The following is a 57,671-nucleotide window of genomic DNA, read 5'->3' as shown; positions in this document are numbered from 1 at the left end:
CGAGATGATTCGTTCGGCACTGAAGAAACGGTTTGGGATCGAGACGCCGTTTTTGAACGGAAGTGTGGCGAAGACGCAGCGTGATACGATGATCGAACGGTTCCAAAATGGCGAGTTTCCGGTGTTCTTGCTGTCGTTGAAGGCAGGAGGAACAGGGCTGAATTTGACGGCGGCGAATCATGTGATTCACTATGATCGTTGGTGGAATCCGGCCGTTGAGAATCAGGCCACGGACCGAGCGTATCGAATTGGGCAGTCGCGGTTTGTCCACGTTCATAAGCTGATTTGTACCGGAACCCTTGAAGAGAAAATCGACGCCATGCTCGAGAAAAAGCAATTCTTAAATGACCAAATCATCCAAAGCGAAAACTGGATCACCGAACTCTCGACAGATGAGCTGAAGGATTTAGTCTATTTGGGGTAACAATGTGAAAAGTCCACCTCATACGGTGATCCACTAAAGTGACAGGCACCGTTCGTGGACTTTTTGCTGTTTTTGTGCGTGTGGGGTGGACATTGATGGTCTATTATTGAAGAAGCCGCAGTTTTAGCAAAAAGATAAACAGTTACTACCAAAAACCAGTTGCCGACAGATTTTTTCCACCATGATTTTCGATTATATCGACACTTTTTGACCAGCTATCAACACAAATCGTTACTATATTAACACTTTTCCATCGGATATCGACACTTTTTGACCGTATATCAACACTTTTCAAAAGGATATCGACAATTTCCCTTTCCAGGAACACCCTGCTTGAGCAAAAAAAAAAACGACAGTTCCCTGTCGTTCAATCTCTTTCTCTTGCCCTCTGTGTATCTCGAATATTCTTTTGGACCGTAATGGCTGCAAATAAGCTCAGAACAAACGACATCCCATAAAATCCCTTTTCACTTAACACAATACTTCCTGCATTATATAACCCGATAACCATTAATGAAATCGATACAATCATCGCAAACCAGCTAATCCCATAATAAATATTCGTTACAGGGATTCCCTCTTCCCTATCTCTTACTGCTTTTTGTAAAGATACCGCTGCATAGAGCCCGAACACTAAAACGGCAAAGTAATATCCTTTTTCGTTCAGCTGCATTGTTGCGTTAAACAGACCGATGAGATACGCCGCAACCCCTACTAACAGCGCTGCCCATGAAGCCCCTTTGAAAGCGGAAGTCGGTTCTCCCTCTTTCCTTTCCACTTTTATTTTTGGATCATTTTGTTTTCCTTTATCTAATATAACCTCATGATCATTCGACATGGAATTTCCCCCCTCTAATAAAATTGGTGCACCCCAGATTCACTGTAGGGCTCCCACCTAAATCTATTATAAAGGAATTTTTTACAAATAATAGTCCAAATTTCCAACCTGGAATTCCACCTATTTATGTAGAGAATACGTTGCTTGTGCTTTGTTTTTCCTAATTTCCCCCTTCATCCCAAACAAAAACCTCAGCACGCTAAAGCGCCGAACAACAAAGTGATAGCCACCCATAATCAAGATAAAGGAAATGGAAATCAGAAAAACCAGCTTAACAGCTATCGGCCATGATAGCTCGCGGATGAAAAAGCCAAGCAGCACAATGACAGGCTGATGCAAAACATAAAATGGCATTGACGCTTCACTTGCATACTTCAGAAAACGATTGGTCATAGATAAATATTTGTCTGCCAGGAAGAAGATGCATAGTAACAAGCTCCAGCAATTAATCGTTCGGACAGCAAAAAAGATGATCTCCTCCACCGATCCCGGTTGAGGATAAGCCTTCATAAACCAGACGATGTATACAGCGGAAGAAATCAAGGCAAGCGTCATGTGAATCTTGATTGTGGCTTGAAGATTATCTTTAAAAGCTTCACTTGAAAAAAAGTAATAACCATAAATAAAGACGATTAGATAAAATACAAGGTCCCAGCCGCCTAACCCCTGAGTTTTGACTAATCCTGATGCAAAAAGAATAAACGGCAGCAGCCACAAATGGACCCGGCCAAATCTTCCACTGCAAGGGATTTTTTTAAATATAGGTATCGTAAGAAAGGAGAATACGAGCAGTACGAGTAGATACCAAAGATGTAGTCCAAAGAATGCGAAATTTCCTGTTCCGCCAAAATCTAAATAAATCCCATCAAAATAGTGAGGAAGAAACTCTAGGAATGAACCATTAAACTGACGGTTGGCAATTCGTTCAAGAAAAATTTGGTGAGGAGTTAAGATGAATACCCCAAACACAAGCGGCACTCCTAGCCGAATCAACCGTTCTTTGAAAAAAGCAGTCACGGGGCGATTTTTCAAGGCATACGTCACACTGATTCCTGATACCGCGAAAAAGATCGGCATGATCCAAGCACCCACAAATAAGGAAAATACTAAAATACTCCCTGAATCTATTTGATTATTTTTGACATGCCAAGGAAATGGGTTAAAAAACATCGAGCAGTGGTAAAAAAATACCGCGAGCGTCGCGAACACACGAATCCAGTCCAAATCATATTGTCTTTTCAACATCCACCCTCCGTTCTATGGAATTAATATCCAATATTACTGTAGGCGGGAACTGGATACAAGTCAATACAATTTTATTTATTCGACAAAAATCGGGTGGTGCCTGTCACCACCCGATTTTTGTCGAATCCTAAAAAAAGAGACCAAACAATTTGCGTGTTTGGTCTCTTTCTTGGTTACTAATCTAATATTTTCACTTTCACGGTTCTTCTGCCCCAGGCTAGAGCTTGCGCTTTGGTTGGTTTTAAAACATCGATTATGTGGCCGTGGATAGCACCGCCTGTATCGCCTGCAACTGCGACCCCGTAGCCTTCTACCCAAACTTTGCTTCCTAATGGAATGACAGATGGGTCAACGGCAATAAGCTTCATATATGGGTTTTCTTTAATATTGTAACCCATTCTTGTAATCGCACCAGAACTTGAGTAGCTATAGGCGGTTGCGGTAACATAAAAAGTTTCCCCGTTGCCTGTCGGTTGTGAATCGTTTTGCTGGCTTCCTGCAGATGCCGATGCAGCTACTGCCCTCGATTTTGCCGCTGCCTGTTCCTTGCGAACTCTTTCTTCAGCCGCTCTTAGCTCAGCTTGAATGCTTGCTTTTTCTTTTTTGGCAAGCGCCATTTCTTTATCGATTTTGCTATATTTATCTTGCATTTCTTTTAAGGTCTCTTGTCTTTTTTGCAGATTCAAACTAAGTTGTTCCTGCTGATTGGCTAGGTTTTTTTGTTCCTCTTTTAAAACCTGCTCTTGTTGATCAATCTCTTTTTTATCGTCTTCAATCTGTTTAAGGTCATGTTTCTGGTCATCTAAAATGCTTTGGTCAGCGTTAAATAGAGCCGAGACCGCACTTGCGCGTTGTAGTAAGTCATCAAAACTTTTGGCGTTTAGTAGAACCTTGATCACTAAGCTTACACTATTGTCGTGCTGAAGGGCGACTAGCCGCTTTTTCATGACATCTTGGCGGGCCAGAATTTTGTCCTCAACAGTGACAATTTCTTCTTTTTTCTGCTCAATGAGCTTATTGGTCTCATCAATTTTGTTTTGCGTTTTGGTCAACGCTTCTTTGTTCGCTGAAATATATTTATAGATTGAGTCCATTTCTTGCTTAATGTTTGTCATCTCGTTTGAAACAGATTGCTTTTCTTGTGCTTTTTGCTGAAGGTCCTGCTCGACATTATGTAATGCTTCCGTATTGCTCTCGGCATATGTCATGATTGAACCAGTTCCACACAATGTTAATGTAAAAATTACGAGAATCATACGCTTAAAAAATTGCATACTCTTTCCCCCTTTCCCTATTTATATCAAATCAATATACCAGCAATGTTACAAAAACATTAAAATTCACCCCACTTTTGTCATATAAGCCGAAATTTCACCAAAAGGGGACAATTACCAAATGCGGTGACAGGCACCGCCCGTGGACTTTTCGCCCCTTTTGTCCGTGTGGAGTGAACAGCTTGAACTGGCAAAAAAATAAGCTAGGCTGGATGCCTAGCTTATTTCTTAAAATCTAATCACTCCCTGACCCGCTTACTCTCCGCCAGCACGCGGGTTTTCTTCCTTTTCGCCATCCTGATTTTATCTTCTGGGAAGCTTGTTAAATAGGAAGCCTTATTCCCTTCTTTTACGATAAAATTATTTAAAATATTATAAACGGCTTGCTCACTGAGCTGCTGATTTCCTTCGAAAAGCTGAAATGAATGATTTTGATAGGTAAATTGAAATCTTTTGTTATAGTAATAGATGGATACTGAATGTGTATCGCCAAGAGGAATGGTTTGATAGAAGCTGCTCTGAGATGGGTCTTTGGAAAGCGTTAATGCATCGAAAAAGCCTGGCTTGCTCTTGATCATAATTTCGCGATTACTTAGCATGACGCCAATAAAGTTCAACGAACTGCTCGGATTTTTATCCATATGATCACTCCAAATCTTACAATTATCTACATTATATGACAATAATTTCTTCTCCCGCAATCACCCTAGAAACAAAAAGTGGAATTGTGCGTTTTTATTCACAATTTCTCCTACTTTCGATACTTACCAAACGTTATTCATGAGAACATCCGATGTACCTTTTCCCCCCAAAAAAACAAAGAAGCCGCTGGACAACTATGTCAGCGGCTTCTTATAAAAAACAGGGGGTTTTGCTAACATTATGCCCTGTTGCCGTTTTTTTATACCAAAAAAATAAAAATCCGGCAGAATCGCCGGAAAACTTGGGGTGACTAGGAGAGACATTTGATTTTATATAGTGAGGAAATCATGGCCATCAACTGATGTGGGGGGTGGATGAGGCGGATTCTTGAGGTTGCTCGGGGTAGATGCGGATGGTGCCTCGTTCCTTTTCCTCCTTGATAAAGGTTTCAAGCTGGATGACTCTTCGCTGCAAGCCGTCTACTTTTTGGTTTGCCTTCCCGACCATTTTGATCAATGATTCCATGAGCCGCTCTAGAGTTTCACTGTGATTAGCTTCCAACTGGTACTTCCTCCTTTTTTTCGATCAGTTCAGGATTCGGGCTCTGGGTCTGGGGTGGAGACGGACTCGGGCCTGAATTCGCCACATGCGGTTTGGCGCCTAAAAAGCGGATTTGCTCCCCGACCACCTCGGTTATATACACCCTCTTTCCATCTTTTTCGTAATTCCGGGTATGCAGCCGCCCTGTAACCCCGACGACAGAACCCTTCCGGCAGTATTGCGCGGTGTTTTCAGCCGCCTTTCGCCACAGCGTGCACAAAACAAAGTCTGCTTCAATCTCTCCATTATGGTTGCGAAAATTTCGGCTTACAGCGAGCGTCACCTGTGTAACGGGGGTTCCATCGGACGTTGTTTTCAGCTCTGGATCCTTCGTCAGTCTTCCAACAAGCGTGACTTGATTGATCATTTGTTCAACTCCTCTCTGTTTCATGGCTTTATCATAGTCCTCTCCGCCTCCCCCTGTAAAATCACGAAAAATGCTTTTTCGAGGATATTTATGGTTGAAAAAAGGTTTTTCTCTAAGGGGAAATTGGCCCTTTTGATGGGTATGGGGCGTGAAAAACCATTTTTGCAAGATTCGACATATATTTTTCGACATTTGCTTTCATTCTGCATATGTTATAATTTAGGAAAAGTGATTCGTCACGTTGACTTGGGGGAATAGGTCCGCGGCAAAATGCTAGAAGGAGGTTTTACCTAATGAAATCGTTCAAGTTGGTGTCATTGGAAGTGGTTGAGAATGACAATTCTGTGGAAATTCCGTTACATGATGGTTTAATCATTAATAAAGAAGATGAGCAGCACACCTGGCTACTGGAAGCTTATACGGATCTGTCTCTTTATGATTATTTTAAAAAGATTCAGGATGAAGGCCGTGAAATTATTGTTGAAGCGGTAATTACGAAGCTTGAAAATGATCCGGCATTTTTCCAAACGAAGATTGGTACGTTGAATAAGTTTGAAAATCATATGAGTGTGTTGTTGGAAGGCCGTCTGCGCCGTCTGCGCCGTGATTATTCTGAGCTGCTGCTCGATAGTTTGATTCAAAGAGGTTTGAGTGGCCAAGCCCTCCTGACTGAGTTTAAGGAAAAAATGAAAAGTAAACCGAAGATTAAGATGAAGACTCCACAGTGAGTGTAAGCCAGGCTTGGTGCCTGGCTTTTTGTTTTGGGGTGGATTCGTTCGGTTCGGAACATTTAATTGATGGGATAGAACATATTTCCTCGTAATCGGAACATATCTCTTTCGTAATGGAACATATAATTAAAATCACCCTTGAAGAAGTTAATTTTAAGGGCAAGATCCGCATAAAAATGGCCCGTTCACTTGAATGTGAGGGAAAAAATTAACGATGCTAGGCATCCGCCTAGCTATTTGATTACTAAACAAACGTTTGGAGCATATAATCACCAAAAGAGAACATAAAACCTCAAAAACGGAACAAATCCATAACACCGACCCCACAAAAAAATGACCAGTCCCCCGGCCATTTCTCCAAACACTATTCTTTTTTCTCGCCCAGCGCAAATGTAATTTCCGCTTCACAGGCGATCTCACCGTCAACCGTCGCAACAGCTTTTCCTTTTCCAACTGGACCGCGCAAACGAATGATTTCAACCTCAAGACGAAGCTGGTCCCCAGGCTTGACCTGTTTTTTGAAACGGCAGCCGTCAATCCCCGCAAAGAATGCTAATCGGCCACGGTTTTCCTCTTTTTTCAACATGGCAACAGCACCAACCTGTGCCAATGCTTCCACGATTAAAACGCCAGGCATGACCGGATAATCAGGAAAGTGTCCGTTGAAAAACTCCTCGTTTGCTGAAACATTTTTAATCCCAATCGCCCGTTTTCCTTCCTCAACCTCCAAAATTCGGTCTACCAGCAAAAATGGATAACGGTGTGGAATAATTTCTTTAATTTGTTCGATATCAAGCATTTTTAGTACCTCCTACTAAGATTAGCTACTTAAAATACATTTTACTATTAAACACAAACAAAGGGAAGAGATTGCTCCCTTCCCTCCAATCGATTTATTTTTTATCAACCAAGTCGATGATATGCGTCCACGTTGATTCCTTAAAAACATCTGCAATTTTTCCGCCGCCAAGCATACCATAGCCAACCGCTGATCCCGCCATGACGCAAATAAATATACTCATCACCAAAAGAATAAGCCGCAGCCAAATCGGAATCAAGCGTACTCTCACCCGTTTTGTCGCTGGGCGTACTTCTTCCGCCGTTTTTTGCGAATCAGCTTTTTCCTTTTTTAATTCTTCCCTCGTTTTCACTTGTTCGGACATCGGAATTCCCCTTTGTGTTTCTCCCAAAACTAGCGAGTTAAAACATATTATTCCCTAAATTATATTGTTTTTATAAAATTATTCGCCTAGTCTTATTTCTATTATAAAAAATATTTTAAAAATACTCATCAACTTTTTGTGGAAAAGGTCGCCTTTTGTAAAAAAAACGCGAATCTTGTGGAGTACTTATTCCGGTTTTTACACTTTAACACAACAAAAAAGCCCAACAACGCATAACCCACGCGTCATCAGGCTCTAACCAAAAAACTTATCCCAGCTTCCTACCAGGAATCCGGTCAATATTATCCAACATAATTCCCGTACCGATCGCCACGCAGTCCATCGGATTCTCCGCAACCAATACCGGTACCTTCAACTCATCCGCAAGCAGCATATCAATTCCGTGCAGCAATGCACCGCCACCCGTCAAAATCACACCGCGGTCAATAATATCCGCAGACAACTCTGGTGGAGTCCGCTCAAGCACACTCTTCGCGGCCTGAACAATCACTGCAACCGACTCACGAAGCGCCCCCTCAATCTCTTCCGAACGAACCGAAATCGTGCGTGGCAGACCGCTAACCATATCACGGCCGCGAATCTCCATTTCTTCCGAACGAGAACCAGGAAACACCGTCCCAATATTAATTTTAATATTCTCCGCCGTACGCTCCCCGATCAACAGCTTGTACTCGCGCTTGATGTGGTTGAGAATCTCCATATCGAACTTATCGCCCGCCATCTTAATCGAAGAAGACGTCACGATATCGCCCATCGAAAGCACGGCGACATCCGTCGTACCGCCGCCGATATCCACGACCATATTCCCGCTCGGCTGGAAAATATCCATCCCTGCGCCAATCGCCGCCACCTTCGGCTCCTCTTCAAGATATATCTTCTTGCCGCCGCTCTTCTCAGCCGCTTCCTTGATTGCCTTCTGCTCAACACTCGTAATATTCGTCGGGCAGCAAATCAAAATACGCGGCTTCGAAAGAAATCCTTTTACATTCAACTTATTAATAAAATGTTTTAACATTGCTTCAGTTACATCAAAGTCAGCGATTACGCCATCCTTTAGCGGACGAATCGCGACAATGTTCCCAGGTGTACGTCCCACCATGCGGCGCGCCTCTTCACCAACCGCTAAAACACGATTCGTATTTCGGTCAATCGCCACCACAGAAGGCTCATTCAACACAATCCCACGGCCCTTCACGTGAATCAACACGTTCGCAGTACCCAAATCAATACCAATATCCCTAGCAAACATTCTCTTGTCTTTCCTCCTTAACGGATCCTACTACTCTAATTGTTTATTGTATCACAACCAAAGAAAATTCCATACTTTTAACTCAAAAATATGTAATTATTTGTCGGAAATCAAAAAAATCCGAAAACAGTAATTGTCCTCGAATTTTTTAGAAAAGGAACTCGTTAAGCTTCCTTAAAAATATAGCGCTTACATATGAACACACTCCTATAGTCACAAATCCCCCTTCCGCCAAAAGTCTTGCATTTCTCTAAAATTATTTCACCGCTTCGCCTTCTCTTTCTTCCTTTTGGTACTTCATTTTTGTTGCTTCCCCGCCCCTTAAATGCCGGATCGATTTATGATAATCTAAAATCTCTTTTACTTCATTCGCCAGTTCTGGATTAATTTCAGGAAGCCTCTCTGTCAAATCTTTATGGACTGTACTTTTGGATACGCCAAACTCCTTCGCAATTACGCGAACCGTTTTCCTCGTCTCCACGATATACTTTCCAATCTTGATAGTTCTCTCTTTGATGTAATCGTGCACACTCTCGCCCTCCCTAAATTGGATGTGAGTAGTGTGAAATGAGACTCGCTTATCACAATGACGAATTCTGCTTTCCGCATGGGTGACAGGCACCACAAAAGGACATTTTCACCACTTTGTCCATCTGGGATGGACATTACTTTTGATGGGTCACCATGCGACAGAAAGTAATCTACCTTCTGATCATACTAGGAATAATCATGTCCCCGACTAAATCCACGCCCTCCACAAACGATTCCTCACCTCAAACACTCTCTTTGTAAAGGTTTGTAACAGTTTATTAGCTTGGATACGGGTTTATGCACAAAAAACACAATCAGGACAAGGTGTTTCGGAAATTTTTTGAAAAATCGGACACTGTTTAAATCAGTATTCTCTAGCATTCCACCATTCGACAACACCGCGAAAATGCTGAAATCCGCGATATCCCTATTATTTTCCGGGAAATGACTTCCCTGTATTGCTATTTCCCAAGAAATTTGTCGATTTCCCCGATTTCAAATAAAATTAAAATAAGTCATAAGGAAAGGATATCAACATGACTCCGTTTACCGAAAATGTGATTAGTATCATTAAAAATATTCCTGCAGGAAAAGTAATGACATACGGGCAGATTGCAGGGCTCGCCGGCAGTCCACGCGCTGCCCGTCAAGTTGTGCGCATCCTCCATTCGATGAGCCGGAAACACCGCCTGCCCTGGCACCGGGTCATCAATGGTAAAGGCCATATCGCCCACCGATACGATGAATCTTATCAAGAGCAGATGTTTGCACTTGAAGCCGAGGGAGTGGAAGTTGGCCTGCACGGCAGCATTGATTTGGGAAAATATCAGTATCATCCAAGCTAGGAGTAATATAACCTTCCTAGCCTTATCAATTTATGTTCCATTCGTATCGATATACGATCCATCCGTATCGTTATATGTTCCTTCTGTATCGATATACGATCCATCCGTATCGTTATATGTTCTTTCTGTATCGATATACGATCCATCCGTATCGATAAATCGAATAGGTTCCAACCGCCCATTTTTATGTTCCTAACACCAACTCAAGCCCCCAAAACCACAACACAAAAAGCCAGGCATCCGCCTGGCTCCCCAAAAACTTACTCACTTACATCTTCCTCTTTCCGTCTTCTTACCACAGCCGTAGCTCCCAAACCAATCAACGCCAACACACCCACAATACTGCCTGCAAACAAAGGTTTATTCTCATAAAACTTCATCATCGCGGCCTTTTGGGCGATCTGAAATGGGAATTCTTTGGTAACCTTGTTTCCGGCATCATCGAACGCGACAACTTTCACCTTATACGACCCAATTTTCTTAAAATTCTTCGAATACACCGTGTTCCCGTTGTCATCCTTCGTCTCAACAAGGTCCTTCACAGGCACATCGTTCACTAAAACTTCCTTAATCGTATCTTTCGGATTATCCAGATGTATCGCTAAACGTACCGGGTCATAATAGGTTTTACCGCTCTCAATGCCTTCTAATTCAACCTTCGGCGCCGTCTTATCAAGAATAAACTCGACACTCATCTGCTTAATGTTACCAGCCTTATCCTTGACCTCGAAGAACAGAACATGCTTCCCTTCAGACGTAATCGGCTCACCTAACTTATAATCTTCTCCGTCCAGGGTTTGCGCGATAATATCGTAGGCACTATGGTCCTGAATCAGCAATTTCGGAATTAAGTCCTCTTTAAAATACTGATTTGAAATCGCCTCGTTGAACTTGATGGACGGAGCCGTCTTGTCAATCGTGAACACAATCGTTCTCGAGCTAACGTTTTTCGCTAAATCGATCACCTTCGCCTTCAGAACATAAACTTTCTCCTCATTCAGCTTCGTTCCATTCACATATGGTCTGCCATCCAGCGTTACCGATGTTTTGCCCTTATCCAAATGCACATCCGAATACGTCACAAACGGCGAGAGATCCTTTTTAAAGAATCCATCCAAAACACCTGTAATCGAAAGCTCCGGCTTCGATGTATCCAAGGTAAAATGAATCGCTAACTCCGTTTCATTTCCGGCCTTATCCCGTGCAACAACCTTGTACTTATACTCCATTTCCTTCGATGCGGTCAGAGCACTTTTTCCAATGTTTTTACCGTTCAAAACCACCGAAATAATCGAATCATCACTTGGGTGATCGAGCGCAAATTCTGGTGTAAAAATCTCGTTAATAAATGCGCCGTTCTTAATCACACGGTCCTGCCCTCTGAATTTCGGGGTAATCACCGGCTTGGTTTTATCAATCGTGAATTTCATTACCTTACTAAAATGATTCCCAGCTTTATCCGTCGCATCGACGGTCAACTGATAATCGCCCTCTTTGCTAAAATTATGACTGAACGACGCTACATCCCCACTCACCACAAATCCGCCAACAGGATAATTGTGTCCATCCCTCTTAACAACGATTTTATTGATATCAAAGTTCCGGTCCTGAATCGTTGCCTTAACAAGCTTGTCCTCTTTATAATAGGCGCCCTGTTCCACACCGGTAATCTCAATTGCCGGTTTCGTTTTATCAATCGTAAACGTACGCTTGACCTCAACCGGACCATTGCCTGCCTTATCCTCCGCACGTATCAAAATTGAATACAAACCATCTTTTGAAAAATTGTAGCTTAGATTCGAATGCTGTTTTACAGGCATTGTTCCAATCCCAAACGGTTGACCATCCTTCATAACAGAGAGTTCTACCTGATTGGTAGAATAGTTCTCTTCATCCACCGAAATCGCCACATTCTTACTCTTCGGATTAAACGAATTGTTGTCCACTCCGTCTACTTTTACCACTGGCTTCGTGTGGTCAATAATAAACTCAACCGGCTTCAAGCTCGTATCACGGCCCGCTTTGTCAGTGGTCGAGAGCTTAACGAAATATTTTCCTTCATCCTTAAAATTGTAGCTTAACTCGCCTTTTGTCTTTGAAGTTAACCCCAGCCAGCCTACCGAATAGGGCTTGCCGTTTCGAGAAACCTTCAGCGAGGTTTGGCTTAAATCAATATTGGTATCCTTAACCGTAAATGCAGCAGTCTTGCTCTTGTAATTCTGCCCATCCCCAATCCCGCTAATCGCAAGCTCTGGATTGATATGGTCAATTGTAAAGGTTACCGATTTTTCAGCACCCTTATTCCCGGCTGCGTCGGCTGCCGCTACCGTAATTGTATACTCACGGTCCTCTTTAAATTCGTAATCGAGCGTTGAAGTCTCACCGCTATTTTTCCATTCACCGATGGATATGTTTTTGCCATTTTCCTTCACATTTACATCAACATGATTATTTTTAAAATTATGCTCCTCGACGATAACAGAAACCTCTTTATCCTTGCTGGAATAGGAATCATCCTTCACCGCTGAACCCGAATTCTTATTCACAATACTAATTTTTGGTGCAATCGTGTCGACCGTAAACGATAAGGTTTTCGTCTCAGCGACATTGCCCGCTTTGTCCTCCGCTTCAACTGTAATGACGTAATCGCCATCCGTCGTGAATGGAATTTTCACTTCAGAGTGAATACCCGTATTTTTGAAGGTCAGCTTTTTGTCCCCAACCGTGACCGTCACGTTATCTGTTTGGTAATGGGTTTCATCCACGCCGATTGTCACTTCGTCTTTTTGCACGAAGGCCCCCTCATTGATTCCCGACAACGCAATTTCTGGAGCTGTTTTATCAATCACAAACGAAAGCTGATTGCGGCTGGTTTTTCCAAAAATATCTTCTGAAGTAACGGTGAGGTCATAATCGCCTTCCTCTGTAAACGGAAGCTCCATCTCGCCGCGAAGAATCCACTTAAATTGATCCGAGAATGTCCAATCGCCGATGATTTTCTTCGTGACATCCTCCCCATTTTTCAGAACCTTCACCGTCGTCTTTTGCGGGTCAAATGTGTAATCATCCACCGAAACGGTGACCGTTTTATCGGTATTGTAGTGCTCTCCCGGTGCGACATTATCGGAAAAATGAATCGCTGGGCCGGTTTTATCAATCGTAAACGTCTTGGTAACCGTTTTTTCATTATCTGCCTTGTCCTTGGAGGTTACCGTGATTTCATAAACTCCGTCTTCGTCAAATTGATGTTCCGTTGTGGCAGTATCGCCATCTAGGACAAGCGTTTTGATGTCATACGCTTTTCCGTCCTTCTTCACGGCTACGTCGTATTGATCAAGATACTTATCCTGAACAGAAATTTTTACATTTTGATCCTGATCATATTTGGCCCCATCTTCCACCGTGGAAATCTTAACAACCGGGGCTGTCATATCAATCGTAAATGCCGCCGTTTTTTCCGGTGAAGCATTTCCTAGTTTGTCGGTTGCGTTTAAGCTCAGTTCATATTTGCCCTCGTCTTTAAACGTATGCTTGGCCACAGCGTTTGTGCCCGTTTGCGCAAATGAAATGGGTTCCGAGTACGCATCCCCGTCTTTTACCACTTTTATAACAGTTTTGCTTAAATCAAGTGTCAAATCTTGGGCGGTAAAAATAACCTCTTTCGCCCCATTGATAAACCCGGGAACATCCGAAATGTCCAACACCGGCGCCGTTTGGTCAATGGTAAACGTAATCGTCTTCGTTGCTGTGTTTCCGGCTTTATCTTCTGCCGACAGCTCAAGCTTGTAAACCCCGTCCTTAGTGAGGCTGTGCTCACCATAAGCTTCTTTACCTGCAAACGTTTCATTCTTACCGCTAACATGAGTCACCTTCAGCAGCACTGAATCCTCATCCAAATTCGGATCCTTCACATCGATTCCAAATTTTCGCGGCTTTTTGTCGCTGCCCTGATCTTCCACACCGGTAAAGCTAAGCTCCGGCTTCGTGGTATCAATGGTAAACGTGGTTTCACCGAGGTCGAAACCGACAGGATTTTTTCGATCCTTCACCGTGACTTTTACTTTATAAACCCCTTGTTCCGAAAGCTCAAGAGTGGCAGTCTTCCCGCGTTCGTCGAAGGATTTTGTCGTCGTTTCCCCGTCCTTCTCTACCACCGCAGTGGCATCCCAAATCTTAAAATCATCACTGACCTTCAACTGAACCGGCTCATTATAAGAGCCATTTTCCCTGCTATTCACAATCGTTAAGCGCGGACCCTTATCCCAAATCCCAAAGGTCACCTTTTTCGCTTCACTCTTGTTTCCTGCCTCATCCGCTGCAACAACGGTCACTTCATAGTCGCCGATTTGGTCGAATGTCAAAGTCGTTTGACCGTCCTTCCATTCAGGTGACGAACTTAAGGCTATATCATCTTTGACAACCGAAATCGTATCCTTCGAAGGGTCAAAGTGAGCGTCGTCGACTTTGACCGTCATCGTGACCGGCTTTTCCGTAAACCCGCCGTCTGAAAAATCACCGTCCTGAAACTTCGTTTGAACGTCGACAACCGGCTTAGTTGTATCTCGTTTAATTGTAAACGTGCTCGTATGTTCAGGAATTTTCCACGTGTTTTTCTTTACCATCTCAACCGTGACGTCCAAACCCCCGTCCTTGCTGTCCGCAGGCAAGGGAATGGTTACCGTGTATCCACCTTGAAACCCTTTTTCTGTGTCTTTCACCTCGGTAATTTCCGGCTTCATCGCGGCACCCGGGTAAGATGCGCTAACCTCAAACGGCCTTTCCGCCCCTTCCGGCTGACTGTTTTTAAAATCCTCCGTTAAATCAATCTGGAAGGATACAGAATTTCCATTTGTGTACCAGTTGGGCTGCTTGTCCGATTCCATATCCCATTGATCGCCGTTAAAGACAACTAAACGTTTGGCTCCATCCAATGAAAACGCGTTTGTGCTAAAAAACAGCACAGACAAGAGCAACAATCCGCACGCTAATACCCAAATCAGCGATTTTCTGTTTGCTATTTCCGACATCTCCCTATCCCCTCTAGATGACCGTGTTGGAATGCACAATCACCACATCTACTTCTTTGATAAACTCGTTTTCTACCAAAAGTGTCGTTTCTTCTACTAAAAGCGTTGTCTCTTCCGTCAGTAAGGTCGTTTCCTCAATGTCCCCAAGCACCACCGTTTCCGCCACTTCCAAGAGCTCTGTTTCCTCGGCAGCCGCTAATTCCGCATACTGCTTTTTCAGCATGATTTCCTTTGTATGCTTTTCCCTAGATTCCTCATCCATTCGCCGGCGTTTTTTCCGAAACTGAATCCCGGTTAAATCGGTGAAAACCTGGGCGATCTCCATTTTTACAAAAAGGACAATCGAGATGGCGAAAGTAATCAGTGCGCCGGCTAGGCCCCCGTAAAACATGATCTGGTACCCCATCTTTTCTCCCCCTTTCTACTTGAGACCGAGTGCCACAAGCCGCCCTGTCAACTTTTTAAAATCAGCATCGCCCTTCGCACCGGCAAGCTTACTTACTTTTTCATACACTTGTTTGGCCTGCTTAAAATTACGCTTGCCCTCCGGCTTGGCTTGTTCGATATCTAGCAATACATCTGCTAGTTTTATATAGGCATCGATGTACTTCGGATATCCCTTGATCGTATCCTGCAGCGTCGTGACAGCCTTCGCCCAATCCTTCATATCCTGATAAATCACACCGATTTTCGTTAACACTTCCGGTTTGTCTTGCTCGTCCAAATCCTCCAGCAGTTCTTGATAAAATCGGATTGCCTGTTCAAGATCTGCTCTTGACTGCAAATTCACGCCCCTGCTGTAATAGGCCTGCCCCAGTTTACTTTTAAAATCCTCATCATACTGGGATTGCAATTTTTCATCACCAATGGACTTAAGGACCTTGTCCGCTTTATTGATGATTTCAATCGTTTTCGTATTGGCTCCGTCCAACTGCCCTTTATAGGAAATATAGATTCCGGCCAAGGATTTATAGTTATCGACTTTTTTCCGGTCATTGGCGAGCCCATCATTAAATTTTTCAAACCTTTTCAAGTTGTTGGCAAACCTTTTATAATCTATATTCATCGAGCTCGCCTGCGTGGCAATCGTTTCATAGTATTGCACATCAGGGATTTCCTCGGGATCAACGTGATTAAAATGCTTCAGCGCCTCCGGATAATTATGCAACAGATCAAAATAAGTCATCCCCATCTTGAAGCGGAGCTCGCTATTTTTCTGGATATTCCCATATTCACTGTTGATATAGGTTTCAATTTTTGTTAGGCCGTCATCGGTTTCATTGCGGCTAATAAATAAATCCAGCAAACTGATATAAGCCTCAGAACGCTTTTTATCGACAGTTGTGATTGCTTTTTCCAGCAATTTGAGCGCCTTCTGGTCCTCGCCATTCATATGCGCGACACCTGCCTCATTTACTAGTTTCATATAATCCTGGAACTCCGTATTTTTGATGCCCTGAAACCCAGCAACAGCTGTTGTTGTAAAAATAAAAAACAGTATGACAGGGACCAGATACACCGACAATTTTTTCCGCAGCTTTTGCTTGTATCTTTCTGTCAACTTGTTAATATTGTAAAGATCATAGAGCAGCTCACTACTGCTTTGATAACGGTTACCCGGCTCGGACTGGGTACACTTATTGATAATATGTTCAAGCCCTTCCGGCAGGGCCGGATCCCAGTGACGAATCGGCTTCAACTCAAACGGCGGTTCATTGATACTTTTTCCAGTGACGAGATGATATAAGGTAACTCCTAAACTATAAAGATCGGTCCTTGCATCAGTCTGCTTGCCTGAGAGCTGCTCTGGCGCTGCATAGGATTTCGTCCCAAGATTGGTCGTATCGGTTGTGCTTTCCGCCTTAAACTCGCGGGCGATCCCGAAGTCGACGAGCTTGATTTTGCCCTCCGGGGTAAGCATGATGTTGTCCGGTTTCATATCCCTGTAAATAATCGGGTGGGGTTTTCTCGTATGTATGTATTCTAAAACTTCGCCGAGCTGCTTTGCCCATTCAATGACTTTGTCAGCGGGAATGGTTTTTTCTCGTTTCAGTTTTTCTTTTAACGACTCACCTTCGATGTAGTCCATGACAACGTAGATATCGCCTTCAGAATCGATGATGTCATAGATTTTCGGCAAGGCCCCGTGGTCGAGTTTCTTCAGCATGTTGGCTTCGACAATCAAGCTGTTGATAAGCAGCTCATTGTTGCTCGGCTCGCGCTTGCGGATATCTTTTACGACCAAAGATTTATTGAGGCGGTTATCCATAGCAAGGTAGACGATACTCATCCCGCCGCGGCCGATCTCTTTTAATATTTCATAGCGATCATCGATTACTGTTCCAATCTGTATCAAGAAAAACTCCCCCCGTAGCCTATACCACTTTTGCCACCACAACCGAAATGTTATCGACTTCTTTTCGTGCTTTCACTAACTCGACTAACTCAATTACCTTTTCCTTTATCCGTACTTCATCCATCAGCTTGGCCGGATGAAAGCTCTCTGCTAGCTCTGCCTCTGAAATCTGGTGATAAAATCCATCTGAACACAACATAAAAACCGTTTTTTCCTTAAGTTCCCCTGAAGCGAAAGCAATCTCAATATCCTTCGTTGCCCCAACGCATTGCAGCAACACATTTCGGCGCGGATCCGATTTAGCCTGCTCCTCCGTCAGATTGCCGCGGGCCACTTCTCTTGCAACTAACGTTTGATCTGTCGTTAATTGGGTTAGGGTCCTCGAAATTTGATAGACTCTGCTGTCGCCAATGTGGGCGATATAGTATTTGTCGTGAACCATGAGCAGTGCCGTTAAGGTAGTCCCTAAGGTTACCTTTTCAGCCTCCCCGTAGCCCAAGATTTTTTCATTTAATTGTTGAATGCAGGCTTCTAGCTCCCTGCGAATGTCTTCCTCCAAGTGCTCGGATTGAGCGATGTTCGGCATCTCGGAGTCAAACCAATCGGCCATCCCCCTAATGACGGTTGCGCTGGCGAGCTCTCCCTGAGCCAAGCCCCCCATGCCGTCACAGACCACGAACAGGCCGACCTGTCCTTTTGGTGTCCGGGCTGTTTTTAGTAATAATCCATCCTGATTGGTTTTCTTTTTTATCCCCACATCGGTATGGAATGCCGTTAAAATGGCCATAGTTCAACCCTCATTCTTTTGTTTTTCACCTATATATCCCCCGAAAGAGGTGCCAAATAACCCCTTAACCTCGGATTACAAAAGTTTATCCGCGAATCTCAAAATCTACTATTTTAGAACAATCTAAAAACAAACTCTTCGTTTGCAAGTTTAATTTTATCTTCATGCTTCAGCTTGATTTTGCTATTTTGCACGAGCCTTACCCCGTTTAAGTAGCTGCCATTTCGAGACTGTTTGTCCACAAAGAAATATTCCCCGTCTACCGTAACGATCTCCGCATGAACCCGGCCGACCACTTTATTTTTCGCAACAAAATCAACCCGCTCGGGGTCCCGGCCCAGCTTAAAAACATCCTTCCTCAGAAAGATTTTTTCCCCTGTAGCTGCTTCAAATAGAAACGGCCTTGCAATAGATTGCGGTCCGACCCCCAATGCCGTGGTGCCCTCTTCCTCCTGAATGTTGACTGCACCTAAAACCGTCGTACCCTCTTCCACTGCGGCAGCCGCTTCACTGACAACATTCCCCTGGCTTGGACTATAAAAATGCGCCTGTGGAACCGCCTTGCCTGAATCCGTCGCTGGGCCCGCTCCAACCGCAGCAAACTCCTTCAGCTTTTCTCTAAAATCCGGTAAATGAAGGTCAGCGTTTTTGACTAGATAATTGTGGAGCTTGATAAAAAATAACAAATCATCTGCTTCATCGTACGGGGTCTCGGCAATCAACGTTTTAAGAAACTCGTTCATTGATACCTTTTCAAAAACATTAACTTTCACCGGAACGTACAAAAATACTAATCTATTTGAAAAGTCATCAAGGAAGATATATTTCTTGTTGAGCAGGATTTTCTCGGGATTGAGGCCATGTTTCTCGAGGTCCTCCAGACCTTCCATCATCATTAAAAGACTGTCCACAAGCCGCTCCTTCGTTAGGGTACTCGCGAAAAGCTGCTCCAAATTGACCGGCGAAATCATATCATAGCGCAGCGCAGCCGCCCCATCCTTCTTCACCACACCAAACGGCAGCAGCCCCGAAATCCGCATCTTATTATTCGTCAACAAATCCGTCTCCGCCTTATCCGCCACCAACTCAGCATCCAACTCCATCCCCTCCGGAACTGGAAAATAAAAATACTTCGAAAACCCATAATCCTCTAGCTTAAGCTCCATATTTCTAATCATCTATACTCCCCTCCCTATGTTAGTGGTGCCTGACAAAATTCGACAGGTGACAGGCACCACCCGAATTTTCTTGTTCCACAGAATGTTCCACAATCTAAATTATTTGAATGCGCTGGCGTTGTTGTTGATGGCTGTTTCTGTGCTGTCGTATGAGTTGACGGTTTGGTCTAAGAATTTTCCGTAGCTTTCGACGATTTCGCGGAAGTTATCGAATTTTGGTACGAGTGAGTTAAAGTTGTTTCTGATTGTGTTGGATGCATCACTGTTCCACGCATTGGCTAAGGCGTTCATTTCTTTTTTGATTTCGTCCAGTCTCGCTGTTAAGTTGTGGTTTAACGTGCGGATTTGGCTGGCGGTACTAGTGACCTCATTAAGGCCAATTTTAATTCCTTCAATTGTCATGGGTTCCACCTCTCTTTCCTAGCAATCTACTTATTAGTTTGTCAGACGTTTCGCTCCAGAAATAATATCTTGCTGTGTGTTTCTGTAAGTTTTTGCGCTAACTTTTAGGAAATCGGAGTATTGTCTCATGAGCTGAGTCATTTTTTGGAAATCATCCGTAAATCCTTTGATTTGGGTTGTATATGCCACGTTATCCTGCCCTTGCCAAGCAGCTTGCATTCCGTCTACTTCTTGAAAAAGTGCTTTATAAAGTCTTTCGTATTCAGCTGATTGCTGGTCAATCTTATTTGCTGCATCTTCCAGCTTAGCCGGATCTACCATAATGGATCTTGCCATGTTTTTTCACCTCCTTTAAAGTGATATTCCTCCTCTATTAGGACATCTTTCGCCTATAGAAAATGGCTATGCGCCAGTTTACGGCCAGCATCCGCCAGTTATGTCGTGCCATACGCAAGTTATGGCACGCCTTCCGCCAGTAGGACTGCGTTTCGCCAGTTACGCCAAACCTTCCGCCAGTTAGACACCGCCAAACGCTAGTTACACCACGCCTTCCGCCTGTTAGACACCGCCATACGCCATTAACGCTTCCAACCTACATCACAGCAGCATCAACTTCGCCCCATTCTTCAAGCCAAGCTCCTCAACCGTCCTGCCTAAGTCCAAAACATTCCCCGTCTTCCGGTCACAAAGAATTGTCTGCTCAGACGCCTTATAATAGCCCTGAGATAACTCAGAAACCGTATTCGACAGCAACATCAAAACCTCATACAGCTTACTTTTTACCGGAATAAACACATCAAAGGAACGTGAGGCGGCGGGGTTATAGACATCGACTAAAATCTTATGCATATTGCACCGCCCCCTCTACAAGAACCTCTGCAGCAGTCACAAGCTTCAAAAGCTTCACTTTTCCCTTCTGAATGACATAGCCAAAGCCCTCCGGCAGCTCCCCATACAAGTCGTTTGTGATTTTGCCAATCTTAAAGACATATTGCTCAGCAATCCCATTGCCGACCCATATCGCTTGATTGAGCGACACCTGTTTTTGGAACCACGCATCATACATCATCGGACTGATTTTATCCGCTGCATCAGCTATGATCATCGTCACCTTCAGCCCGTCGCCTTTTTCCAAAAAGACCTTCAGCTTATCCTTGCTATCCTCAGACAACTCTGCCATTAACCCGCTCAATGAATTCACCAAACAGGTAATTTTCTCAAACACCGGAGGTTCCGCACCCTCCGCAAGAGCATCCTTCGTTGTGTTGTTGCGATACACCAAAGTATTAAACAAGTGCACAACCATCTCTTCTAGTCGTTCCGTCTCAACCACATATTGGTACCCGCTATAAAGGTCGGCCGCAAAGCCTGCCCCAGCATCGAGAACCATGACCTCACCGTCCGCATCGCGCGATACAACCTCAGCAAGTCCCTGCATAAACCCAGTGCAATCATCCACACTCAACGCCGATACAAAATTCACAAACGAGGCATCAAAATCATACCCGGCAACCGCCAAAGACCCTTTTTCAATCCCAATCGGCACACCCGAAACGCCATCGAAATCAGCTAAATAGTGAACATCTACCTTCTCTGGCAATAGCGGCACCCGATTCGCCCGAGCGCCCTGCCACTGATAACTCCGGCAATACTCGGTCACAAAGCGATACAAGTCGGACGAAGCACGCCCAATTTGTGCCACCTGAAACTCATAAACGGCATCCGTCTTAAATATCCCCCGGCCTTTAAATTTCGATGGATAAACCCCATCAACATGTCCCAGTACCCCGGAGTATTCAGAAGCATCATTCAACTGCAGCACATACAACTGTTTAAAGTTCTGCAACAGGCGGTACCTTATCGCCCCTGTATTCAACGCCGTCACCACAAAATAAACCCCATATTTCAGACCCTCGCGCGTCAAGTAGGAAATCGTTTCCTCATATTGCTCATACGTTTCAGCGAACGCCGCATAATTATGGATGACTACCACCAATGACGGGACCGTCTGTGGCGACCTTTTATTAAAGGCCCTGAAGTCGCCCCCGTACTCAGCAAATCGCTTCTTCCTGACAGCCATTTCAGCCGTAATCATTTTAAAGAGGCCATCAATCTTCTCCGCATCATGCGAAAGCATAACATCGCCGACGTGCGGCGCCTCGCGATACCAGCTCAAGGTCTCAGAGCCAAAATCGAGGAGATAAAGATGGACCTCGTCTGGCGTGTGCTCTTCCATCAACGAGTAAATGAGAGTAGTTAACAGCGTTGTCTTCCCGCTGCCGGCCACCCCGTAGACGACCGTATTGCCTTCAAACGGCAACCTCAGAACACTCTGCCGTTGATTCGCCGGATCATCGTATTCACCAATGACGGGATTCAACCCGAGGTCAGGAGCCGAAACAAAGCCGTACTTCGCCTTCAATTCATCCACATAAATATCAGCTGGTATTGGTTCAAGCCACAGTGGCTTCACCTGAATCCGTTCCTGCTCCGCAAGCGCTGCAAGATATTTCACCACTTCATCAATTTGCTTCGAAGGATTCTTCACACGACGCTCCCGCTCAAGCCGCGCCTTCTTCACAACACGCCCTAACTGGTCGATAATCTCAATCCCATCATCCTTCCGCTTCTCCACTCGATCCGCAGGATAATACGGCGCCCCGGCCCACGCCGACTGCCCAAGCTCAAACAGCTCGTTGTAGCCGACCTGCAGGAAGAAACGACCGGTTTGCGATAATTCCGCGGCATCCGGGCGCTTGATGACCTCCATACTGTCGGCCTTCTCCTGCACCTTCAAGCTGATCCGGAACTTACTATTACTCCAAATCTGATCATCTACAACCCCAGAAGGCTTCTGCGTCGCTAAAATCAAATGCACGCCCAAGCTTCGGCCAATCCGCGCCGCACTGACCAGCTGCTCCATGAATTCCGGCTGCTGCGTCTTTAACTCAGCAAACTCGTCGGAAATCATTAATAAATGCTGCAAAGGCTCCGAAACAACGCCCTCGCGGTACAACTTTTGGTATTTGTAAATATCAATATTGCTTTCGTTCAAGCGCCGGCTTGTTTCGCTAAAAATGGCCTGGCGCCGCTTCAATTCACTTTGAATCGAAATCAGCGACCGCTTCACCGCCGCACCGTCTAGATTGGTAATCGTACCGGCGAGATGCGGCAGGTTCCAGAAGGCATTCGCCATGCCGCCGCCCTTATAATCGATCAAAATAAACGCCACTTCGTCCGGATGGTAATTGACCGCGAGCGATAAAATCAGCGTCATAATCAATTCACTTTTTCCCGAACCGGTCATTCCAGCAATCAGCCCATGCGGACCGTGGTATTTTTCGTGAAGGTCGATCGAAAAGTGTTCACCGCGCGTGTTGACCCCAATCGGTGTTCTCATCGTGACAGTTGGATTATTTTCACTCCACCGCGTCAGCGCGTTCAAATGTTCAATTTTTCCGACCCCAAACATCTCTAAAAACGTCATCATCTCTGGCAAGGCGAAAGCTTCAACGGATGATGCTAGCTGGATATTGGCCAACTTGACCGCCATCTCCTCGGCATCCTTCTTGAAATAAATATCGGGCTCAAATGCCTGATATCTGCCTGAGAGGTCATCCTTGTCATAGATTTTCCCGGTCATACCATCCAACTCGACAACATTTGTGCATTCCTTCGGCAGCTTTTCAAGCTCATCATAAAGGGTGATTAAGCTGAAGCCCCGTTTCCCCTTTAAAAGCAAATTGACCATTTCCGCTTTTCCCGCCAGCTCCTTGTTCATTGAAAACACGAGATAATGCGGCGGTGCGGGCTTCCACTCCTGCTCTTCCCGAAGCACAAGCTCCTTCTCAAAATAAGCCGAAAGCTCCTTGATTTCATTGTCATCCGTCGCCATAAAGCGAATGGATTTCTCATCATCCCACACATGTGGCAGCCATTTCACAAATTCCCACGGCTCCGATGGATCGTAAATAAACACGAGTTTCAGCTCGTCATAGCTATGTAACGCCGTTAATTGAAAAATAATCCCCTTGACGAAATCGACGACATTTTCCCGAGGACCGATAATTCCACTCACTCGCTCTTCGATCAACGACAGGGTGACGGGCACCTGAGGGAGAATTTTCGGAGCATCGACCAATTGGTACAATGCCTCTTGAAGATTGTCATCCTCTAAGGTAAATTTCTTTTCAGGATACTTGATTTCCGCCACCATCGATAAATCGCCAATCCCGACACGGACCCGTAAGAAATCCTCTTGCCCGATGACCCGTTCCCACAAATTGCGTTCGCGCCGGTCAATCCGTTGCAAGCAATTTTCAAGCGAAACATGGTTTTCGTGGAGAATCTCGCATTGATGCGAGCATTCTGCCCTAATCGCTCTTTTCATGTCTTCTATGTATTGTAAGTATTTTTCCTGGCGGATTTTCTCCTGAGCAATCCGCCGTTTCTTTTCATACCGTTTCGTTAAAATCGGCCAAAGAATCATCCCAATCAGCATACTGACCGACATCACCAAAGTCGGCATCGCGTACATCATATCACCGTTTGTCCGCATGACATTGAGCACAGCGAACACCCCAGTTGCAAGCGAGGCCATCCCCATCGTAATCGATGGGCCGAGCATTAACATGAGCGGTGTCTCATCCGGCGCCTGGGGCTGCGGCGGTGGGTCAATCTTGATCGTTTTCCGCTCAACCTCCCGCTTAAAACGCGGCGAGCGATAGAACAGATCTTCATTCTCTTCTTCTATTAAAAAATCATCGAGCTCGTCGTCTTCTTCGATAACCGGCTTTTGCACTGCAAACGGCTGAAAACTGCCCCTGTCTAAAAACACAAGCTGATGCGGATTATTTAATGAAAGCATGTGGCCATTAAAGATAATCCGTAAGCCCATAATCGAGATGACATCGCCGATTGCGAGAACTTTTTCGCCAATTCTTTCTCCGTTTACATACGTGCCGTTTGAGCTGTTTAGATCGCGCAGCTTCGCCTGTCCGTCGCTGCTGTATTCAATCAATGCGTGTGTGCTGGAAACGAGTTTATTCGTAAAACAAATATGATTATCCTTGGCACGGCCAATCTTCACCACGTCACGGGTCACAATATGTCTCGTAAACTCGTTGCGGTCCTCGCTGAACGGCTCCGCATAGAGGAGGGCCGAGGAATCGCCGTCACGATCAATCGTATAGGTCAGGAATGGCTCAAGCAGCGCTTTCGGATCGGAATCTTTCAGATGGGCATATTGATTTGACTTAACATACCATTTACCCGCTTCCGCTTCGACCGCCATTAAATCTTTCGGATTACCCGCGTTGTCTTCAGTTGTCAGGATATATCTTCCGGTAATTTTTTCGGGAAGTACGAGGGTGAAAGCCTTGCCCCGATCAAAAAGCGTTAAAATCAAAACCATTCTCTCCTTAAAGTGTCAGCACCAAAGTTATACTAATATAGCATTATATAAATAAACGAACGCTTCCTATCTAAAATCTGCGATAATTCTTGGTCCATAAATAATGATAGTGATAATAAGAAGGACAAGAAAAAGCCGCTTTCCACGTTTATCAGCCAAGCGATATTCCTTGAAAAGGTGAAGAATTGCCACCACAATCATTAATATAAAAAAACTTCCAATAAACATTACACCAATTGCCCTGACAATATTGTTAAGGCTAGTAAAAAATTGCGGGTTCATAATCAGCGCTGCAATGAATAAAATTATGGTCAAACCCGCACTCCAAGCGGAGACACTCTTCCAGTTGTTTTTAAGCATGAATCGACCTCCCCTTTTATTCCACATTCGCTGCGGCCATCCCTACGCCATCTAACAAATCACACCACTCTTCATGGGGGCTTAACTGAATTTGTACCGGTTTAACGTCATGATCACTGTATTCAATCAGCCAGATTCCTTGTTTCGAAGGAAGAAAGAATACAATATTTTCAAGGTAAGGATCGGCTTCAAGGCCTTCTAACTGGAAAAAGGAAATATTAAACAACGACCAGCCTTCTGCTTGCAAATCGCTCACAAACTGTTCAAAGCCTTCCTCTTCTTCCGCTGTAAAGCGGCACATCTTTCTTACCTTCTTTTCCTTACCGGGCTTGCTTAATAAATCAAACGCCTTGTCTGTCAGATTAAACTCAAGCCCTTTTTCAAGCGGCGCATCGGAAAAGGCATAATAATCCCGGACAATCGCCGGAATCTCCTCGCGGTGGATGTAGGCAAATTCATGAATGATGTCCCGGTCAATCACATGGGTCATCCACGTGGTCCCTTCAATATGGTGGAGCATCAAAATATTGGACTTCGCTTGATTCGAGCAGCGAATCATCCATTTCGATTCCACATAGGAACGAATAAATTCTTGGACTTCCTCACTTACCGGGCTCTCGCCATTTGCATCCTTTTCTTCGTCCCAAAGCTGCTTCTGGATTAATTGGTGGACGGCTGCTTCCATGATCGCCTGCCATTCTTTTTCACTTTTCTTCCCAAATGAAGCTTCCGCAATCGTTTTGGCCACACTTGGATACCCGTTTATGGTAACCAACAGGGCCAGTTCCTCCGACGTACAAGTCAACAAATAGTCCATCGTTTCACAGTCCTTTAATTTTTATCGAAACAAAATCCTTCTTATAAAAAAATCATTTCCAATATATTTTTTATTACATAGTAGATAATCACGCATACCACACACAAAATACTGATTGAGATGAGCAGGAGGATCTTTCTGACGATCCAAGAAAACTTGATAAATTTTTTATTGAGGTACGGTCCGACTCCAAGGACGGCAACCATACAAAATGTGGACACGCGTTGAAATAGATTTCGCGGGTTTTCATAAACCCATGCTTCATACGGACCCAGGATCACCCTGCCCATGACCAATACCAATGCACTAAATGACATTTGGACACAAAAATAATAGGCGATAATATCTAAAATTACTCTTACTGTTTCAGGTGTCATATTCCAACCCTAACCTTCATTTGATATGTACTTAGTTAAACCAGCTCTTGACTGATTTGAAACCACTGCTTATCTTACTACCGAGATATCTTCCCCCGGATTCAGCCGCTCCCCCAATCTTCTCGCCGACATCCTTAATTTGGTTTTCAAACACCATACTGCCGACACCGCCGACCAAACCTCCCACGGCACCGCCGACGATAATTCCTACTGGGCCGCCGACCGACCCAATCATTGCCCCAAGTTGCGCACCTCCGGTAATGGCACCAAAATCGGCAAGAATTCCGGCAGACGCCCTCCCTAATTTTTCGCCAGTGTTTTTCCCGACATTATCGTCACTCCATAATTCCGATAAGTTTGCTCCAATAGAAATCCCCCAGCCTACTACTGGAATCTTCTTCGCAGCACCATACAATCCTCTCGCCTTCAGAACCTCTTCTGCTACTTCCTTTGTGCCTATCGTAATTCGGTTTTTGAAGGTGGAGGATAGCGTTTTTCCCTTTAACATTGAATTGACGTTCTTTGGAAAACCGGCTACGTGTTTCAACAATGCCGATGGGCTTGAATAGGATGCGACAAACTTATGGAGTTGTTTAACAAGTGGATTCGAAGGATTGGATTTGGAAAAATCATAGATCATTCGGGCAACTTTCGAGCTGTACCCCCCTCTGCTTGTCCAGGAAGGGTCCGCTTTCACGGTAAATTTGTAGTCCCCCTTTATTTTCTGAAGGAAGGATGGCTTGCCGTTAATATAATTGATCTTCAGCTTACGTGAAAGGGCACCGGTCGTTGCAACAGAAAGAAGCTGCGTTGCAATCAAGGCAGCGTCACTTTTACTTAAATTACTATTAAATGAATTTAAAAAATTAATAATCGCCAGGAACGTCGGCTTCCCTTTCTTCGTGGAGATCGCATCAAACGATTTCTCCGTCAGTCCCCTTTCCACCCGCCAATACTGCTCTGCTGAATGGTCAATAAACTGCTCCAACGCCTTTACCTGTCTTTCGAGATTACTTATTTCTTTTACCGCCCCATCCATTCTCGAGAGAAGGTTGTTTCTTCCCGTGATTTTATAATCGATGGAAAACATGAGCGTGGATAATCCGTCCTTCATATCCAACAATTTTGAAGAATCTGGTGCGAGACCAGCACCGGTGCTTTTTACAAAATCAGGTTGAATTTTAATCCGCGACACGGTTCACACCTCCCTTACTTTTTGTCATGTGCTTTCTTTGCTTTTGCCTCCGCTTCAGCTTTTGCTTTCGCCTCTCGTTCTGCCTTCGCTTCTTCTTCCCGATTTATATCGTTTGCGGCGCTTCTTACATCCGAACTGATCCCCTCTAATTTGGAGGCCAGAGCCGCCATTTCCCGGCTCATTTGCTCGATCTTCTTATTCACATACAACATTTCCTCCGCTTGCCATCCATGATTTAAATTGCCTCTTGCCCTTACTAAATGCTGCTGCACATCACGAAGTGTTGAGGCATAATGGCTTATTTTATTGGCCTGGGAATGGGCTGCATGAACATTAATTCCCACTAAATCACCTACTTAACTGTTAAAAACTTCCCTATTTTTTATTCATTATAAAAGTTATCAATTTATTATTCTATACAATAGGGAAAAATTGGGTAATTCATCCCGGTAGGAAGGGGGTATAAATTCCCACCATTAGACAAACCTTTAAACGCATAGGCTGTTTTCATAAACTCTGTTGCTATTTACTAAAATAAAGAGTGGTTGATTTCCGCTCCAGGATGCTCGCTTTCCGCGGGACGGGCGGTGAGCCTCCTCGGCGCTTAAGCGCCTGTGGGGTCTCACCTGTCCCGCTGCTCCCGCAGGAGTCTCGCACCTTCCGCTCCAATCAACTTCTCATTTAACCTATCTTAAAACAACCATCTTTTAGAAAACAGCCAACGCAAAAAACCAGGCAGTTTCCCACCTGGTTTTTCGCTCTATTTCCACATCTTAAAGACCTTCGTCAGTTTCTTCACGGGTACCTGTGAGCCGCCGCGCTTTTCGACGTTCTCGATCATCATCGCCATCAACAGGTTCGGTTTCTTCGGATTGTACGCAATGAACCAGCCGTTTTGCGTTCCTAGCTCACCCTGCTTCTGCTTAATCTCAGCCGTCCCTGTTTTACCGGCCAGCGGATAACCTGGAATATTCGCAGCACGTGCTGTTCCGCCTGGGTCTGTCACAACCTTCCGTAACATCGGTGCAATTGTTGCCACCGCATCCGGTGTCATCGCCTGCTTCTGAAGCACCTGGCTCTTCTTGTCGCCTGCAAGCAATATTGGCTTGATCATATTGCCGCTGTTCACAAGCGGCGTATAAGCATCCATCAAACTCACGATATTCATTTGAATCTGACCCTGCCCGTAGCCTGAATCTGCTAGTGAAATTTCACTAGCAAGACTGCCAATCGTCGGCTTTTCCAATGGGAACGGATAGTCTTGCTCTTTTTCAAAGCCAAACTTTTTCAACCCATCAACAAACGCTGTACGACCTGTTTTCAGCGCTGCTTGTGCAAAGTAAATATTGTCGGAGTAGACAAATGCTTTTTCAAGATTAACTGGGCTTGCCTCGTGAACCCGTGTCACATAATAGCCGCCCCATGACTTGCTCTTCTGCCATTTCAGCCCTTTAATCGTCACCGACTGCCCCGGTGTGATTGCCTTTTTCTCAAGCGCAATCGCCGCCGTAATCGGCTTCATCACTGAGCCCGGTGCATACGTCTGTTTAAAGCGTGTCGTCAGCGGCATCTTTTTATTGCTCTGAAGCGCCTTCCACTCAGAAGCTGAGAATCCAAGCGAGGCCTGATTCGGGTCAAACGACGGACTGCTCACGAGTGCGAGCGTTTCCCCTGTCGTCGGGTTCATAGCCCCAGCGGTCCCGGCATCGCCCTGCATCTCATCATAAATGCTTGCCTGCAGCTCAGCATCAATCGTTAGCTTGATTGTCTTGCCGTTCTTAACCGGCTTCTCCGCAAGCACTTCTTCACTGCCGTTCTTCTTCTTAATCGTAATCTTCACGCCCGTCTGCCCCTTGAGCTCCTGATCATACACTTGCTCAAGGCCGCGCTTTCCAACAAGATCCTGCGCGGTGTAGCCCTTCGACTCCAGCTCCTTCAGCTCATCCGCAGTAATCGCACCGACATAGCCAACGAGCTGTGCCGCCGCTTCCTTATATGGATAAATCCGTGCCGGCACATCCTTTGTGACGACCGACTGGATGTTCATCAGCTGATTGATCGTCTTATGATCATCAAGCGGAATCCTTCTCAGCGGTACAAACAGCTCCGGCTTCACCCAGCCTGCCCCAAGATCCTGTTCAATCTGTTCCTTTGAGATATCTAACAGCTTCGCCAGCTGCGAGACAATCTGTGCTTTTTTGTCACCCATCTTGCCAGGAACGACACCGACTTCCATCACATCGCCATTTACCGCGAGCCCGTTGCCATTGCGGTCAATAATTTCCCCGCGTTCAGGACTTGTCATGCTAAGACCAATCTTATCGCCCTTCTGCAATTTTGGAAAAATGAACCCTGTATTCCAGTCAACGTACCAGTTCTTCTTATCATCTTTTTCCTCTTTTTTCAATATAGCCTTGTAAGTATAGGAAATGGGACCAGCTACACTATCCATCTTGGCGTCAAAAGAATAGGTTGCTTTCTCTTCATCTGCCTGTTTATCCTCTTTTGGCTTTTTGAAATTGACTTTAAGGTCCGTAATTTGCAAGTCTTTATAGATCTTTTCATAGCGCGAGGTGAACTCCTCTTTGGTAATGGATTTTTTCGCGCTCGTTGAAAGGTAATCATACATTTGGTCAAACTTTTGTTGGTTCCATAATTTTATGTATGCAGCAAATCGGTCCTGCGGCGCCGGTTCCTTGTTGCAGCCGGCAAGGATGAGTATGAATCCTAGCAGCAGCACCCCGATTAGTTTTTTCACGGATACTCCCCCCTTTTTTCTATTATTTTACCATCGAAGGGAGCTCTCGACCAATTTTTAGGGGATGGAAAAAGGAAAAAAGAGCCGAGGTTATGTTAGGGACTCCCCCCATCTTGGAAGCCGCACTAGGTTCCTTTTTCAAAAAAAACACAAAAAAGAGGAAAGTTTATTCCCCTTTCCCCTCAGTTCCATTATTATGAATTTGTGTCGGAAGAGCTGTCAGATGGTGTGCCATCTTCTTCAGAAGATGTGCCTTGGTCATCTTGAGTGTTTGTGCTGTCATCAATCTTTTGATCGTCTGGAGTCTTTGTGCTGTCATCGATCTTTTGATTGTTCGCTTTATCTTCCGTTACTTTTTCTGTTGTGTCCGCTGCTGGTGTTGTGTTATCTTCCTGCAACGCGCTTAACGTTTTGTTAAAATAGTTATCAGGATTTACCGGAACATCATCTTTGCGAATTTCAAAGTGTACATGGGTACCAGCTTTTTCATTGAATAGGCTTTGTCCAGCTTTGGCAATGACTTCGCCTTGTTTTACTTGCTCGCCAACCTTGACCTTCATGTCATTAACGGATGAATATTGGGTTACTACCCCTTTTTCATGTTCGATTTCAATGACGTTACCTAAAGTAGCATCTTCGTTTACTTTCGTAACTGTTCCACTTAAGGCAGCAACTACATCAAATGTTTCCCCGTTTTTCATCGTGATGTCGATACCGGTGTTTGGAACGTATTGATTGTTGTAATGAACTAATGCTGCGACTTGCTCTTCCTTGCTTGCTTTGAAATCATAGAATTTCTTTTCTATGACGGCGGTGTCAGAGTTTGCCACTGGCATTTTAAAGTTTTCCATTGCTTTGTTGACTTCAACAGATGGTTCGTTGAATTTTTTCTGAGCGATGTCTGTGGCTTTGTTGTCTTTAGTCGAACTGGTAAGGTTCGTGTACCAAAGTACACCGGTCAGAATGATTGCTGCACTTGCGATATAAATGGCTGGAAATACCCAACGCTTTTTGAAAAAGCTTTTCTGAGAAGATCGTTTGTTTTCTTCCTCTCTCATTTTCATCACCTCAGCAATCATTCTGAACAGATAAGTAGAATTATATACACGAGGTGGAAAAATTTTTTTAGTTTTTGTCAAGGGTTTTGTTTTTATGCATTTATAAGGAGGATTTTTTTATGAAGGTTTTTAAATGGGTGCTCCGTGTGATGCCTATTGCTTATATGGCGGTGATTTGGATTCAGTCGAGTTTTTCTTCAGATCATTTTGTCACCCTGCCCGAGGAGAGTCTCGATAACACGATTAAGGAGTCACTGCACTTGGTTGAGTTTGCGATTTTGTATGTTTTACTAGTGTTGGCGTTTATGACGAGGCGTTGCGGTTTAAGTGTGCGGTTGAATGTGGCCTGTGCGGTGTTTGCTGCGCTTTACGGCATTAGCGACGAGATTCATCAATCGTTTAATCCGGCCCGCTCTGCCTCGTTTTTTGATCTATTTAAAGACTTTGTTGGGATTGGGGTTTGCTTCTATTTTGTTCATGGTGCTTTGTTTAAGGGAAGGTTTGCCGGATTGCGGCGGTTGCTGGGGTTTGTAGAGGCAGATTTGTGATAGACCCGGTCCCTAAACTTTCCGGTAAACGGTAAATTCATAGATGTTAAAATTTTATAAGCGAGTCTTGGATTAATATGTAGGAAATCACACAGTTCTGCATTTGTGATAGAAGGTTTTATGAGCAGAAAATAATCAGAGATTGATTGAATATGGGCATCTTTCGACCGTGTTCCGCATTTTGGACAGCACCACGTTCCATAACGGCGCTCCATTCCTATGAATTTACATTCTTTATGAGGGCATTGTACACCAGTGGAGATTTCCTTTGGGGAAATATCGAAGTATTGAAGAATGTCGGGGTCTTCCGGTGTATGATGAGCGAGTAAAAGACGGGCAATTTTCCTTAATTCCTTTTGGGTCATTTTTTCAATTTCAAATTCTTCGATTTGTTCTATTTTCTCTAGAAGGCCTTCACTGTTACAAATATCGCGATTTAGTGGGTGATTAGGATATGCAAAGGTTATTTTCGCTTGTTTATTGCTATTGACAAATAGGTAATGGATGGGTGGTGCTGCACAATTTTGATTTTGTAACCATTTCCCCAGTTTCCTGGCTTGTGTTTTTGCCTGGATTACGGGGTTGTCAATTCGTTCTTTGCGGCTGTTTCTCACAAGGGTAACTTGTTCTAAGTCTCGTTCAAAGATGATTTCCTTTCCTCTATTTTTGGCTTCAACGTTTAGTAAGAAGGCGGTTGATAGGACCAGGACGTCGATTTGAAAAAAGTATTTGCCGTCGTAGAGGCGGAGGTCATTGATGATATCGTATTTCTTTTCGGGCAGCTGGTCTAGATAGAATTCTAATACTTTCTGTCCCTGATATCCTTTCATTTTTATCTCACGCTCCATTTGTATGTTCATCATTTTAGGATGATCAAAACGGATCCTTCTTAGTAGGGCATCGATTTTTTCGACCATAGGGGGAAGTGTTAGAGGCTTTAAATTCAATTGAACCAGTCCTTTCTTTTTTTCTTTTTATTTCTTTCTTCTTTGCCGTTACTCCTTCAATTTTCTAATTGTTTTTTTGACGAATTTGTGTCGTTTTTTTTAAAAGTGGACGTAGGTGTAAAAAAACTATTTGGACTTCGTTTCGTTTACCCACCACTTTGGGAGTTTACATTCCCGTTCTCCTTATTTACCCACCATCTTTACCTATTTACCCTCCACTTCTTATTTAAGCAACAAAAAGATCGGTATCCTCCTTTTGAAATTACCTTTTTAAAAGCAGAATTACCATTTTCAGTAAGTTTTCTCCTCCAGATCAGTTCCCTTTTTCAACCCCTTCTCGTTTACCCGCCGGTTTTGGTTCTTTACCCACTACCTTTGGGAGTTTACATTCCAGTTCTCCCTTTTTACCCTCCACCTTTACCTATTTACCCTCCACTTCTTATTTAAGCTACTAAAAAATAGGTATCCTCCTTTGGGAACCACCTATCTAAAGGCAAAATTACCATTTTCAGTAAAACAACATCCCCAGACCAGTCCTCTTTCCCAACCTATTTTCGTTTACCCACCAGTTTTGGCTCTTTACCCACTACCTTTGGGAGTTTACATTCCAGTTCTCCCTTTTTTACCCACCACCTTTACCTATTTACCCTCCACTTCTTATTTAAGCTACTAAAAAATAGGTATCCTCCTTTGGGAATCACCTATTTAAAAGCAAAATTACCATTTTCAGCAAAACAACATCCCCAGACCAGTCCTCTTTCTCAACCTATTTTCGTTTACCCACCAGTTTTGGCTCTTTACCCACTACTTTGGCATGTTACATTCCGGTTCTCCCCTTTTACCAACCACCTCCACACCCCACAACAAAAAAGCCAGACAAATAAATGCCTGGCTCACTTCGCCGCTGTAATCGTCGCCAACATATTCTGGGCCGAAGTAATCTGTACACCTTGATAATAGTGCTTCACAATCTGCTTATAATCTTTGCCCTCTGCCGCCATTCCGTTCGCTCCGTACTGGCTCATCCCGACACCGTGGCCAAAACCTTTGGTCGCAATAATGATATTGTCGCCCTTCCGGCTCCATGTGAAATCAGACGACTTTAAATCCAACTTATCGCGGATATCTTTACCGGTTAGAATTTTCCCATTAAAATCAACTTTCCCAACACGATGCCCCGCCGTCCGGTCAATAATTTTTCCAATCGTTGACCCAGACCCAAGCTGCACACCTAGCTTCGCCTGAAATTGTGCTACAGAGACCACCTGTTGGTTATAGAATTTGGGTGAATTTTTATCCCACGGGCTTGCAACACTGCGTAGATATGGGTAGGCGTCTGGCCAATAATCCTCGGAATTTTCCGTGTAGCCATTACTAGTCGAGAAAAAGGAAGCATCGATGGGCTCGCCTTTATATGTAATAATCTGGCCGCTGGTCGCCCTGACTGCCTCAAGAACCTTTTTCTTCTTCCAAGAATAATCCATTCCCCACTCTCGCTTCAGCTCATCATCGCTTTTGTACACCTGATGCATCTGAGTATCCGTTACCTCTGCACCCTTTGGAACACCAAGAGGCTTTTTACTCCTCAATCTCTCCACAATATATGTCCTTGCGGTTAAAGCCTGAGCCTTAAGGGCTTCTTCCTTGAAATCTGCAGGCATTTCAGCTGCCACAACTCCAACCAGATAATTCTCAAGCGGTACCGTTTCAATTTTTTCCTTCGCTGCACGGTAGACCGACACTTCCACCGCAGAATCTGCAGACACGGTCGAAGATTCCTTTGCCTTGGCCTTTGTTAGATCCTCGCCCAGTTTTCCATTCGCCTCGCCTTGGGCAAACGGCAACACCAGAACCGCGGGAATAAGCAAAGTCACGGCAAATAGAATAGACGCTAGTACGATGAGTGGTTTGAAATTTTTCATGAAAGTGCCTCCAGTGTGAAATTTATAGTGACAGGCACCGTCCGTGGACTTTTTAGCATTTTTGTCCGCGTGGAATGGACATAGATTTCCCTTCCACAAGGCAACGCTAAACAGTCCCCTGTACCTATCTTACTCATTTCATCTTATGGAGGTGGACAAGCATTTATGACTTTTAAATGATTAAATTTGGACCTAAGTAAAAGCCCTGAAAAAGCAAAAACCGAAGAATGCACCTGTCAGACATCAGACAGCCACTTTCTCCGGTTTACCCGTTATTTATTCATTTCCAGACACTCTTCACACACTGCCGACCCATAATCACACTCAAGAGCCACATAACCAATAGTGCCTGACGCCATTGTGAATAATTCACAAACCTACAATCCTACTACTACAATCGTAATCACAATCGCAATAGACTCCCACTAAAAATTAAGCATTCATATCCGAAATTAATTTCTCGATATAAATCTCATCTTCTTCTTTCACACGCTCGATATCTGCACCTAATCCAGCTAGCTTCTCATGGAAATCTACATATCCACGGTCTAAATGCTTCAATTCGGTCACACGTGTCACACCATCTGCAACTAAGCCAGTCAAAATCAAGGCTGCAGCTGCACGAAGATCGGTTGCAGACACCTCGGCGCCCTGTAAATTAGACAGGCCATTTAAAATAACCGAACGTCCTTCAATCTTAATATCAGCGTTCATTCTGCGGAATTCCTCCACATGCATGAAGCGATTTTCAAAAACCGTTTCCGTAATCATCGACGTACCTTCTGCGCGAAGCAATAACGCCATCATTTGCGACTGCATATCCGTTGGAAAACCTGGATGCGGCATCGTTTTAATGTCGACTGACTTCAAGCGCTCTGGTCCAATGACACGAACTCCGTCAAATTCTTCAATAATCTTAACACCCATCTCTTCCATTTTGGCAATCAAAGAAGACAAGTGCTCTGGAACTGCTCCTCGAACAAGCACATTTCCGCCGGTAATCGCCGCAGCCACCATGAACGTACCTGCTTCGATTCGGTCAGGGATGATGTTATGATCTGCCCCAAATAAACGATCGACACCCTCAATACGAAGTGTGCCTGTTCCAGCGCCTCTTACCTTTGCGCCCATTTTGTTCAAGAAGTTTGCCAAATCGACGATTTCTGGTTCTTTTGCGACGTTTTCGATGACGGTCGTTCCAACCGCTAGCGATGCCGCCATCATAATGTTTTCTGTTGCACCAACACTTGGGAAGTCCAAGTAAATCTTTGCACCTCTTAAGCGGCCATCAACCTCCGCCTCGATAAAGCCATTTCCAACCTTAACCTTTGCACCCATGGCTTCAAAGCCTTTAAGATGCTGATCGATTGGGCGGGATCCGATGGCACAGCCGCCAGGCAAAGCTACCCGAGCCCGGCCATTTCGGGCTAATAATGATCCCATTACAAGGACAGACGCACGCATCTTCCGAACATATTCGAAAGGCGCTTCCTCTTTTAACACTCTGGATGCATCAACGACAACTGTATTATTTTCAAACACTACTTCAGCGTTTAGATTACGTAATACTTCATTAATTGTGTATACATCGGAGAGTGTAGGTACATCACGAATTACACTTTTTCCATCACTTGCTAATAATGTTGCAGCGATAACAGGCAAAACGGCATTCTTTGCACCTTCTACTTTCACCGTTCCATGAAGCCTTTGTCCGCCGCGGACGATAATCTTTTCCAAGAGTATTCCCCTCCGCGTCCATTTTCTCTATATTAATATTCAATCGTTATGATTGGTGTGCCAACTACTACGGTAGTATCTGCGCCCAATCCTTCGGAGCGTACCCCAATTTGTAGATTCAGATCTGTTTTTGCATCCCCAATCGACTCTGAAAAGTCAGGTGAAAATGCCGTTACAGACATGAACGTCTCCTCTTTTAACGCTTCGATTTTTTTCGCATTCAAGGCAGACAGCAATTCATTCACTGTTGCAGGTAAAGCCTTATCCATCTTATCACCGACAATACCCTTCATACAAGAAAAAACTGTCGGTTTTCCTCGAAACACATCGCTTAGCCTATTTTTGAATTGATTGGTTGTGAAAAAGGACTCTGTATCCTTATTCCACTGCTTGCCGCTGACCTTATATACTATATACGCATCGATCGGTTGGTTTGTGCGGGACGACATAATTTGAAGTGTTTCTATGTGGTGGTTTGAAGCTGGAGATACTGCTGTCACTTCCCATTTTTGGCTGGTGTTTGCTGTGGACCAATCCCAATCTGGAAACTTCCGCTTAAGCTCCTCTGCATAAACCTGTACGTCTTTTTCACTTTTTAGGTCAACCAAATGTTCCCGTGCATATAAAGTCCATTCACTCGGCATAATATTTTTTGTTTGAAAAATAGAACCAATCTTCATCAAATCCAGGCTTTCATTTTTTGCCGCTACTGTATTTCGATTCCCCAAAACCACTGTAATCAAACTTAAAATGGCAAGGATGCCAAAAATATATTTCTTCAACCGACTCTCCCCCTTACTACCATTGTTTCCAATGATGGGAAGAGCATACTTGGGAATTCTCGTCACTTTTAGACAAATACGTAAATTCTATCAAGTTCGGTTTTTCACAAAGTCGTGCTTTACAACATTAACGTATGTAATCACACAAAGAAGATTGTACTCAAAAACCCGACAAATTGGAACATGTATGAAGACCTAAATATTTACCAATTTGCTCGCTCGAGATTTCAATCCCTATAGCTGGACCATTCATAAAGCTCGACATTACTGAAACATCATCGGGAGCTGCTGTGACCATTGTAGATAGTCTAGGAAAAAATTACTAACTGTCGACCCGAGGAAAATTGCCAATAATATGTATAATAGTCGTGCCTGAAAGACATGATTCGCCTTCAGCACTTTTTCCAAGCGGATTGCCTGCAGTGCCCACCAGGACAAGGCAATAAATACCAAATGTGAAGCAATACTTAATAACGCAATTTGTCCGAAATCCACTCTGTCATCACCCTCCCTCATGATAGTCTACCATATTGACGAATGAAAATCGGAAAAGTTTCATTTTGTACCAAATTAAAAAATGAATTAACTGCCTAAACACAGTTTACAGTGATTAAACGGTGTTTAGGCAGTTAATAAAAATAGTTAAAGCCCATTCCAAAGCTTATTTAGGTTTAATGGGACATAGACTCGGTCCCCTTGGATCTCACGGTGAATGATCGGATCTTTAAAAAACTGTTCCAGGCTCTCTTTTCCACTGCTTTTATGACGGGCTGGCTTGTGAACACCTCGTAATTTTTCCAAGCTTAGATTTGAAAATTTCATTGTGATTCTCCTCTCTTTATTTTTGGCTGTGTTTAACTTAGCTGTTGATTTCCGCTCCAGGATGCTCGCTTTCCGCGGGGCGGGCGGTGAGCCTCCTCGGCGCTGAAAGCGCCTGTGGGGTCTCACCTGTCCCGCTGCTCCCGCAGGAGTCTCGCACCTTCCGCTCCAATCAACATTGATCTTTAACAAAACCATTTTTTAAAAATGGGGCCTTCAAAACCAGCTTTCTATTAAGCTGACTTTGAAGCGACGACTATGACTTTGCCGTGATCCATTTCTGCTTCATAGCGCTCTGCTTCTTCATCTGATAATCCTAATGACTCGAGCATCGTTCGAAGTTCGTCTCCCCGCGAGCGAAATACATTTGCAAGGGAATCGAATACACCCTGTTCAGCAACACCGATATCGGAAATGTCTAAGGCATCGGTTAAATCCTCAGAGCGATTTTTATCATGCGCCAGTAAATAAATTTCATTTTTACTGAACCCTTGACCCATTAATTGTTCTATTTCCCTTTTTGCTTGCACGCCATTTTCAACGATTTTAACGTTTTCCATTTCAAAATCCCTCCAGAAAATTTGATTGTCCGTTTGTGGACTTGTCTTTTATGTAACCGCTTCTTGAAAAATTAAAACCTATTTTTCTAAAATTCTATTTATTTTTATTGGTTAGGTTACATAGCAGGTGATTAGGGGTATATACGTAACACCTAATTCATTCTTTCAACAACGAAAAATTGATTGGAGGTATATATATGAGGAAACTAGTTTGTAAGGCTTGTGGCAATGCTGAATTTTATGTGTTAAATGTTCGTGAAACACTGTGCAAAAAATGTGGGTTACGATTAACTCATCCAAGTGACTACCGCCGGGAGGAGACACAGCATAGAAAAGAGCAGCTTTATTTAGAAACAAAACGGCAGGCGGAAGCCATTTCAAAAATCAGCCTGTTAAAACGAAAAATTGACCAATGTCTCGACGATCGAGATCAAGAAAGATTTAAACAGTTAACCTATGAATTAAGAGTTTGCCAGTATTTTTTAAAAACAGGAAGAAACGATGCTCAAACTCGTTTCAAGGATAGGATTAAACAGGAGGGACAGAAAAAAGGGTTACTTTTTGAAGATAAGGGTATTTAATCACCACCTTTTCACAAACGAAAGGAGCGAACAATGATGGGATTTATCTGGACTTTATTTATTGGTGGAATTATCGGCTGGCTGGCAGGGCTTCTTCTTGGAAGTGACATCCCCGGAGGAATTATCGGAAATATGATTGCTGGATTCATCGGTGCCTGGCTTGGCTCCCTTTTATTAGGAACATGGGGACCTGTTATTGGAGGATTTTACATTATACCGGCATTTATTGGTGCCATCATCCTTGTCCTCGTTGTTGGTCTCATCTTAAGAGGTGTAAGAAGTAGAGCATAATGAGAAAAGACTGCAGAAAATGCAGTCTTTTTTCATTGCTTCATTCCATCCCCGTCTTATATTTTTTTTCACTTGAGGAAGTATCTTTTGAAGCATGTTTTGCCTTTTCTTCCCGTTGCTCTTCCTTCAAATCCTCTACAGGAATCGGGTCCACGTTTTGTTCGCTTTCAAATCGATCGAACAAGCTTTCTTTCTCTGTTGGGTATTGTTCAGGATGGTCCCTAGATTCCACCAAACGATCCAAATGCTCTTTTTTCTTCTCATTCATTTCCTATCACCTCATTGCTTACATACCCTCTTGTTCCAAACTCCAAACTAATTCGTGAATGATGAAAAATGTAGAAAATCTAAAGAAATTGCCACACAAAACTATGTTACATCCTTCAAGAAAGGGGAAAAAATAAATATAATAGAAAATTCAAACATTTTATAACCGGGAGGAATTAAAAATGAAATTCTATACACGTGAATGGCTTTTACTTAGTAAGGAAATTAAGATCAAACTGATTCGTTTAGCGATTTTAGAAAATGAAAAAAGAGCCTAATTCTATAAGGCTCTTCATTTAATTTATCTAAAATTTTGGTTGCGTAACTTTAAAAAGTCACCATTTAGAATCCCCATCTCTTTGATATGATCACGGGTTCTATCATCTCCGAGCTGATAAATGAGCGCATAGATGATCACCATTCGGACATCATATTCTTTATTTTGCGGGTCATGATGATATTCAAGAAATGGAATATGGGACCGAATATAGCTTTCCCAATCAGCATGGTAGGTTTCATCGAACAACTGTTTAAGACTTTGGATTTGGCTGTCTGTCGCCTCCACTTTAAAATCCCATTCTGACTCAAAAGGCTCCCTCGCTATTTCATGTGATTGGATATTAATATAGTAGCTCTGTTTTTGTTGTTCCACTTATTTTGCCTCCCACCTCTTTTATTATCCTGTACCCCCAACGATGGCGGGTTAATCATTCAATCCCCTTTTTAGCATCGTTTTAGTTTATTTAGTGAAATTCCGGGTACTTATATACCATAGACATTATTTTTTATTGAAGGGAGAGAGTGTTGATGGGATTCATTTGGTCATTAATTATTGGGGGAGTTATCGGCTGGTTGGCGGGTCTAATCATGCACCGTGATCTGCCTGGGGGTATCATTGGTAATATTATTGCAGGATTTATTGGTGCCTGGCTCGGCTCACTCATTTTCGGAGATTGGGGTCCGGAAATCGGAGGCTTCTTTTTTATCCCCGCATTAATTGGAGCGATTTTACTCGTATTAATCGTAAGCTTTGTCATAAAAGGCATGCGACGGGAAGCACATTAAAAATAACAGAGAGGCTGCAAATGCAGCCTCTCTTTCGCTTTTATAATACTCCCGAAAACAGCCGGGCAAAGGATTCTTTCACTCTTTCGTCCATTCCTCTTTTATAAAATTCCACTGGACGAAGCCGGCAGCACTCCTGCAAATCTTCCTCATAATGGCGGGTTAACTCCTGGATCGATTCCGTACCCGTTAAAAACAAATTGACTTCCAAGTTCAGACGAAAACTCCTCATATCCATATTGGCAGTTCCAATCGTCGCAAGATCCCCATCGATAATGATGATTTTTTCATGCAAAAATCCCTTTTGATACAAGTACACTTCGATTCCATTTCGTAAGGCTTCCGGGAAATAGGACTGTGAAGCATATTGCGTCAGGAAACCATCATTCCTCTCCGGCACCATGATGCGGACCTGTATCCCCTTTTGTGCCGCAATTCTTAGGGCCGTCCGGATTGCTTGATTGGGAACAAAATAAGGCGAGGCAATCCAAATTGATTTGGTTGCACACGAGATCATCGTATAATAATGATCACTCATATCCTCCGTTTCTGGCCCGGTGGCCACGACATGCACCAGTCCATCCGCTTCTGCCGGTATGACCTTCCGATACCTTTCATCCTTCACAAGCATTTCTCCGGTCACATCCAGCCAATCTAATAAAAAAACGGAGTGAAGAGTTTGAACAGCTGTCCCCTTAAGAACAACATGCGTATCACGCCAGAAACCAATATCTTCGTCTTCTCCGAGGTATTCTACCCCGATGTTCAATCCTCCGACAAAGCCAATTTTCCCGTCAATGACAATGATTTTACGATGGTTACGAAAATTAAACCGTTGATTAAATAATCCGCTCCTAATCGGGTTAAAGGGATGGATATGGATGCCAGCGTCCTTCATCCTGTTTATATCAGAGCTTGATAGAGATACACTCCCGACCGCATCATATATGAGGCGCACCTCCACCCGTTCCCTTGCTTTTTCTATCAAAATCTCCATAATATCCTTACCTAATCGGTCAGATCGAAAGGTGTAATATTCCATATGAATAAACTCGTTTGCTTCCTTCAGCCTTCTTTTTATTTCTTGGAACGTTTCTGTCCCGTCTTTTAATATCGTGGTTTTTGTATGGGGATCTGAATGCGTAACACTTACTTTATTAAGATACCGTGCGAAGCACTGTTGGTGATTATTCAGCTTTGAAAAGTCTGTCTTCCTTACCCTTTTACTAATTGTTTCGAGTACTTCGCGATCGTTCGCTCGCTTACGTTTAAAAAGAGTTCCTTTTAATAAAAGTTGACCGGAATACCAATAAAATAGGTACCCGATGACCGGTAAAAACAATAAAATATAAATCCATAATAGTGTGTTTTGTGCCGAGCGATATTCAAGCATTAAGGAAAATATCGTGATCAAAATAATTACTCCGTAGAATGACAGGCACAATACTTTCCACTTAAATGAAATGTCTGTTAGGACCACCAAATATCCCAGAATCACGATAATAATCACAAAGACAAATTCGATTGTTTGTTTTTTCATCCAGGCAATCCCCCTATAATAAAGAAGCTTGCACAAATTTGTGCAAGCTCTTTTCTAATCGTTTTATCTATTCAAAAGGGTTAATCATCATCACGTTGGTTACTGCGGGACTTTCCGCCTTTTTCTCCGATTTCTTGATAAAATTCTTTATCATGATTTTCGGCTGTGGCCTCTCCGCCTTTTCTGCCAATCTCCTGATAAAACTCTTTATCATGATTCTCGGCTGTGGCCTCTCCGCCTTTTCTGCCGATTTCCTGATAAAACTCTTTATCATGATTTTCGGCTGTGGCTTCTCCGCCTTTTTGGCCAATCTCCTGATAAAACTCTTTATCATGATTCTCGGCTGTGGCTTCTCCGCCCTTTCGACCGATCTCTTGGAAAAACTCTTTATCATGTTTTTCTGCAGTGGCTTGTCCACCCTTACGTCCTCTTTCTTCCATGCTCATATTATCATTATTATTGTTAGCCATATTTATTTCCTCCCTTAAATTTTGATTGGTCGCTTTTTTTACAGTAGTGCCGCTCTCATTTTCAGATTGGAATATGAATCTTGTAGCACTAGGTCTCCCCGCTGCTTTGGATAGAAACTGAGGTATTTTCAGCAACATTCAACAGGTTCATCCTATATACCTCCTTCTAATTTGACTTCGTCAGGTTAGCAAGTTTTTGTAACCTTGATTATGATATACCACCTTTTTATTGACATAAAACACTTTTTTTCCACTTTATTTGTTTTGATTTTAATAGGTTTAAGGATGATAGATTCGGGTAGGTATGACTATGATAAAGATTAAATTTTAAAGGAGGATGGAAAATTAAAGTAAAAATGCCGAACAACTATTTTCCATTAAAATAGTCGTCCGGCATATGTTCATTCTTAATGGACATTACTGTCGATTTCCCTTCGCAGTTTATCAATCGCCTTCTTTTGCAGGCGGGAAACATGCATCTGCGACATTCCCAATTGCTCGGCCGTCACCTTTTGACTCTTATTCTCCAAAAACGTACACTGCAGGATCTCCTTCTCCCGATCTGATAACACATGAAGACTGCTCTCAAGTACCAGCTTTTGGTCCACTTTTTCAAAACCTTCATCAGGCGAGCCGATTATATCAAGCGGCGTCACCGTGCTGCCCTCAGACCCCGTTTCCGTTGGCTGATCAACAGACGCAGCTTGATAGTTTTTCCCCATCTCCATGGCCTCTAGAACCTCTTCTTCCGAAATCCCTATATAATCAGCAATTTCCTGGATTTTTGGTGAACGCTGATATAGAGTAGTGAGCTCGTCCACCACCGTTTTTACCTTTGGCCACAATTCTTTGATCCGCCTTGGGACATGGACACTCCAGGTTTTATCCCGTAAAAACCGTTTAATTTCACCAATGACAGTTGGAATTAAAAACGCTTCAAAAGATTTGCCAAAACTTTCATCATATCTTCTAATCGATACCAATAGCCCAATCATCCCTGTTTGCATCAGATCTTCATGAAAATGTTTCCCCCTTGAATATTTCCTTGCAAGGCTCGCAATCAGGGGCGTGTATTGTTCCGTTAGCGCGGTTTGAGCCGACGGGCTCTCATTCTGCTGATACTCGCGAATCAGCTCATTGATTTCTTCCTTAGTTCGCTTCATGGCTTGAGATGGTTGTGTCATGATTATCACGCTCCCCACTTAAATGCTTCACCATGAAGACCGTCACGCCGGACGTGTTCGTTACATGGACTTCATCCATGAGCGTTTCAATCAAAAAGAGACCCAACCCTCCTTCTACAAGTTGATCCACGGTGCTTGACTTTGTATATGGGCCTAATTCCTGTTTCGTCTTGGCAAAATTAAAGCTCTTTCCATAATCCGCTACCATCACTTCTAATTTGTCCTCGTAAATTCCAAAGCCTACCACCATTTCTCCTGCTTCGTCCTCACGGTAGGCATGCTGAACGGCATTTGTACAAGCCTCACTTACAGCAATTTTAATATCCTCAATCTCCTCATATGTATAGCCCATCCGGCTCGTGATCCCCGATAAGGTTAATCGGATGACCCCCACATATTCTGGTTTTGCAGGAATCTTCATTTCAATATAATCCATCACTTGTTTCATCGTCCCCCACCCTTTAATTTGCAGAAATATGAATAATATTGCTTATACCAGTAATTTCGAAGAGTCGTTTTAACCGATCGGATAAATCAATCAGCTTCAGCTCTCCATCATTTTTCTTCATTTGTTTAAATAAACCGATAAAAACACCAAGTCCAGTACTGTCTAAATAAGATACATCCTTTAAGCTGACGGTTAGTTTCTTGTTTTTTCCTTCCGCCAGCGGCAGCAGTTCTTCTCGTAGCTGTGGTGCCGTATAGGCATCAATTTCGCCGGAAACTTGGACAAAGGTTTCTTCATTATTCTGATGTTTATCTATTTTTAGATTCATTTCATGATCACCTCTGGATTATTTATTTGTTACATACCCGCCTCTTCAGAACCTTAAACCTTTCTTTATAAAAAAAATAAAAAAGTTTCAAAACCAATATAGGTGGTATATAAAAAGAAAGGAGTGATGCATAATGGATGAAAAAGTGAAATCAGCTCAATTTATTCAGGATTTGAAGGCTGCATCCAACAATAATAGTTCGATGGCTCAGAATTTGGACGAAATGAAAAAGCTTGGTAAAGAAATGAAGGAACAAAAAACAGGCAGTGAGTTACGGGAAGAAAACCTCTCACCAGACCCACTGCAAGATTAGTAGAAACGGCCCTTAAAGAGGGCCGTTTCTTATTGCTTCTGGTAGATTCTCTCTTGCGAATTGAATTCCTCATACTGAATCTCTTTCGGGACAAACAAAATCGATTCCTTACTGCCCAGGCCGAAGAAGCCTCCATTCGCCAAACTGTTGTACATGAGACGATGGACGTTCTGCTGCAGCTCGCTGTTAAAATAAATCATAACATTCCGGCACAATATGACATGGAACTCATTAAATGAACTGTCCGTTACTAAATTGTGCTGTGCAAAAATCAGTTTCTCCTTCATCTTCGGGCAAAAATAAGCAAACTGATGATCCGTCGTATAATATTCAGAAAAAGCCTTATTTCCCCCCGCAGCCAAATAATTTTTCGTATATTGCTGCATTTTCTTCAGCGGGAACGCTCCCTTTTGCGCCACCTTTAGCGCGCGCTCATTCATATCCGTTGCATAGATGGTCGTTTTTTCCGCGAGTCCCTCTTCCTGCATCAAGATGGCCATGGAGTAAACCTCTTCCCCAGTCGCACAGCCGGCGTGCCAAATCCGAATTTCCGGAAGCTCGCGCAGCAATGGGACCACTTCCTGACGAAAGGCAGCAAAAAAGCTAGGGTCCCGGTACATTTCCGTCATCCGAATTGACAAATCATTGAGCAGCCGCTCCAAACAATCCGGTTCATGAAGTACTTTTTCCAATAATGAAGTAATTGTCTCCAGCTTTTCCATCTTCATCCGGTTGGTAACCCTTCTGAATAACGAGGCTCGGACATAGCCGCGAAAGTCATATCCATGCATCTGATAGAGTCCTTCGAGCAGCAAATTCATTTCAATATTCTGCAGCTCTGTCGGCGAAAACTCTTCCGTTTCAACGATTAATTCACTCATGATTGGTTCACCTGCTCTGTCAGCCACACTCGCATCAGCGAGAAGAGCTGATCAATATTTAATGGTTTCATAATATAGTCAGAGGCCCCCGCTTCCATACATTTGCTGCGTTCCCCTTTCATCGCCTTCGCGGTTAGGGCAATAATCGGCAAATGGACCATCTTTAGATCGTGACGGATTGCCTTCATTGCCTCATAGCCGCCCATCACCGGCATCATAATATCCATAAAAATAAGATCAAAGTCAGTGTTGTCCCGTAAAATATCCAATGCCTGTTTCCCGTTTTCGGCCACTTGTACGACCATTCCTTTTCGCTCAAGCGCCGTCACAAGGGCGAAAACATTACGGGCATCATCATCTACAAGGAGCACCTTTTTCCCTTTAAATAAGTGTTCAGAGGAAGGGGATTTTATTTCAAAAGGAACTTGCGTCGCTGCTACTTCGTTGACCCCTGCTGCTACCTCCTTAAGCCCCTGTTCTTCTTGCTGCACCTCAGACTCGAGTCTGCTCGGAATATAAATGGTAAATGTACTTCCCTTATGCGGTTCACTTTCAAGCTTAATCAAACCGCCAAGCAAACGGGTAAATTCGCGGCAAATCGAAAGTCCTAAGCCGGTGCCGCCGTATTGACGATTCGTGGTCCCGTCCACTTGTTGGAAGGCATCAAAAATAATTTGCTGCTTTTCAGCAGGTATTCCAATGCCCGTATCCGTCACGGAAATCGCCATAACCGGTCCTTCCACCTCTAATGTTTCCGCAATGTCTGGCGGAGCAAGCTCCAATCGTACCGTTACTGACCCTTGTTCAGTGAATTTAAAGGCATTCGATAAAAGATTTTTTAAAATCTGCTGCAATCTTTGTCCATCAGTCGAGATGACTGGAGGGACATCCGGATGTGTTATGACCTCAAACGCCACCCTCTTTTTCGCTGCAACCGGATCAAACATGTTTTTTAATAGTTGCGGAATCTCTGTGACATTCACTTCGTCAGTTAAAATTTCAATTTTCCCGGCCTCAATTTTCGATAAATCAAGGATATCATCGATCAGCCGCAGCAAATCTTCCCCAGCCGTGTACACGACGCGTGAATATTCCTCGACCTCTGCCTTGTCCATTTCCTGATTATTTTCCATCAGCATTTGCGAGAGGATAAGAATACTGTTCAACGGTGTGCGCAACTCATGCGACATATTCGCAAGGAAATCCGATTTATATTGCGAGCTCTCCTCAAGCTTCAACGAATATTCGACTAATTCATCCTTCGCTTTTTTCAGCTCTGCGGCCCGTTGTTCGGCATGATGGTTTTGCTCTTCTAAAAAGTCATTGGAGATTTGCAGCTGTTCCTGCTGCATTTGCAATTCCTCCGATTGCGCTTGAAGTTCTTCCGATTGTGCTTGTAATTCCTCTGTCATTACCTGGGATTCACTAAGCAGTCTCTCTACTTCCATCCGTCCGAGCACACTCGTAATCGATGAACCGAATTTATCTTGAAGCTGGTCCAATAAGGTGAGGTGCTGCGTTTGAAATGGCTGCAGTGCAGCGAACTCAACGACTGCCTCGACCTTGCCGTCCACCACGATCGGAGCAACTAGTAAATGGGTCGGCGAGGATGCTCCTAGGCCGGAGGTTAGTTTGATATGATCTTCAGGCAAAGTGTCGATAAGAAAAATTCTTTGATCCAGGGCACATTGTCCCACCATCCCTTCCCCTAGGCGAAAGCTTGAGGCAACATCCTGATCTTTAATCGCATAGCCCGCTGTTTTGACAAAATGAACGCCTTGACCATCCGCTTTCCGCAAATAGACGACCCCATAAACAGCATCGAGCAACGGGGCAAGCTTTGTGATAAAGGTTTGAGCTAGCACGGTGATATCGGTGATTCCCTGATACATTGTCGAGATTTCCGTCATACTTTTCTGAATCCAGCTTTGCTTCTCCAAACTGCTGAGGAGATTGTTCATCGCATCGGCCAGGTCACGGGTCTCATCACGGGTTTTCACTTTTATGCGTGTGGAAAGATCGACTTTGGATTCAGTGATGCTTTGAATCGTTCTTACAACCTGCCTGATCGTTTTTACAATCGAGTTCCCGAGTGAAAAGGCCGTTACTAATGTGATGATGGACACTAATATGATAATCGTATAAAAAGTAATTCTTAAATTCATATTATTTTGATTCAGTTTATCAATCCGTTTCGCGGTCAACTGCTTTTCTTCCTCAAGAAAGGAATCAAATTGTTTATTCAGTTGATCAGTCAGCTTTTTCCCCGTGTTTTCTTTAAAATGCTGATTTAAGGCAGCTGTATCATTTGCCTTTTTCGCCTCGATCACATATTCCCCGGAGTTTTTGATCCAGCTTTGGATTAGCGGTTTGATTTCCTCGAGGTTATGCTTCTGGTTCTTGTTATACATTAATAGCGAATGAAGCTTATTATAATTAACCAGCCAGCTTCTGCTTCCCTCCTCATAGGGGTCCAGATATTGGTTATCTCCCGTGATCACATAGCCTCGCATGCCGGTTTCCATGTCGAGAACATTTTTTTGCAGCTGATTGACCAAGTCGTGGACTTGGATATCATGACTGGAAAGGAAGTCTGCCTGCTTCTGTAAATCTGTCATTCTATCATTGACGATTAGTAGAGAGATCCCAAGGCATATCAAGATGGTTAAATAGCCTGTAATGATTTTTGCTTGAATATTGAATTTAATATTTTTTATGATCATCGCCCTCTTCCCGGTATCATTATACAAGGATAACGCCATCATTCTACCATATTTTTCATGTTAATTTCGGTGTTTACGACTATTGTTAGGGTAATTTTACCAATACGAAAAACTTCTGAAACATTCTTGTAAACTTGTTTTTTGTTTAGTTTGAGAGATGGACGGGTATTGAATAGATATCAAGTGAATGGAGGGATTTTTTATGGCTACTACAAAAACTAAGGACAAAACCGCTCAGCTTACAAAGGTACTCGATCAGCAGGTGGCGAATTTCTCGGTTCTGTACATGAAGCTGCATCATTATCACTGGTATGTCAAAGGCGAGCAGTTTTTCACGCTTCACCTAAAATTTGAAGAGCTGTATAAAGAAGCCGGACTTCATTTTGATACGATTGCGGAACGAATGCTGTCGCTGCGCGCCCTGCCAACAGCAACCTTGAAGGAACAATTGGGGCTGGCTTCAATTAAAGAGGCATCTGGTGATGAGGATACAGCGGCAATGGTGAAGACACTGGCTGAGGACTTTGAGATGATTTGCGGTGAGTTGACGAAGGGAATTACGGCCGCAGAGGATCATGATGATCAACCGACGGCTGATATGTTTATTGCGATTCGAACGTCGCTCGAGAAGCACCGCTGGATGCTGGAGGCATTTTTGGAAGGGTAAAAGATTAAAAAACGTACACGAGGGTGTACGTTTTTTTGTGCGGTGTTTCCTGCGACTAAAATCATGCGTTCGCCGAAATCATCACCAAGCACATATCATCCTTAGGCACATTCAGCGGCTCGGCGCTTTGCTGAATCTTCTCCAGAATTAACGCAGGAGTATCATTCCCCTTTTCCTGCAACGTCCGAATAATTTTCGAAGTCGCGTCCTCATACTCCTCCTCCAACCATTCCGACAACCCGTCCGTAAACAATAACAGCCGCGCCTCTTCCAAATAGTGAATAACCCCTTTTATTACCTCAATATCCTCAAAAAATCCAATTGCACAGCAGCCTTCTGTCAAAAGCTTCACTTCCTCATCAACAATCGCAATCCCCGCCGGATGGCCGGCATTCACATACTCAATCGTCTGCTGCTCCGTATCAAGCACAAAATAAATCGCGGTAAAATAATAGTTGATCAAACTATCCGGGAAATGAAGCTGATTCATCCGGCGATTCAACTCCTTCATCACCGACTCGGGATCACCAAATTCGACAATCGTATCCTTTAAAACAGAATAGATGTACATACACATGAGCGAAGAAGAAATCCCATGCCCCATCATATCAAGCAAAATCACCGCATAGCGGTTCGGGCTAATCTGGTGCCAGGCATACAAATCACCGGCAAGCTCAAAAGACGGACGATAGACCGCCGAAATCGAAACCTTTTCATCCTGAATCGGATGACTGAGCATGCTTACCTGTACCTGTTTCGCCAAATCCAACTCAAACTGAATTCGCCGATCGCGTTCCTTCCGTAGATCCTTCTCCTGCTTTAAACGGAGAACAGACCGAATCCTCGCCAGCAACTCAATCTTATTAATTGGCTTCATCACATAATCAAGCGCACCGGCATCCATCGCTTCCGCCATCTTATAGGAATCTCCCATTGCTGTTACAAAAATGATCGGAAGGTCCTGGTACCGCTCCTGTGCAAGAATCGTCCGGCACGCCTCGACACCATCAATTTCCGGCATCATCAGATCCAGCAGAATTAAATCGACCGGGGCCTCCTCCCTCTCCGGCCCATCCAGCTGCAAATATTCATACAATTCTTTGGCAGATGAAAGCTTGACGATGCGATCATAGCCGTCTTTTTGAAGGATTTTTTCGATAATCATTAAATTCGTCAGATTATCGTCCACAATGACAATATTCATCGTCTCCCCCCTTTTCATTCACACCTTCTATGTATCTAGTTTTATCATAGTATGCCCACTCGTACGAAAACAGCGAGAGACACACTAGTCCCTCGCACATATATTTAATCAACTTCAGGAATTCCCGGGAATATCTTCTAATCCGTGGTTTGTTCGATATTATAGCCTGACGCGGATTCCCCGTCATTTCGACTTTTCTGATATTGGTATTTTTCATGATCATATTGTGAAGCGGTTCTTCTCAAGCTTTCCTCATCTACTTCTCTATCTTGATTGTTATCTGCAGCTTGTCCCTCTTGAAGACCTGTTTCCTCGATACTCTTTTCATCATATAAACTCTTAGCCATTTTCCATTCCTCCTCTTTTTTTAAAATTGCTGCCCTTCATATCCTGCTTTTTCACGAGCACTTACTGAATTTGCAGCTGCATACTTCAATCACCCCTTTCCTTTGCTAGCCTTATTGTTGTAATACCACCCTTTTCCATTACTTAAACACATTATTTAAAAAACGAACCCTTTCTTTTCCCTTTCAACAAATCACCTGTCCACCCTTTTATCTTTAAATAACCATATAGCAAAAGTGTTGAGACAATCGTGATGATAATCGAAAAAGGGTAGCCATACTTCCACCCAAGCTCAGGCATATGCTTGAAATTCATTCCCCATAGCGCCCCAAATGCCATAATCGGGGTAAAAATCGTCGTAATCACGGTTAGAGTTTTCATAATTTCATTGCCGCGATGGGAGGAGATGACTTCTTCCAAATTAATCATCGAATCGAGCTCATGTTCATACTCATTCAGCAGAGCAAAGGCCCGTTCCATCCGCTTAGAGCTGCAGAAATAAATCTCCTCATTACCACCCTTATGAAGATTGACTTCCTCGATTGCCATGATCAACTCCTTTATTGGGATTAAGAGATTTTTCCACACCAACAACTCATGCCTTTGGCGATACAACAGTTCAAGAATCCTCGTTTCATTCTGTTTACGGACGCTCCAAATCAAGGTCTTAAGTGATTCCTCAAATTGATCAATTTCTCCTAACATTTCATTCAGCAACTCTCCTAAAAATAGCAAAAAGCCATCAACCGCCGTTTCCGCCTTATCCATTCCTTTTAACGGAAAAGAGCTCAAATCAAGATCAACCGTTACCCATTTGTTCGTTGTTAAATGGAAATGAAAGATTTTATTATCTTGTTCCTCTTTAAAGCTTTGCTGATAAATTAGCGAGGCATGTACCGCCTTTTCCCCATTTTCGAGCATTTCCACCCGAAGGCAGTTACTCTTATTTTTCCGAACCCGTTCCAGCCATTCACTTTGAAGCCCCTCCATCGCCACACGTTCAATCTCGCATTTATTTAACTGAATCCACTTCCACTTGTTCTCACCCAATACTTTTTCCATCGCAATCTCCTTTTTTCTAGTTAATCCCCGTTTTTATCGTCAGTAAAACGTTTCATCCGCTAAAAGAGCGGGTATGGATAAATAAGCTTCAAAATTTTGAGGAGGTAGGATAATATGAAACGAAGTATTGGAATGACATCACTCGTGGTGGCAGGGGTTGGCGCTTCGGCAATGTGGTTATCCAATAAACCGAATCGCATCAAGGCAGAGAATTTTTTAAGGGAATGGAAACGAAAGATTATGCCGACTGTTTATGAAAAAAGCGAACAACTTCCCATTCATAAAGGCGGTCACCCGCACCCACATGATATAGAGGATAATAAGATGGTGGATGAAGGCGCAATGTATTCAGTAAAATTCTATAATGAGAAGATTCAATAGATAGTTGGGGCATATTTTGCCCCAACTATTTTTATGAGAGGTGAAAAATGACTTTACTCTTTTTACTGATTTATTTCATCATTATTGTCGCTGTCATTGAAATTTTTGTGATTTTATTTCGCTTAACTGGACTGAGGGTAGAGATTTCGCGGTTCCAGGTCATTTCTTTGATGACCGGCACGGGATTTACCACCGATGAATCGGAACTTATATTAGGTCATCCCATTCGTCGCAAGCTAGCGACGTTTCTGATTTTGTTTGGAGCGTTTTCTTTAGCCGTGATTATCTCATCCATTAGCCAGTTTTTATCAAAGGGGCTGCAGGCAAAGGAGATTTTCGTTCTTGCTATTATGGTTTTGCTCGTTTATCTGGCCCTTAAACTAACCTGGATGCAGCGGAAACTATCAAGCTTATTTAATCGAAAAATGAAACAGAATGTAGAGCTCGCCGATTTACCAATTCGGGAGGTTTTTTTGAAAGATAAAGAGGATACCTTGCTATATCTTCCTGTTTTCAGAGAATCTAAGCTTGCTAGACATACCTTTAATCATGTAATAGAAGGCTTGGGCCAACTGGAACTCAATGTCCTGTTCATCCAACGCGGCAACGTGAAAATTAGAAGTAATTTATTTGATACACCCCTTCATGAAGGCGATCAAGTCCTGTTATATGGCACTAAGAAGGCAATTTATGAAGCCTTTCATGAAGATTTAGCGATAATGAACGAAAAAGAAGCAGAACAAGAACTCCTTTGAGGACTTTTTCAGCTTCTTTTTTCGTATTGAGGGGCTAAAGTACACCCTAGTTACGGACTCTTGTATTTTATTTGCGGATTTGGGTAATTTATTTGCGAATTGAACCATTTTATTTGCGAATTTGAATCATTTATTTGTGAATCCACTCCATTTATTTGCGAATCAAAAAACAATCCGAATCCACCCAAGGATTCGGATTGTCACTTCTAAATATTTTTCCCTTCACTCAGCTTCTCATCTAGCTTCCGCAAATATTTCCCGGCAAACTCTTTTCCGCCAATCCCAAACGCAAGACCGAACGCGAGCGCCAAGCCGCCTAAGACAAGGATAAACGCAGCATTCACGATCGAATGAGCTACACCTAATTGATCCAATGCCATAAACACGGTAATCGCAAAGATTGTATATTTCGCTACCGCGGCCAGTGTTCGTGCGTAGCGGTGCTGGAGAACATTTTGCAGGACACGCCCGACTAATTGACCTAAATATAAGCCAACCCCGAGAATGACAATCGCCGCCAACAGCATTGGTAAATAAGCAATCACACCTGAAGCCAATGTCACTAAGAAATTTAAATGGACAATTTGCAAGGCCTCTGCCGTAAACAACAATACCACAATGATTTTAACAAGCAATCCAACCACTTGTGAAAGCGTATATTTTGATTTCTCCGGAGTTAGTGAACCGATGCCCATTTGATGAAATAAACTATCAAACTTCAAACGCCATAGCATTCGTGCCACCATTTTTTCTAACCATTTTCCAACCCATAGGCCTGCTAAAATAAAGACAATGGCCACCAAAACATTTGGAATCAGTGTCAATACATGATGCAACATCGCAATTGCCGGATCGGAAATCCCTTTTAAGTCCAGCTTTTCCAGTGCTGATATAATCGCTGGAATTAACACAAGTACAAACGCAATATTCCCAATCACACCAGATAGATTGTCCATCAGCCCCATTCGCTGGCCAATTGAATCCATTCCAATACTCTTTAATAGATTCGTTACAATATCACGCACGATCTTCGCAATCAGCCAGCCAATGAATCCAATCAGTGCTGCGGCAAACAGCTTCGGAATAAACGATAACATTGAGCTTAGAGCATGTGAGAATGGATCCGAAATCCCCTCCATATGTAATGCCCCTAGTACGGCTGGTAAAAATAATAGCAGAATAAAATAGAAAAGCCCTTTTGCAATACTATTAATTACATTAAAAGCATCTACTTCACTCTTGTTCATCTTCCATTTTACAAGGTGGCGTTCGAAATGAAACATGGAAGCCGCTTTAATAAACAGCATCCGGACTAGATAGGCAACGACCCAAGCCAGCAACAGAATCAACGCTGCTTTTAATAGATTCGGGATCGCCCCTGTCAAAGTGGAAACCATTTTGACAAGCGGTGCTGCAATTAAGCCGAGATTCAGCATATTAAAGAAGATAATCCAGACAAAAACGAGTAAAAGATAGTAAACAATTTTTCCGATAATGACTTCTGATGAAACCTTTCTTTTTCCAACATTAGAGAATAGCTTATTATCGAGATTTGTTTTCTTTAACCCCGCTTCGACTGCCTTACCAATCGCTTTTGCGATAAGCCAGCCTACCAGTAAGACGAGAAGTGCAAGCAATAGATTCGGGATTTGCTGAAGGTAGTAGGACCACCCATTCATCATTTGATTTAGATTCATTTTTCCATCTCCTTTTCTCGCATTTGCTTGCTATATGTACTACCCCGTCCTTTTACTTTTAAACATTTCTACTGATCAGGTTTAATCCATTTTTCAAAGGGGTATTTACCAATTGAAACTAAAACAAAGGAGGAAGTTAACATGAATAAAGAAACAGTAAAAGGCAATCTTGATCAGGTCAAAGGCGAAGCCAAGGAGCAATGGGGTAAATTAACCGATGATCATTCAAAGGAAGCGGAAGGAAAAGTGGATAAAGTAAAAGGAAAAATAAAGGAAGGTTATGGTGAAGTAAAAGATGAAATCGAACGCTAAATAACACAAAAAGAGGCCCGCGGGCCTCTTTTTTTATTGCAAAAAGTCTGCAAATTGATTGAAGTGGTTGTGCAGGAAGTCTAGAGCCAGGTTTGGCGCGACTCCAAATAGCACGGATGCCACGACAGCGACGATTAAGACAACCAAAATTCCAAATGGAATATTGAACTTGCTTTCGTCTGCAGCAGGACGGAAGAAGATTTGCGTCATGACACCGAAATAGTAGAAGTACGATATCACCGTTGTGGCGATCATAATCGACGCTAATACATAATGGGATTCACCCGCAAAGGTTCCGATAAAGATATTAAGCTTTCCGATAAATCCGGCCGTTCCCGGGAAACCTGCTAACGAAACAAGTAAAATTCCCATCGCAACTGCAAGAACCGGCGAACGGCGATAAAGACCGGCATAATCGGCAATCCGCTCGGTACCAGTTTTTTCTGAAACCAATTGAATCACAGCGAAAGCGCCAAGGTTCATGAACAAGTAGGCAAGCAGGTAGAACCAGATGGCATCGAACATGATGAAGTTCATCGATGCAAATGCCACAAGGATGTAACCGGCATGGGCAATACTTGAGTACGCAAACATTCTTTTAATATTCGTCTGTTTCAAGGCAACGACGTTCCCGATAATCATCGTTGCTGCCGCGATAAAGCTGATGTAATCCTGCATTTTATATAAAATTGGTGCAGAACCAGGGCCTTCCGATGCAGCCACGCCGAATACGGATAACAAAATACGGATGACAATCACGAAACCGGCTGTTTTTGAAACAACGCTCAAAAATGCAGTAACAGGTGTTGGTGCTCCCTGATAAACATCTGGTGCCCACATATGATAAGGAGCAGCCGCCAGCTTAAAGGATAAACCAACGAAAATCATCAAAAATGCTAAACCTAGCAGATAGACATGCTGCCCATCCGCAAGACTTTGCAGCTGTCCGGCAATCGAAAGTAAATTCGTTGTGCCAGTTAAACCATACACATAGCTCATCCCGAACAAGGTAATCGCAGTGGAAATCCCGCCATTGATGACGTATTTCAATGCCGATTCATTCGAGGCGTCATTGCGTTTGCGCATCCCTGCAAGGATATAAGATGAAATTGAAAGTAATTCTAGACCGATAAATAATGTAATCAAGTCTCCGCTTGAAGTCATAACCATCGCGCCGAGCAAGGCTGTTAAAAACAGATAGAAAAACTCGCCATGATATTCCTTCATGCCGTCTTTCGGTTCATAGCTGACCGCTAAGAACATGACTAGAGCAGCACCAACAAGAAGAAGAACTTTAAACGCCTTGCCAAATCCATCAAGACGGAAGGTGTCATTTAAAATTGAAACCGTTCCTTGGTCAATCATTCCCATTACTGAAATCAATGCGGCAAAAATCCCGACAATCCCAATCCAGCCAAGAATTCTGCGATCCTGACTTTTCGGCATAAATAAATCCAGAAGGGTTAGGACGGCGGCAACACCCACGATGATGAATTCCGGTGTCATAGCGCCCCAGTTAAATGATTCCAATGCTTTGATATCCATCCCGCGTCACCCTCCTATCCCAAGCAATATAGTTTCAAGTGTGGCATGAAGTGGTGAGCTTAGAACACTTGGATAAACACCGATTAACACGATTAAAGCGATCAAAACAACAACCGGTACAAGTTCAACACCTTTTAGATCGACAACACCAGTAAATTCACGATGTGCCTGACCATAGGTAATCCCTAGAACCGCACGAAGTAAATAAACAGCTGTCATGATAATCCCGATGGTCCCAACAGCGGCAATCACCGGCATTTCTTTGAACAAGCCGAGGAACGCCATGAATTCACTGACGAATCCAGACATACCAGGAAGTCCGAGTGAAGCAAGACCACCGGCAAGCAAGAAGCCTGCAGCCCGCGGCATCCCCTTCGCCATCCCACCAAGACTTTCGATTAAAGATGTATCTGTGCGCTCGTAGAACACACCGACAAGGAAGAACAATAAGGCAGAGATTAACCCGTGGGAAACCACCTGGAAAATCGCCCCTTGAATACCTGCTTCATTCATCGCCGCAAGACCGATTAACACAATTCCCATGTGAGAAATCGAAGAATAAGCCAAAACCATTTTGAAGTCGGATTGAATGAATGCCAAGAAAGCACCATACAAGAGATTGATTACCCCAAGGATGGC

At 43.5% G+C, this 57,671-nt stretch carries 60 protein-coding genes (2 of these 60 running past the window's edge); 12 read left to right on the top strand and 48 right to left on the bottom strand.

What is annotated here, in order from left to right:
• Positions 1–424: the 3' end of a DEAD/DEAH box helicase gene (locus M028_RS0103965; RefSeq protein WP_026572756.1), read on the top strand. It extends 2,489 nt beyond the left edge of the window; the window shows 424 of its 2,913 coding nt (coding positions 2,490–2,913); its start codon lies beyond the left edge, outside the window; its stop codon occupies positions 422–424.
• A 367-nt stretch (positions 425–791) separates the two neighbouring features.
• Here the strand turns inward: M028_RS0103965 and yiaA are convergent, their stop codons facing one another.
• The 6 genes from yiaA to M028_RS0103930 all read right to left on the bottom strand — a co-directional run bounded on the left by yiaA (position 792) and on the right by M028_RS0103930 (position 5,390).
• Positions 792–1,262, bottom strand: a complete 471-nt coding sequence (yiaA, locus tag M028_RS0103960; RefSeq protein WP_026572755.1) for an inner membrane protein YiaA — start codon at positions 1,260–1,262, stop codon at positions 792–794.
• 120 nt (positions 1,263–1,382) lie between these two features.
• Complete coding sequence (locus M028_RS29375) at positions 1,383–2,507, bottom strand: acyltransferase family protein (RefSeq protein WP_051590915.1); 1,125 nt, start codon at positions 2,505–2,507, stop codon at positions 1,383–1,385.
• 176 nt (positions 2,508–2,683) lie between these two features.
• Positions 2,684–3,781: a 3D domain-containing protein gene (locus tag M028_RS0103950; RefSeq protein ID WP_026572754.1), complete on the bottom strand. Its 1,098-nt coding sequence runs from the start codon at positions 3,779–3,781 to the stop codon at positions 2,684–2,686.
• Positions 3,782–4,020: 239 nt separating this feature from the next.
• Positions 4,021–4,422: a hypothetical protein gene (locus M028_RS29370; RefSeq protein ID WP_051590914.1), complete on the bottom strand. Its 402-nt coding sequence runs from the start codon at positions 4,420–4,422 to the stop codon at positions 4,021–4,023.
• Positions 4,423–4,777: 355 nt separating this feature from the next.
• The gene (locus tag M028_RS29365; protein ID WP_035423709.1) at positions 4,778–4,984 is read right to left on the bottom strand and encodes a hypothetical protein; all 207 of its coding nucleotides are present in this window, start codon (positions 4,982–4,984) and stop codon (positions 4,778–4,780) included.
• Positions 4,974–5,390: a single-stranded DNA-binding protein gene (locus M028_RS0103930; protein ID WP_026572753.1), complete on the bottom strand. Its 417-nt coding sequence runs from the start codon at positions 5,388–5,390 to the stop codon at positions 4,974–4,976. Before M028_RS0103930 ends, M028_RS29365 begins: the two co-directional genes overlap by 11 nt.
• A 293-nt stretch (positions 5,391–5,683) precedes the next feature.
• Between M028_RS0103930 and M028_RS0103925 the strand changes: the two genes are divergently transcribed.
• Positions 5,684–6,118, top strand: coding sequence for a YwpF family protein (locus M028_RS0103925; RefSeq protein WP_026572752.1), 435 nt, complete (start codon positions 5,684–5,686; stop codon positions 6,116–6,118).
• A 367-nt stretch (positions 6,119–6,485) separates the two neighbouring features.
• Here M028_RS0103925 and fabZ read toward each other — a convergent pair whose 3' ends face one another.
• From fabZ to spoIIID, 4 genes are all read right to left on the bottom strand, one after another.
• A complete protein-coding gene (gene fabZ, locus M028_RS0103920) occupies positions 6,486–6,920 on the bottom strand; it encodes a 3-hydroxyacyl-ACP dehydratase FabZ (RefSeq protein WP_026572751.1) in 435 nt (144 codons plus the stop codon).
• 94 nt (positions 6,921–7,014) lie between these two features.
• On the bottom strand, positions 7,015–7,284 hold the full coding sequence (locus M028_RS0103915; RefSeq protein ID WP_026572750.1) for a DNA-directed RNA polymerase subunit beta: 270 nt from the start codon (positions 7,282–7,284) through the stop codon (positions 7,015–7,017).
• 268 nt (positions 7,285–7,552) lie between these two features.
• Complete coding sequence (locus tag M028_RS0103910; protein WP_026572749.1) at positions 7,553–8,554, bottom strand: rod shape-determining protein; 1,002 nt, start codon at positions 8,552–8,554, stop codon at positions 7,553–7,555.
• Positions 8,555–8,810: 256 nt separating this feature from the next.
• Positions 8,811–9,083, bottom strand: a complete 273-nt coding sequence (gene spoIIID, locus M028_RS0103905; RefSeq protein ID WP_026572748.1) for a sporulation transcriptional regulator SpoIIID — start codon at positions 9,081–9,083, stop codon at positions 8,811–8,813.
• Positions 9,084–9,621: 538 nt separating this feature from the next.
• Between spoIIID and M028_RS0103900 the strand changes: the two genes are divergently transcribed.
• The gene (locus M028_RS0103900; protein ID WP_026572747.1) at positions 9,622–9,930 is read left to right on the top strand and encodes an MGMT family protein; all 309 of its coding nucleotides are present in this window, start codon (positions 9,622–9,624) and stop codon (positions 9,928–9,930) included.
• Between the two features lie 30 nt (positions 9,931–9,960).
• On the opposite strand, the gene M028_RS32590 is transcribed toward M028_RS0103900, so the two are convergent.
• The 16 genes from M028_RS32590 to M028_RS29355 form a co-directional block, all read right to left on the bottom strand.
• Entirely contained in the window at positions 9,961–10,104 is a 144-nt protein-coding gene (locus M028_RS32590; protein WP_155925437.1) for a hypothetical protein, read from the bottom strand.
• A gap of 86 nt (positions 10,105–10,190) precedes the next feature.
• Positions 10,191–14,957: an Ig-like domain repeat protein gene (locus M028_RS0103895; RefSeq protein WP_026572746.1), complete on the bottom strand. Its 4,767-nt coding sequence runs from the start codon at positions 14,955–14,957 to the stop codon at positions 10,191–10,193.
• A 13-nt stretch (positions 14,958–14,970) separates the two neighbouring features.
• A complete protein-coding gene (locus M028_RS0103890; RefSeq protein ID WP_026572745.1) occupies positions 14,971–15,363 on the bottom strand; it encodes a hypothetical protein in 393 nt (130 codons plus the stop codon).
• Between the two features lie 15 nt (positions 15,364–15,378).
• Positions 15,379–17,313 carry a protein kinase domain-containing protein gene (locus M028_RS0103885; protein WP_026572744.1) on the bottom strand — a complete coding sequence of 645 codons (1,935 nt, stop codon included), beginning with the start codon at positions 17,311–17,313 and terminating at the stop codon, positions 15,379–15,381.
• Between the two features lie 19 nt (positions 17,314–17,332).
• The gene (locus M028_RS0103880; protein WP_026572743.1) at positions 17,333–18,100 is read right to left on the bottom strand and encodes a PP2C family protein-serine/threonine phosphatase; all 768 of its coding nucleotides are present in this window, start codon (positions 18,098–18,100) and stop codon (positions 17,333–17,335) included.
• Between the two features lie 113 nt (positions 18,101–18,213).
• Positions 18,214–19,278 carry a DUF6382 domain-containing protein gene (locus tag M028_RS0103875; RefSeq protein ID WP_026572742.1) on the bottom strand — a complete coding sequence of 355 codons (1,065 nt, stop codon included), beginning with the start codon at positions 19,276–19,278 and terminating at the stop codon, positions 18,214–18,216.
• 99 nt (positions 19,279–19,377) lie between these two features.
• The gene (locus M028_RS0103870) at positions 19,378–19,680 is read right to left on the bottom strand and encodes a pore-forming ESAT-6 family protein (protein ID WP_051590913.1); all 303 of its coding nucleotides are present in this window, start codon (positions 19,678–19,680) and stop codon (positions 19,378–19,380) included.
• Between the two features lie 33 nt (positions 19,681–19,713).
• Positions 19,714–20,016: a WXG100 family type VII secretion target gene (locus M028_RS0103865; protein WP_026572740.1), complete on the bottom strand. Its 303-nt coding sequence runs from the start codon at positions 20,014–20,016 to the stop codon at positions 19,714–19,716.
• A 261-nt stretch (positions 20,017–20,277) separates the two neighbouring features.
• Positions 20,278–20,529 (bottom strand): methyltransferase, encoded by a 252-nt coding sequence (locus M028_RS0103860; protein WP_026572739.1) that lies wholly within the window; start codon positions 20,527–20,529, stop codon positions 20,278–20,280.
• Positions 20,522–25,093 carry a type VII secretion protein EssC gene (gene essC / locus M028_RS0103855; RefSeq protein WP_442852770.1) on the bottom strand — a complete coding sequence of 1,524 codons (4,572 nt, stop codon included), beginning with the start codon at positions 25,091–25,093 and terminating at the stop codon, positions 20,522–20,524. The genes M028_RS0103860 and essC overlap by 8 nt, the downstream gene beginning before the upstream one ends.
• 66 nt (positions 25,094–25,159) lie before the next feature.
• Positions 25,160–25,453 (bottom strand): hypothetical protein, encoded by a 294-nt coding sequence (locus tag M028_RS0103850; RefSeq protein WP_026572737.1) that lies wholly within the window; start codon positions 25,451–25,453, stop codon positions 25,160–25,162.
• 16 nt (positions 25,454–25,469) lie between these two features.
• On the bottom strand, positions 25,470–26,270 hold the full coding sequence (locus M028_RS0103845; RefSeq protein WP_026572736.1) for a hypothetical protein: 801 nt from the start codon (positions 26,268–26,270) through the stop codon (positions 25,470–25,472).
• Between the two features lie 408 nt (positions 26,271–26,678).
• Entirely contained in the window at positions 26,679–27,842 is a 1,164-nt protein-coding gene (locus M028_RS29360; protein WP_051590912.1) for a hypothetical protein, read from the bottom strand.
• Between the two features lie 14 nt (positions 27,843–27,856).
• A complete protein-coding gene (locus M028_RS0103830; protein WP_026572734.1) occupies positions 27,857–28,186 on the bottom strand; it encodes a hypothetical protein in 330 nt (109 codons plus the stop codon).
• Positions 28,187–28,602: 416 nt separating this feature from the next.
• On the bottom strand, positions 28,603–30,600 hold the full coding sequence (locus M028_RS0103825; protein ID WP_026572733.1) for a penicillin-binding transpeptidase domain-containing protein: 1,998 nt from the start codon (positions 30,598–30,600) through the stop codon (positions 28,603–28,605).
• Between the two features lie 194 nt (positions 30,601–30,794).
• Complete coding sequence (locus M028_RS29355; protein WP_035423708.1) at positions 30,795–31,658, bottom strand: M23 family metallopeptidase; 864 nt, start codon at positions 31,656–31,658, stop codon at positions 30,795–30,797.
• A 119-nt stretch (positions 31,659–31,777) separates the two neighbouring features.
• On the opposite strand from M028_RS29355, the gene M028_RS31870 reads away from it, so the two are divergent.
• On the top strand, positions 31,778–32,206 hold the full coding sequence (locus tag M028_RS31870; protein WP_081810637.1) for a VanZ family protein: 429 nt from the start codon (positions 31,778–31,780) through the stop codon (positions 32,204–32,206).
• Here M028_RS31870 and M028_RS29350 read toward each other — a convergent pair.
• The 7 genes from M028_RS29350 to M028_RS0103780 form a co-directional block, all read right to left on the bottom strand.
• Entirely contained in the window at positions 32,134–33,153 is a 1,020-nt protein-coding gene (locus M028_RS29350; RefSeq protein ID WP_051590911.1) for a nuclease-related domain-containing protein, read from the bottom strand. The two genes, M028_RS31870 and M028_RS29350, sit on opposite strands and share 73 nt — an antisense overlap.
• Positions 33,154–34,046: 893 nt before the next feature.
• Positions 34,047–35,075 (bottom strand): stage II sporulation protein D, encoded by a 1,029-nt coding sequence (gene spoIID / locus M028_RS0103805; protein WP_026572731.1) that lies wholly within the window; start codon positions 35,073–35,075, stop codon positions 34,047–34,049.
• A gap of 432 nt (positions 35,076–35,507) precedes the next feature.
• Positions 35,508–36,812: a UDP-N-acetylglucosamine 1-carboxyvinyltransferase gene (gene murA, locus M028_RS0103800; RefSeq protein ID WP_026572730.1), complete on the bottom strand. Its 1,305-nt coding sequence runs from the start codon at positions 36,810–36,812 to the stop codon at positions 35,508–35,510.
• 32 nt (positions 36,813–36,844) lie between these two features.
• Positions 36,845–37,594 carry a YwmB family TATA-box binding protein gene (locus M028_RS0103795; protein ID WP_026572729.1) on the bottom strand — a complete coding sequence of 250 codons (750 nt, stop codon included), beginning with the start codon at positions 37,592–37,594 and terminating at the stop codon, positions 36,845–36,847.
• Between the two features lie 264 nt (positions 37,595–37,858).
• Positions 37,859–38,089, bottom strand: a complete 231-nt coding sequence (locus M028_RS0103790; RefSeq protein ID WP_133332968.1) for a DUF1146 family protein — start codon at positions 38,087–38,089, stop codon at positions 37,859–37,861.
• Between the two features lie 147 nt (positions 38,090–38,236).
• The gene (locus M028_RS0103785) at positions 38,237–38,416 is read right to left on the bottom strand and encodes a hypothetical protein (protein ID WP_035423706.1); all 180 of its coding nucleotides are present in this window, start codon (positions 38,414–38,416) and stop codon (positions 38,237–38,239) included.
• Between the two features lie 230 nt (positions 38,417–38,646).
• Positions 38,647–38,973, bottom strand: a complete 327-nt coding sequence (locus tag M028_RS0103780; protein WP_026572726.1) for a general stress protein — start codon at positions 38,971–38,973, stop codon at positions 38,647–38,649.
• Positions 38,974–39,170: 197 nt separating this feature from the next.
• Here M028_RS0103780 and M028_RS0103775 point away from each other — a divergent pair, with 197 nt between their 5' ends.
• Together M028_RS0103775 and M028_RS0103770 are read left to right on the top strand one after the other, a co-directional pair.
• The gene (locus tag M028_RS0103775; RefSeq protein WP_026572725.1) at positions 39,171–39,554 is read left to right on the top strand and encodes an IDEAL domain-containing protein; all 384 of its coding nucleotides are present in this window, start codon (positions 39,171–39,173) and stop codon (positions 39,552–39,554) included.
• Positions 39,555–39,590: 36 nt separating this feature from the next.
• A complete protein-coding gene (locus M028_RS0103770) occupies positions 39,591–39,845 on the top strand; it encodes a GlsB/YeaQ/YmgE family stress response membrane protein (RefSeq protein ID WP_026572724.1) in 255 nt (84 codons plus the stop codon).
• A gap of 40 nt (positions 39,846–39,885) precedes the next feature.
• Here M028_RS0103770 and M028_RS0103765 read toward each other — a convergent pair whose 3' ends face one another.
• Together M028_RS0103765 and M028_RS0103755 are read right to left on the bottom strand one after the other, a co-directional pair.
• Entirely contained in the window at positions 39,886–40,113 is a 228-nt protein-coding gene (locus tag M028_RS0103765; RefSeq protein WP_026572723.1) for a hypothetical protein, read from the bottom strand.
• A 300-nt stretch (positions 40,114–40,413) separates the two neighbouring features.
• Positions 40,414–40,764 carry a hypothetical protein gene (locus M028_RS0103755; protein WP_026572722.1) on the bottom strand — a complete coding sequence of 117 codons (351 nt, stop codon included), beginning with the start codon at positions 40,762–40,764 and terminating at the stop codon, positions 40,414–40,416.
• A 155-nt stretch (positions 40,765–40,919) separates the two neighbouring features.
• On the opposite strand from M028_RS0103755, the gene M028_RS0103750 reads away from it, so the two are divergent.
• On the top strand, positions 40,920–41,177 hold the full coding sequence (locus M028_RS0103750; protein ID WP_026572721.1) for a GlsB/YeaQ/YmgE family stress response membrane protein: 258 nt from the start codon (positions 40,920–40,922) through the stop codon (positions 41,175–41,177).
• Positions 41,178–41,217: 40 nt separating this feature from the next.
• Here the strand turns inward: M028_RS0103750 and cls are convergent, their stop codons facing one another.
• The 5 genes from cls to M028_RS0103725 all read right to left on the bottom strand — a co-directional run bounded on the left by cls (position 41,218) and on the right by M028_RS0103725 (position 45,147).
• Positions 41,218–42,717: a cardiolipin synthase gene (gene cls, locus M028_RS0103745; RefSeq protein WP_026572720.1), complete on the bottom strand. Its 1,500-nt coding sequence runs from the start codon at positions 42,715–42,717 to the stop codon at positions 41,218–41,220.
• Between the two features lie 80 nt (positions 42,718–42,797).
• A complete protein-coding gene (locus M028_RS0103740; protein ID WP_026572719.1) occupies positions 42,798–43,187 on the bottom strand; it encodes a KGG domain-containing protein in 390 nt (129 codons plus the stop codon).
• 407 nt (positions 43,188–43,594) lie between these two features.
• Complete coding sequence (gene sigB, locus M028_RS0103735) at positions 43,595–44,371, bottom strand: RNA polymerase sigma factor SigB (RefSeq protein ID WP_026572718.1); 777 nt, start codon at positions 44,369–44,371, stop codon at positions 43,595–43,597.
• Complete coding sequence (gene rsbW, locus M028_RS0103730; RefSeq protein WP_026572717.1) at positions 44,337–44,819, bottom strand: anti-sigma B factor RsbW; 483 nt, start codon at positions 44,817–44,819, stop codon at positions 44,337–44,339. Before rsbW ends, sigB begins: the two co-directional genes overlap by 35 nt.
• 13 nt (positions 44,820–44,832) lie before the next feature.
• Positions 44,833–45,147, bottom strand: coding sequence for an anti-sigma factor antagonist (locus tag M028_RS0103725; RefSeq protein ID WP_026572716.1), 315 nt, complete (start codon positions 45,145–45,147; stop codon positions 44,833–44,835).
• 133 nt (positions 45,148–45,280) lie between these two features.
• Here M028_RS0103725 and M028_RS29345 point away from each other — a divergent pair, with 133 nt between their 5' ends.
• On the top strand, positions 45,281–45,460 hold the full coding sequence (locus tag M028_RS29345) for a hypothetical protein (RefSeq protein ID WP_035423705.1): 180 nt from the start codon (positions 45,281–45,283) through the stop codon (positions 45,458–45,460).
• 29 nt (positions 45,461–45,489) lie between these two features.
• Here the strand turns inward: M028_RS29345 and M028_RS0103715 are convergent, their stop codons facing one another.
• Together M028_RS0103715 and M028_RS0103710 are read right to left on the bottom strand one after the other, a co-directional pair.
• Positions 45,490–46,341 (bottom strand): CheR family methyltransferase, encoded by an 852-nt coding sequence (locus tag M028_RS0103715; RefSeq protein ID WP_026572715.1) that lies wholly within the window; start codon positions 46,339–46,341, stop codon positions 45,490–45,492.
• On the bottom strand, positions 46,338–49,064 hold the full coding sequence (locus M028_RS0103710) for a CHASE3 domain-containing protein (RefSeq protein ID WP_231510767.1): 2,727 nt from the start codon (positions 49,062–49,064) through the stop codon (positions 46,338–46,340). The genes M028_RS0103715 and M028_RS0103710 overlap by 4 nt, the downstream gene beginning before the upstream one ends.
• A gap of 202 nt (positions 49,065–49,266) precedes the next feature.
• Here M028_RS0103710 and M028_RS0103705 point away from each other — a divergent pair, with 202 nt between their 5' ends.
• Positions 49,267–49,731: a Dps family protein gene (locus tag M028_RS0103705; RefSeq protein ID WP_026572713.1), complete on the top strand. Its 465-nt coding sequence runs from the start codon at positions 49,267–49,269 to the stop codon at positions 49,729–49,731.
• A 61-nt stretch (positions 49,732–49,792) separates the two neighbouring features.
• On the opposite strand, the gene M028_RS0103700 is transcribed toward M028_RS0103705, so the two are convergent.
• The 3 genes from M028_RS0103700 to M028_RS0103690 form a co-directional block, all read right to left on the bottom strand.
• Positions 49,793–50,935 carry a PP2C family protein-serine/threonine phosphatase gene (locus M028_RS0103700; RefSeq protein ID WP_026572712.1) on the bottom strand — a complete coding sequence of 381 codons (1,143 nt, stop codon included), beginning with the start codon at positions 50,933–50,935 and terminating at the stop codon, positions 49,793–49,795.
• 137 nt (positions 50,936–51,072) lie between these two features.
• Positions 51,073–51,282: a hypothetical protein gene (locus tag M028_RS0103695; protein ID WP_026572711.1), complete on the bottom strand. Its 210-nt coding sequence runs from the start codon at positions 51,280–51,282 to the stop codon at positions 51,073–51,075.
• 151 nt (positions 51,283–51,433) lie between these two features.
• Positions 51,434–52,342: a magnesium transporter CorA family protein gene (locus M028_RS0103690; RefSeq protein ID WP_026572710.1), complete on the bottom strand. Its 909-nt coding sequence runs from the start codon at positions 52,340–52,342 to the stop codon at positions 51,434–51,436.
• A 114-nt stretch (positions 52,343–52,456) separates the two neighbouring features.
• On the opposite strand from M028_RS0103690, the gene M028_RS0103685 reads away from it, so the two are divergent.
• Both M028_RS0103685 and M028_RS0103680 read left to right on the top strand, forming a co-directional pair.
• A complete protein-coding gene (locus M028_RS0103685; RefSeq protein WP_026572709.1) occupies positions 52,457–52,723 on the top strand; it encodes a hypothetical protein in 267 nt (88 codons plus the stop codon).
• A gap of 47 nt (positions 52,724–52,770) precedes the next feature.
• On the top strand, positions 52,771–53,478 hold the full coding sequence (locus tag M028_RS0103680) for a hypothetical protein (RefSeq protein ID WP_026572708.1): 708 nt from the start codon (positions 52,771–52,773) through the stop codon (positions 53,476–53,478).
• A 206-nt stretch (positions 53,479–53,684) separates the two neighbouring features.
• On the opposite strand, the gene M028_RS0103675 is transcribed toward M028_RS0103680, so the two are convergent.
• On the bottom strand, positions 53,685–55,175 hold the full coding sequence (locus M028_RS0103675; protein WP_026572707.1) for a mechanosensitive ion channel: 1,491 nt from the start codon (positions 55,173–55,175) through the stop codon (positions 53,685–53,687).
• 141 nt (positions 55,176–55,316) lie between these two features.
• Here M028_RS0103675 and M028_RS29340 point away from each other — a divergent pair, with 141 nt between their 5' ends.
• On the top strand, positions 55,317–55,487 hold the full coding sequence (locus M028_RS29340; protein ID WP_035423704.1) for a CsbD family protein: 171 nt from the start codon (positions 55,317–55,319) through the stop codon (positions 55,485–55,487).
• A gap of 33 nt (positions 55,488–55,520) precedes the next feature.
• Here M028_RS29340 and nuoN read toward each other — a convergent pair whose 3' ends face one another.
• Both nuoN and M028_RS0103660 read right to left on the bottom strand, forming a co-directional pair.
• Positions 55,521–57,032: an NADH-quinone oxidoreductase subunit NuoN gene (gene nuoN, locus M028_RS0103665; protein WP_026572706.1), complete on the bottom strand. Its 1,512-nt coding sequence runs from the start codon at positions 57,030–57,032 to the stop codon at positions 55,521–55,523.
• Between the two features lie 6 nt (positions 57,033–57,038).
• Positions 57,039–57,671, bottom strand: partial view of an NADH-quinone oxidoreductase subunit M gene (locus M028_RS0103660; protein WP_026572705.1) — the final stretch only. 879 nt of this gene lie beyond the right edge of the window; the window shows 633 of its 1,512 coding nt (coding positions 880–1,512); its start codon lies off the right edge, out of view; the stop codon is at positions 57,039–57,041.

Origin of the sequence: Bacillus sp. UNC438CL73TsuS30 (assembly GCF_000482325.1) — a bacterium.
GTDB lineage: Bacteria > Bacillota > Bacilli > Bacillales > Cytobacillaceae > Neobacillus.
This window is presented reverse-complemented; position numbering and strand designations above follow the sequence as displayed.

Bases quoted from the DNA above. Each gene is read 5' to 3' on its own strand.
- M028_RS0103845 (WP_026572736.1), bottom strand. From the start codon at position 26,270: ATGGACTATTTGTTGACTTGTACGTCGGAGGAACTGGCCCTGTTGGTT.
- M028_RS0103910 (WP_026572749.1), bottom strand. From the start codon at position 8,554: ATGTTTGCTAGGGATATTGGTATTGATTTGGGTACTGCGAACGTGTTG.
- M028_RS0103700 (WP_026572712.1), bottom strand. From the start codon at position 50,935: ATGAATATTGTCATTGTGGACGATAATCTGACGAATTTAATGATTATC.
- yiaA (WP_026572755.1), bottom strand. From the start codon at position 1,262: ATGTCGAATGATCATGAGGTTATATTAGATAAAGGAAAACAAAATGAT.
- M028_RS31870 (WP_081810637.1), top strand. From the start codon at position 31,778: ATGAAGGTTTTTAAATGGGTGCTCCGTGTGATGCCTATTGCTTATATG.
- M028_RS0103880 (WP_026572743.1), bottom strand. From the start codon at position 18,100: ATGGCCATTTTAACGGCATTCCATACCGATGTGGGGATAAAAAAGAAA.
- M028_RS0103890 (WP_026572745.1), bottom strand. From the start codon at position 15,363: ATGGGGTACCAGATCATGTTTTACGGGGGCCTAGCCGGCGCACTGATT.
- M028_RS0103690 (WP_026572710.1), bottom strand. From the start codon at position 52,342: ATGGAAAAAGTATTGGGTGAGAACAAGTGGAAGTGGATTCAGTTAAAT.
- M028_RS29340 (WP_035423704.1), top strand. From the start codon at position 55,317: ATGAATAAAGAAACAGTAAAAGGCAATCTTGATCAGGTCAAAGGCGAA.
- M028_RS0103900 (WP_026572747.1), top strand. From the start codon at position 9,622: ATGACTCCGTTTACCGAAAATGTGATTAGTATCATTAAAAATATTCCT.
- M028_RS0103950 (WP_026572754.1), bottom strand. From the start codon at position 3,781: ATGCAATTTTTTAAGCGTATGATTCTCGTAATTTTTACATTAACATTG.
- M028_RS0103860 (WP_026572739.1), bottom strand. From the start codon at position 20,529: ATGCATAAGATTTTAGTCGATGTCTATAACCCCGCCGCCTCACGTTCC.
- M028_RS0103780 (WP_026572726.1), bottom strand. From the start codon at position 38,973: ATGGAAAACGTTAAAATCGTTGAAAATGGCGTGCAAGCAAAAAGGGAA.
- M028_RS29375 (WP_051590915.1), bottom strand. From the start codon at position 2,507: ATGTTGAAAAGACAATATGATTTGGACTGGATTCGTGTGTTCGCGACG.
- M028_RS0103875 (WP_026572742.1), bottom strand. From the start codon at position 19,278: ATGATTAGAAATATGGAGCTTAAGCTAGAGGATTATGGGTTTTCGAAG.
- M028_RS0103750 (WP_026572721.1), top strand. From the start codon at position 40,920: ATGGGATTCATTTGGTCATTAATTATTGGGGGAGTTATCGGCTGGTTG.
- M028_RS0103775 (WP_026572725.1), top strand. From the start codon at position 39,171: ATGAGGAAACTAGTTTGTAAGGCTTGTGGCAATGCTGAATTTTATGTG.
- nuoN (WP_026572706.1), bottom strand. From the start codon at position 57,032: ATGGATATCAAAGCATTGGAATCATTTAACTGGGGCGCTATGACACCG.
- M028_RS0103710 (WP_231510767.1), bottom strand. From the start codon at position 49,064: ATGATCATAAAAAATATTAAATTCAATATTCAAGCAAAAATCATTACA.
- M028_RS0103865 (WP_026572740.1), bottom strand. From the start codon at position 20,016: ATGGCAAGATCCATTATGGTAGATCCGGCTAAGCTGGAAGATGCAGCA.
- spoIID (WP_026572731.1), bottom strand. From the start codon at position 35,075: ATGAAAAATTTCAAACCACTCATCGTACTAGCGTCTATTCTATTTGCC.
- M028_RS0103785 (WP_035423706.1), bottom strand. From the start codon at position 38,416: ATGAAATTTTCAAATCTAAGCTTGGAAAAATTACGAGGTGTTCACAAG.
- M028_RS0103915 (WP_026572750.1), bottom strand. From the start codon at position 7,284: ATGTCCGAACAAGTGAAAACGAGGGAAGAATTAAAAAAGGAAAAAGCT.
- essC (WP_442852770.1), bottom strand. From the start codon at position 25,093: ATGGTTTTGATTTTAACGCTTTTTGATCGGGGCAAGGCTTTCACCCTC.
- M028_RS0103930 (WP_026572753.1), bottom strand. From the start codon at position 5,390: ATGATCAATCAAGTCACGCTTGTTGGAAGACTGACGAAGGATCCAGAG.
- fabZ (WP_026572751.1), bottom strand. From the start codon at position 6,920: ATGCTTGATATCGAACAAATTAAAGAAATTATTCCACACCGTTATCCA.
- cls (WP_026572720.1), bottom strand. From the start codon at position 42,717: ATGAAAAAACAAACAATCGAATTTGTCTTTGTGATTATTATCGTGATT.
- M028_RS0103695 (WP_026572711.1), bottom strand. From the start codon at position 51,282: ATGGCTAAGAGTTTATATGATGAAAAGAGTATCGAGGAAACAGGTCTT.
- M028_RS0103870 (WP_051590913.1), bottom strand. From the start codon at position 19,680: ATGACAATTGAAGGAATTAAAATTGGCCTTAATGAGGTCACTAGTACC.
- M028_RS0103770 (WP_026572724.1), top strand. From the start codon at position 39,591: ATGGGATTTATCTGGACTTTATTTATTGGTGGAATTATCGGCTGGCTG.
- M028_RS0103925 (WP_026572752.1), top strand. From the start codon at position 5,684: ATGAAATCGTTCAAGTTGGTGTCATTGGAAGTGGTTGAGAATGACAAT.
- M028_RS0103715 (WP_026572715.1), bottom strand. From the start codon at position 46,341: ATGAGTGAATTAATCGTTGAAACGGAAGAGTTTTCGCCGACAGAGCTG.
- M028_RS0103725 (WP_026572716.1), bottom strand. From the start codon at position 45,147: ATGAATCTAAAAATAGATAAACATCAGAATAATGAAGAAACCTTTGTC.
- M028_RS29355 (WP_035423708.1), bottom strand. From the start codon at position 31,658: ATGAGAGAGGAAGAAAACAAACGATCTTCTCAGAAAAGCTTTTTCAAA.
- M028_RS29370 (WP_051590914.1), bottom strand. From the start codon at position 4,422: ATGGATAAAAATCCGAGCAGTTCGTTGAACTTTATTGGCGTCATGCTA.
- M028_RS0103675 (WP_026572707.1), bottom strand. From the start codon at position 55,175: ATGAATCTAAATCAAATGATGAATGGGTGGTCCTACTACCTTCAGCAA.
- sigB (WP_026572718.1), bottom strand. From the start codon at position 44,371: ATGACACAACCATCTCAAGCCATGAAGCGAACTAAGGAAGAAATCAAT.
- M028_RS0103685 (WP_026572709.1), top strand. From the start codon at position 52,457: ATGAAACGAAGTATTGGAATGACATCACTCGTGGTGGCAGGGGTTGGC.
- M028_RS0103895 (WP_026572746.1), bottom strand. From the start codon at position 14,957: ATGTCGGAAATAGCAAACAGAAAATCGCTGATTTGGGTATTAGCGTGC.
- M028_RS0103850 (WP_026572737.1), bottom strand. From the start codon at position 25,453: ATGCTTAAAAACAACTGGAAGAGTGTCTCCGCTTGGAGTGCGGGTTTG.
- M028_RS0103680 (WP_026572708.1), top strand. From the start codon at position 52,771: ATGACTTTACTCTTTTTACTGATTTATTTCATCATTATTGTCGCTGTC.
- M028_RS0103740 (WP_026572719.1), bottom strand. From the start codon at position 43,187: ATGGCTAACAATAATAATGATAATATGAGCATGGAAGAAAGAGGACGT.
- M028_RS0103705 (WP_026572713.1), top strand. From the start codon at position 49,267: ATGGCTACTACAAAAACTAAGGACAAAACCGCTCAGCTTACAAAGGTA.
- M028_RS29345 (WP_035423705.1), top strand. From the start codon at position 45,281: ATGGATGAAAAAGTGAAATCAGCTCAATTTATTCAGGATTTGAAGGCT.
- rsbW (WP_026572717.1), bottom strand. From the start codon at position 44,819: ATGAAACAAGTGATGGATTATATTGAAATGAAGATTCCTGCAAAACCA.
- M028_RS0103765 (WP_026572723.1), bottom strand. From the start codon at position 40,113: ATGAATGAGAAGAAAAAAGAGCATTTGGATCGTTTGGTGGAATCTAGG.